General features: G+C 49.3%; 49 protein-coding genes and 1 pseudogene (2 of these 50 only partly in view). 33 read left to right on the top strand and 17 right to left on the bottom strand.

Annotated features, from left to right (window positions below; all coding sequences use genetic code 11):
* From PJDR2_RS21375 to PJDR2_RS21335, 9 genes and pseudogenes are all read left to right on the top strand, one after another.
* Positions 1–171, top strand: partial view of an endo-1,4-beta-xylanase gene (locus tag PJDR2_RS21375; RefSeq protein ID WP_015845810.1) — the 3' portion only. It extends 1,089 nt beyond the left edge of the window; only the last 171 of its 1,260 coding nucleotides appear in the window; its start codon lies beyond the left edge, outside the window; the stop codon is at positions 169–171.
* A gap of 50 nt (positions 172–221) precedes the next feature.
* Positions 222–1,445, top strand: coding sequence for an SGNH/GDSL hydrolase family protein (locus PJDR2_RS21370; protein ID WP_015845809.1), 1,224 nt, complete (start codon positions 222–224; stop codon positions 1,443–1,445).
* Positions 1,446–1,494: 49 nt separating this feature from the next.
* Positions 1,495–1,789: pseudogene (locus PJDR2_RS21365) on the top strand (sigma factor-like helix-turn-helix DNA-binding protein); the annotation flags it as partial.
* Between the two features lie 284 nt (positions 1,790–2,073).
* Positions 2,074–3,120 carry a stalk domain-containing protein gene (locus PJDR2_RS21360; RefSeq protein WP_190276163.1) on the top strand — a complete coding sequence of 349 codons (1,047 nt, stop codon included), beginning with the start codon at positions 2,074–2,076 and terminating at the stop codon, positions 3,118–3,120.
* A 389-nt stretch (positions 3,121–3,509) separates the two neighbouring features.
* On the top strand, positions 3,510–4,421 hold the full coding sequence (gene cysD / locus PJDR2_RS21355) for a sulfate adenylyltransferase subunit CysD (RefSeq protein ID WP_041614505.1): 912 nt from the start codon (positions 3,510–3,512) through the stop codon (positions 4,419–4,421).
* Position 4,422: 1 nt separating this feature from the next.
* Positions 4,423–6,084, top strand: coding sequence for a GTP-binding protein (locus PJDR2_RS21350; RefSeq protein ID WP_015845806.1), 1,662 nt, complete (start codon positions 4,423–4,425; stop codon positions 6,082–6,084).
* Positions 6,085–6,229: 145 nt separating this feature from the next.
* Complete coding sequence (locus PJDR2_RS21345; RefSeq protein WP_015845805.1) at positions 6,230–6,655, top strand: MarR family winged helix-turn-helix transcriptional regulator; 426 nt, start codon at positions 6,230–6,232, stop codon at positions 6,653–6,655.
* A 111-nt stretch (positions 6,656–6,766) separates the two neighbouring features.
* Complete coding sequence (locus tag PJDR2_RS21340) at positions 6,767–7,105, top strand: DoxX family protein (RefSeq protein ID WP_015845804.1); 339 nt, start codon at positions 6,767–6,769, stop codon at positions 7,103–7,105.
* A 450-nt stretch (positions 7,106–7,555) separates the two neighbouring features.
* Positions 7,556–9,034, top strand: a complete 1,479-nt coding sequence (locus PJDR2_RS21335; protein ID WP_015845803.1) for an Lsa family ABC-F type ribosomal protection protein — start codon at positions 7,556–7,558, stop codon at positions 9,032–9,034.
* A gap of 152 nt (positions 9,035–9,186) precedes the next feature.
* On the opposite strand, the gene PJDR2_RS21330 is transcribed toward PJDR2_RS21335, so the two are convergent.
* The 5 genes from PJDR2_RS21330 to PJDR2_RS21310 form a co-directional block, all read right to left on the bottom strand.
* Positions 9,187–10,335, bottom strand: coding sequence for an ABC transporter permease (locus PJDR2_RS21330; RefSeq protein ID WP_015845802.1), 1,149 nt, complete (start codon positions 10,333–10,335; stop codon positions 9,187–9,189).
* Position 10,336: 1 nt separating this feature from the next.
* The gene (locus tag PJDR2_RS21325; protein ID WP_015845801.1) at positions 10,337–11,461 is read right to left on the bottom strand and encodes an ABC transporter permease; all 1,125 of its coding nucleotides are present in this window, start codon (positions 11,459–11,461) and stop codon (positions 10,337–10,339) included.
* A 14-nt stretch (positions 11,462–11,475) separates the two neighbouring features.
* Positions 11,476–12,411: an ABC transporter ATP-binding protein gene (locus PJDR2_RS21320; protein WP_015845800.1), complete on the bottom strand. Its 936-nt coding sequence runs from the start codon at positions 12,409–12,411 to the stop codon at positions 11,476–11,478.
* A gap of 122 nt (positions 12,412–12,533) precedes the next feature.
* The gene (locus PJDR2_RS21315) at positions 12,534–13,649 is read right to left on the bottom strand and encodes a sensor histidine kinase (RefSeq protein WP_015845799.1); all 1,116 of its coding nucleotides are present in this window, start codon (positions 13,647–13,649) and stop codon (positions 12,534–12,536) included.
* 12 nt (positions 13,650–13,661) lie between these two features.
* Positions 13,662–14,393, bottom strand: coding sequence for a response regulator transcription factor (locus tag PJDR2_RS21310; RefSeq protein WP_015845798.1), 732 nt, complete (start codon positions 14,391–14,393; stop codon positions 13,662–13,664).
* 255 nt (positions 14,394–14,648) lie between these two features.
* On the opposite strand from PJDR2_RS21310, the gene rarD reads away from it, so the two are divergent.
* Complete coding sequence (rarD, locus tag PJDR2_RS21305; RefSeq protein ID WP_015845797.1) at positions 14,649–15,527, top strand: EamA family transporter RarD; 879 nt, start codon at positions 14,649–14,651, stop codon at positions 15,525–15,527.
* A gap of 122 nt (positions 15,528–15,649) precedes the next feature.
* On the opposite strand, the gene PJDR2_RS21300 is transcribed toward rarD, so the two are convergent.
* Positions 15,650–17,395: a sensor histidine kinase gene (locus PJDR2_RS21300; RefSeq protein WP_015845796.1), complete on the bottom strand. Its 1,746-nt coding sequence runs from the start codon at positions 17,393–17,395 to the stop codon at positions 15,650–15,652.
* Positions 17,392–18,948, bottom strand: a complete 1,557-nt coding sequence (locus PJDR2_RS21295) for a response regulator transcription factor (protein WP_015845795.1) — start codon at positions 18,946–18,948, stop codon at positions 17,392–17,394. The genes PJDR2_RS21300 and PJDR2_RS21295 overlap by 4 nt, the downstream gene beginning before the upstream one ends.
* 168 nt (positions 18,949–19,116) lie before the next feature.
* Here PJDR2_RS21295 and PJDR2_RS21290 point away from each other — a divergent pair, with 168 nt between their 5' ends.
* From PJDR2_RS21290 to PJDR2_RS21280, 3 genes are all read left to right on the top strand, one after another.
* Positions 19,117–20,484: an extracellular solute-binding protein gene (locus PJDR2_RS21290; protein ID WP_015845794.1), complete on the top strand. Its 1,368-nt coding sequence runs from the start codon at positions 19,117–19,119 to the stop codon at positions 20,482–20,484.
* A gap of 90 nt (positions 20,485–20,574) precedes the next feature.
* Complete coding sequence (locus tag PJDR2_RS21285) at positions 20,575–21,486, top strand: carbohydrate ABC transporter permease (RefSeq protein ID WP_041613542.1); 912 nt, start codon at positions 20,575–20,577, stop codon at positions 21,484–21,486.
* Positions 21,487–22,305 (top strand): carbohydrate ABC transporter permease, encoded by an 819-nt coding sequence (locus PJDR2_RS21280; protein ID WP_015845792.1) that lies wholly within the window; start codon positions 21,487–21,489, stop codon positions 22,303–22,305. It abuts the gene before it with no gap.
* Between the two features lie 64 nt (positions 22,306–22,369).
* Here the strand turns inward: PJDR2_RS21280 and PJDR2_RS21275 are convergent, their stop codons facing one another.
* Genes PJDR2_RS21275 through PJDR2_RS21255 form a run of 5 tightly spaced genes read right to left on the bottom strand, consistent with a single transcriptional unit; the run spans position 22,370 to position 27,214 of the window.
* Positions 22,370–23,278, bottom strand: coding sequence for an aldo/keto reductase (locus PJDR2_RS21275; protein ID WP_015845791.1), 909 nt, complete (start codon positions 23,276–23,278; stop codon positions 22,370–22,372).
* Positions 23,279–23,309: 31 nt separating this feature from the next.
* On the bottom strand, positions 23,310–24,215 hold the full coding sequence (locus PJDR2_RS21270; RefSeq protein ID WP_015845790.1) for an RraA family protein: 906 nt from the start codon (positions 24,213–24,215) through the stop codon (positions 23,310–23,312).
* Between the two features lie 36 nt (positions 24,216–24,251).
* Positions 24,252–25,637: a mandelate racemase/muconate lactonizing enzyme family protein gene (locus PJDR2_RS21265; protein ID WP_015845789.1), complete on the bottom strand. Its 1,386-nt coding sequence runs from the start codon at positions 25,635–25,637 to the stop codon at positions 24,252–24,254.
* A 39-nt stretch (positions 25,638–25,676) separates the two neighbouring features.
* Positions 25,677–26,420, bottom strand: coding sequence for an SDR family NAD(P)-dependent oxidoreductase (locus PJDR2_RS21260; RefSeq protein ID WP_015845788.1), 744 nt, complete (start codon positions 26,418–26,420; stop codon positions 25,677–25,679).
* Positions 26,417–27,214 carry an SDR family NAD(P)-dependent oxidoreductase gene (locus PJDR2_RS21255; RefSeq protein ID WP_015845787.1) on the bottom strand — a complete coding sequence of 266 codons (798 nt, stop codon included), beginning with the start codon at positions 27,212–27,214 and terminating at the stop codon, positions 26,417–26,419. Before PJDR2_RS21255 ends, PJDR2_RS21260 begins: the two co-directional genes overlap by 4 nt.
* 250 nt (positions 27,215–27,464) lie before the next feature.
* Between PJDR2_RS21255 and PJDR2_RS21250 the strand changes: the two genes are divergently transcribed.
* From PJDR2_RS21250 to PJDR2_RS21215, 8 genes are all read left to right on the top strand, one after another.
* Positions 27,465–28,118: a GntR family transcriptional regulator gene (locus tag PJDR2_RS21250; RefSeq protein WP_015845786.1), complete on the top strand. Its 654-nt coding sequence runs from the start codon at positions 27,465–27,467 to the stop codon at positions 28,116–28,118.
* Positions 28,119–28,170: 52 nt separating this feature from the next.
* Positions 28,171–29,319: a helix-turn-helix domain-containing protein gene (locus PJDR2_RS21245; protein WP_015845785.1), complete on the top strand. Its 1,149-nt coding sequence runs from the start codon at positions 28,171–28,173 to the stop codon at positions 29,317–29,319.
* Between the two features lie 54 nt (positions 29,320–29,373).
* Complete coding sequence (locus PJDR2_RS21240; RefSeq protein WP_041613541.1) at positions 29,374–30,366, top strand: mannonate dehydratase; 993 nt, start codon at positions 29,374–29,376, stop codon at positions 30,364–30,366.
* A gap of 187 nt (positions 30,367–30,553) precedes the next feature.
* A complete protein-coding gene (locus PJDR2_RS21235; RefSeq protein WP_015845783.1) occupies positions 30,554–31,510 on the top strand; it encodes a carbohydrate ABC transporter permease in 957 nt (318 codons plus the stop codon).
* Entirely contained in the window at positions 31,507–32,343 is an 837-nt protein-coding gene (locus tag PJDR2_RS21230; RefSeq protein ID WP_015845782.1) for a carbohydrate ABC transporter permease, read from the top strand. Before PJDR2_RS21235 ends, PJDR2_RS21230 begins: the two co-directional genes overlap by 4 nt.
* A 49-nt stretch (positions 32,344–32,392) precedes the next feature.
* Entirely contained in the window at positions 32,393–33,715 is a 1,323-nt protein-coding gene (locus PJDR2_RS21225; protein WP_041613540.1) for an ABC transporter substrate-binding protein, read from the top strand.
* Between the two features lie 125 nt (positions 33,716–33,840).
* Positions 33,841–34,410, top strand: a complete 570-nt coding sequence (locus PJDR2_RS21220) for a hypothetical protein (protein ID WP_015845780.1) — start codon at positions 33,841–33,843, stop codon at positions 34,408–34,410.
* 350 nt (positions 34,411–34,760) lie between these two features.
* Entirely contained in the window at positions 34,761–35,360 is a 600-nt protein-coding gene (locus PJDR2_RS21215; protein ID WP_015845779.1) for a hypothetical protein, read from the top strand.
* Between the two features lie 71 nt (positions 35,361–35,431).
* Here PJDR2_RS21215 and PJDR2_RS21210 read toward each other — a convergent pair whose 3' ends face one another.
* Positions 35,432–36,145, bottom strand: coding sequence for a DUF421 domain-containing protein (locus PJDR2_RS21210; RefSeq protein ID WP_015845778.1), 714 nt, complete (start codon positions 36,143–36,145; stop codon positions 35,432–35,434).
* Positions 36,146–36,252: 107 nt separating this feature from the next.
* The gene (locus PJDR2_RS21205; RefSeq protein WP_015845777.1) at positions 36,253–37,191 is read right to left on the bottom strand and encodes a cation diffusion facilitator family transporter; all 939 of its coding nucleotides are present in this window, start codon (positions 37,189–37,191) and stop codon (positions 36,253–36,255) included.
* A 263-nt stretch (positions 37,192–37,454) separates the two neighbouring features.
* Here PJDR2_RS21205 and PJDR2_RS21200 point away from each other — a divergent pair, with 263 nt between their 5' ends.
* The 6 genes from PJDR2_RS21200 (at position 37,455) to PJDR2_RS21175 (ending at position 45,198) form a co-directional block, all read left to right on the top strand.
* On the top strand, positions 37,455–39,053 hold the full coding sequence (locus tag PJDR2_RS21200) for a xylulokinase (protein WP_015845776.1): 1,599 nt from the start codon (positions 37,455–37,457) through the stop codon (positions 39,051–39,053).
* 126 nt (positions 39,054–39,179) lie between these two features.
* Positions 39,180–40,277, top strand: coding sequence for a GntR family transcriptional regulator (locus PJDR2_RS21195; RefSeq protein ID WP_015845775.1), 1,098 nt, complete (start codon positions 39,180–39,182; stop codon positions 40,275–40,277).
* Between the two features lie 97 nt (positions 40,278–40,374).
* Positions 40,375–41,067, top strand: a complete 693-nt coding sequence (araD, locus tag PJDR2_RS21190) for an L-ribulose-5-phosphate 4-epimerase (RefSeq protein WP_015845774.1) — start codon at positions 40,375–40,377, stop codon at positions 41,065–41,067.
* Between the two features lie 203 nt (positions 41,068–41,270).
* Positions 41,271–42,884, top strand: coding sequence for a spore germination protein (locus PJDR2_RS21185; protein WP_015845773.1), 1,614 nt, complete (start codon positions 41,271–41,273; stop codon positions 42,882–42,884).
* A gap of 15 nt (positions 42,885–42,899) precedes the next feature.
* The gene (locus PJDR2_RS21180; RefSeq protein WP_015845772.1) at positions 42,900–44,024 is read left to right on the top strand and encodes a GerAB/ArcD/ProY family transporter; all 1,125 of its coding nucleotides are present in this window, start codon (positions 42,900–42,902) and stop codon (positions 44,022–44,024) included.
* Positions 44,011–45,198 (top strand): Ger(x)C family spore germination protein, encoded by a 1,188-nt coding sequence (locus tag PJDR2_RS21175; RefSeq protein WP_015845771.1) that lies wholly within the window; start codon positions 44,011–44,013, stop codon positions 45,196–45,198. Before PJDR2_RS21180 ends, PJDR2_RS21175 begins: the two co-directional genes overlap by 14 nt.
* Here the strand turns inward: PJDR2_RS21175 and PJDR2_RS21170 are convergent.
* Together PJDR2_RS21170 and PJDR2_RS21165 are read right to left on the bottom strand one after the other, a co-directional pair.
* Positions 45,185–45,718 (bottom strand): hypothetical protein, encoded by a 534-nt coding sequence (locus tag PJDR2_RS21170; RefSeq protein ID WP_015845770.1) that lies wholly within the window; start codon positions 45,716–45,718, stop codon positions 45,185–45,187. The two genes, PJDR2_RS21175 and PJDR2_RS21170, sit on opposite strands and share 14 nt — an antisense overlap.
* A 145-nt stretch (positions 45,719–45,863) precedes the next feature.
* A complete protein-coding gene (locus PJDR2_RS21165; RefSeq protein ID WP_015845769.1) occupies positions 45,864–46,940 on the bottom strand; it encodes a GntR family transcriptional regulator in 1,077 nt (358 codons plus the stop codon).
* Between the two features lie 434 nt (positions 46,941–47,374).
* On the opposite strand from PJDR2_RS21165, the gene PJDR2_RS21160 reads away from it, so the two are divergent.
* From PJDR2_RS21160 to PJDR2_RS21145, 4 genes are read left to right on the top strand one after another with little or no spacing between them, the layout of a single operon-like run.
* On the top strand, positions 47,375–48,292 hold the full coding sequence (locus tag PJDR2_RS21160; protein ID WP_015845768.1) for a glycoside hydrolase family 43 protein: 918 nt from the start codon (positions 47,375–47,377) through the stop codon (positions 48,290–48,292).
* 19 nt (positions 48,293–48,311) lie between these two features.
* Positions 48,312–50,915 carry a glycoside hydrolase family 38 C-terminal domain-containing protein gene (locus tag PJDR2_RS32020; RefSeq protein WP_015845767.1) on the top strand — a complete coding sequence of 868 codons (2,604 nt, stop codon included), beginning with the start codon at positions 48,312–48,314 and terminating at the stop codon, positions 50,913–50,915.
* The gene (locus PJDR2_RS21150; protein ID WP_015845766.1) at positions 50,881–53,919 is read left to right on the top strand and encodes an alpha-mannosidase; all 3,039 of its coding nucleotides are present in this window, start codon (positions 50,881–50,883) and stop codon (positions 53,917–53,919) included. Before PJDR2_RS32020 ends, PJDR2_RS21150 begins: the two co-directional genes overlap by 35 nt.
* 16 nt (positions 53,920–53,935) lie before the next feature.
* A complete protein-coding gene (locus PJDR2_RS21145; RefSeq protein ID WP_015845765.1) occupies positions 53,936–54,598 on the top strand; it encodes an SGNH/GDSL hydrolase family protein in 663 nt (220 codons plus the stop codon).
* A 49-nt stretch (positions 54,599–54,647) separates the two neighbouring features.
* On the opposite strand, the gene PJDR2_RS21140 is transcribed toward PJDR2_RS21145, so the two are convergent.
* Positions 54,648–55,613: an MTP-1 family protein gene (locus PJDR2_RS21140; RefSeq protein ID WP_015845764.1), complete on the bottom strand. Its 966-nt coding sequence runs from the start codon at positions 55,611–55,613 to the stop codon at positions 54,648–54,650.
* Positions 55,614–55,758: 145 nt separating this feature from the next.
* Between PJDR2_RS21140 and PJDR2_RS21135 the strand changes: the two genes are divergently transcribed.
* Positions 55,759–56,628 carry a helix-turn-helix domain-containing protein gene (locus PJDR2_RS21135; RefSeq protein WP_015845763.1) on the top strand — a complete coding sequence of 290 codons (870 nt, stop codon included), beginning with the start codon at positions 55,759–55,761 and terminating at the stop codon, positions 56,626–56,628.
* A 396-nt stretch (positions 56,629–57,024) separates the two neighbouring features.
* Positions 57,025–57,671, top strand: partial view of an ABC transporter permease gene (locus tag PJDR2_RS21130; protein ID WP_015845762.1) — the 5' portion only. It continues 268 nt past the right edge of the window; 647 of the gene's 915 nt are visible here — the first part of the coding sequence; its start codon is at positions 57,025–57,027; its stop codon lies beyond the right edge, outside the window.

Genomic DNA, 57,671 nt, shown 5'->3' with positions numbered 1-57,671 from the left:
TTGAAGTCCAACGCAGGACTGACCAGCGCTGTCGTGTTCTGGGGGATTGCGGATGATCATACCTGGCTAAGCACATTTCCGGTCACGCGGACGGAAGCGCCGTTCCTCTTTGACAAGCAGCTTCATGCGAAGCCAGCATTCTGGGCGATCGTGGATCCTACCAAACTCTAATAGAAGAAGAAATTTATAAATCACAGATAACCTAAGAGAGGAGAATAACGATGACATACGATCCATCTATAAAAGCAGCAGAGGAGATTGTGGATATATACTCGGAGACTTATCGCGTATTGATCGCCAAATCATTGCTTGATAAAGGCAACAACAAGCGATTGAAAGCTGCCATTGAAAAGGCCAAGCGGGGTGAGGCCGTTACCCTTGCTTTCATTGGCGGTTCAATCACTCATGGGGCAGGAGCGGATCCACTCCACACAGCTTGCTATGCTTATCGGACGTATACCGATTTTAAAGAAAGGTTTGGTATGAACGGCGGCCATCATATCCGCTTTATTAAAGCAGGAGTTGGCGGTACGCCTTCCGAACTGGGCATGATTCGTTACGAGAGAGATATTTTAAGAGACGGGACGGTTCAGCCGGATATCGTCATTGTGGAGTTTGCCGTTAATGACGCCGACGATGAGACGAAAGGAATTTGTTACGAAAGTCTCATATTGAAGGCTTTGGCCGCCGCAAATAATCCTGCCGTCATTTTGTTGTTCAGTGTGTTCGAGAACGATTGGAATTTACAGGAGCGGCTTTCTCCCGTTGGCCGGTATTATGGGCTTCCCATGGTAAGCGTTAAGGATGCGGTGACCGAGCAGTTTTATAAGTCAAAGGGTGAAGGCGACGTCATCACCAAGAAGCAATTTTTCAGCGACATCTATCATCCGACCAATGCGGGGCACCGTATCATGGCCGATTGTTTAAACTGGCTTTTCTCGGAAACCGACCGCGACGAAATGAATCAAACGGATATCATCCTTAGAACGCTGCCGATGTTCGGCAATGATTTTGCAGATGTTCGACTGCTGGATCGAAACAATAACCTTGAAATAGCCGGAATAATGGAAGGCAGCTTCTATGCAACTGATTCCGAATTGCAGTTCGCGGAAATGGATGACCAACCCTACGGCACTTCCCAGTTCCCGTACAATTGGATGCGTACACCAGAGACCGGCAACGAGAGTTTCATTATAACGATTCATAGCAAAAGCCTGCTCCTTATTTATAAAAACTCCGGGAATGATGATTTCGGAAACGCGGAGGTTTGGGTTGACGGAAAGCTTGCGAGGTTGGCGGAATCTCAAGCTGTCCGATGGACGCGCTGCCACGCGGTTATTTTGTTCCGGGAGCTTGAGGCGAGAGAGCATACTGTGGAAATCAAAATGGCGGAAGGACATGAGGACAAGCGGTTTACGATTCTTGGCTTCGGCTTTGTACAGTAGTAATTCATGGCAATGAACATTTACATGTACATGTTCACAATGTCAAACAAAGGGGAATGAAATAACACTGATCGATATCCTAGGCACGGAAGCCGATGAGGGTGCAGCTGAAGATTGAGAAAAGCAAGATTTACCGCAATCTCGATATTCGCGACGAGCGGGAGCAGGAAGTGATCCGCGGCCGGTTCGGCCTGGATCATGGGGGGGATGAGCGGACGAAGCGCGAGATCGCGAAGGAGCCCGGCATAAGCCGGAGTTATGTATCGAGGTTAAATCACTTTAAAGAAAAGACAATCCGAAGAGTTTCTGGCGACAAATTTAAACCCACGAGATGCACTAGTTAAAAGATGAGCCAATTTCTCTGGAGATAGGCTATTTAGACTGCCAGCGGTTTTCGACTGAGATTCCAAGATAGAGATCAGAAAGTTCTTTTAAGAGTATATCTTTACGGAGATAGTTACGTGAGCTAAGCAACAAGATATTCCCTTATTATGGGGATGCCCGATATCATTAAGGTTTCTCCAGATATCCATTTCAAATACACACGTTGGACACAGGAACCCTCTATACTTCAACTTGCAAGAACAATATTCAAGGGGTAATGCCCACTATGAAAGGGATGTTATATATGAAATTCATGCAACAAAAAAGATTTGGGCTAGCCCTTGCCGCAGTTTTATTGGCTTCCCCGATCGCCCTATCGCTGCCAGCAGGTCAAGTTGCAGCCGCCGTTACCAACTCGAAATTCAGCATCACAAATCAGTCTTTTAGCATTGAGGGAGTCAAGAGCAGCATCGGTACCATAAATAGCAACGGCTCCACTTTTATTGCATTGAGAAACTTAAATACGGCTTTGGGACTAGGAACAAATTTCGATAAAACGACTCAAGTGGTTACTGTTACAGGGCACAACCGGATCATGAAGCTGGATCTAAAAAACAACACTGCGACGTTAAACGGTCAGCTCATTAATGGCCTGCAAGTGATTTTACAGGATAATACGACATATCTTCCACTTCGCTTTTTGTTAGAACGCATGGGCTATGAAGTGACGTACACATCAGGTTCCAAACAAATCGGCATTAAAGCTATTGCCGAGAACAAGTTGACGATCCAAGCCCACTCGTTAAGTGATAACAGCGGCGGCAAGAAGCGATTCGTTTATTATCCTGTGATTTCCGGCATGGGAAATACGGAAGTACAGGCCAAAATCAATGCGCTGTTGAAGCAAGAGGCTGAGAAGACAATATCCTTATCGAGCCAGCATAACGAATATGATGTTATCAGCAATAGCAATCTTAAGGGAGCTTTCGAAGTTACGTGCAACGAGAATGGGAAGTTAAGTCTTTATACGTATTACAGCATCGATTCAGGCGGAGCGCATGACCTCCATAATCTCGTTCCTCATACGTTCGATCTGAATACGGGGAACGAACTTTCCTTGAAGGATGCGACTGAAGGGAAGGCTAACTATGTGACGATCATTAACGATCAGATCAAAAAACAAATCAAAGAACGTAAGCTTGACGTAATCACACCTTTTGAAACGATTAAGACTGATCGCGACTTTTACCTAAGCCATAACGGAGTGGTCATTTACTTCACCGAAGGTGAATTAGTGGGAGCTGCGCAGGGCTTCCCTAGATTCGTTGTTCCTTTCTCGGCATTTAAATAAAGATTTATTATGTAAAAGGTATTGAATGCTTCTGTACGTTGGAAGGATCTAAATAGTGCACAGTTATCCTGGAGTAGTTTGCCGCCAAGGCAACTGCTCCTTTTTTAATTCATGAGTTTGAGTTTAATAAGGCGAAGCAGTGAGCGTAATCTGATCGCCGCCGTTGGAATTCCAGCTGACAGTTTGACTGAAGTCATCAACCGCTTTTTCCTAAAATGGAATTATATCGCGTGTGGTTGCGTCCTCCTTTTTATGAGCCCAACGTCTCAAAAAAATTAAAGAAAATACTTTATTCCACTTTGCAACAAAGTGAAAATCTGATACGATATAGAATATAGCCTATAGATTTAGTGAGGATTAAAGGGAGGCACTTTTTCATGGACAAATTGATGCTTGATTCCATAGATGCAACAACACATCTGGATCAACTCGAAGCTGAAGCGATTTATATTATTAGAGAAGTAGCGGCGGAATGTGAAAATCCCGTGATGCTGTACTCGATCGGTAAGGATAGCTCCGTGATGCTGCATTTGGCGCTGAAAGCATTTTATCCGGAGAAGCCGCCGTTTCCATTCCTTCATATCGATACAACGTGGAAGTTCAAAGAAATGATTGAATTCCGCGACCGCAAGGCGAAAGAATTCGGAATCAAAATGCTTGTCCACTCCAATCAGGAAGGGATTGAGCAAGGGATCAATCCATTCGATCATGGTTCCGCATATACGGATATTATGAAAACCCAAGCCCTGAAGCAAGGCTTGGACAAATACGGATTTACGGCTGCTTTCGGCGGCGGAAGACGCGATGAGGAAAAATCGCGCGCGAAGGAGCGGATTTTCTCATTCCGCAATAAGAATCATGCCTGGGATCCGAAAAATCAGCGTCCGGAAATGTGGAAGCTTTTCAATACCAGAATCAATAAGGGCGAAAGCATTCGCGTATTCCCGATTTCCAACTGGACGGAAAAAGATATCTGGCAATACATTCGCAGAGAGAACATTGATATCGTTCCCCTCTACTTTGCGAAAGAAAGGCCAGTCGTCAACCGTGACGGGCAGATGATTATGGTGGATGATGAGCGGATGAAGCTCCAGCCGGGTGAGAAGGTTGAAACGGCAAAGATGCGGTTCCGTACATTAGGCTGCTATCCGCTTACTGGCGGTGCCCCGTCGGAGGCGGACACGCTGGATGCTATCATTGAAGAAACGCTTGGTGCGGTATCCTCCGAACGGACAACAAGGGTGATCGACCAGGAAGAAGCGGGAAGCATGGAAAGACGTAAACGGGAGGGCTATTTCTAAGATGAAGAGTCTGCTTAAATTTATAACTTGCGGAAGCGTGGATGACGGCAAATCCACCTTGATTGGACATATGCTTTATGAGGCTAAGCTCTTGTTCGCCGACCAGGAAAGAGCGCTCGAGTTAGACAGCAGGCTGGGCAGCCGCGGCGGCAAAATTGACTACTCCTTGCTTCTTGACGGGCTGCTTGCGGAACGCGAGCAGGGGATTACGATTGATGTCGCTTACCGTTATTTTACGACGGATCACCGTTCGTTCATTGTAGCGGACACGCCGGGGCATGAAGAATATACGCGCAACATGGCCGTAGGCGCATCCTTTGCCGACCTTGCCGTTATTCTGGTGGACGCAACCAAAGGGATTATTACCCAAACAAAGCGCCATACCCGGATTTGCGCCCTCATGGGGATTAAGCATCTGGTATTGGCAGTAAACAAAATGGATTTGGTGGATTTCGATACGGATAAATTTGATGCAATCAAAGAAGAATTCTCCCGCATCACCACTGAATTCCGGTTCGAGAGCATTCAGGTGATCCCTGTTTCCGCAACGGAAGGGGATAACATCACGACAAAATCGCTCAATACGCCTTGGTATAAAGGTCTTGCTTTGTTGCCGTATTTGGAGAGTGTCGATGTTCATGCAAGCGACGACGTGAAGCCGTTCATGATGCCTATTCAACGGGTATGCCGACCGGACCACACCTTCCGCGGATTCCAAGGCCAGATTGAAGCCGGCAGCATCGCGGTTGGCGACGAACTGATAACGTTGCCTAGCCATGAGAAGGCGAAGGTTAAACGAATTTTAGTCACAGACCAAGACAGGAATTCGGCTCATGCCGGGCAACCCGTCACGATTCAATTAGATCGGGAAGTCGACGTTTCGCGGGGCTGCGTATTTACGAAGGACAATCAGCTCCAAGAGGCCGACAGCTTTAGCGCGACGATTCTTTGGATGGATGATTCTGTCCTGACGCCGGGTAAAGATGTTCTGGTGAAGGTAGGTACGAAGATTCTTCCGGGTACGGTAACAGCAATTAATTACAAGATCGATATTAATACAGGAAATACCGTTACAGCCGATCATCTGGTAAAGAATGAATTGGCAAAATGCGAATTCTCATTATCGGATGGTATTATTTTTGACTCATTCGAAAAAAATAAAAGCATCGGTGGGTTTATTCTCATCGATCGCGTAACGAATATGACATCCGCTTGCGGCGTCATTGACGAAGCTCTTCAAAGCTCTGACAATGTGGTCCGGATCGATACGGAAATCACTAGAGATGTTCGTGCCCAGCAAAAAGGACAGCAGCCATTAACGCTTTGGCTTACTGGTTCCGTTATGGGCAATACGGCTCTTGCGAAAGAAGTCGAGAAACGGTTGGTAGCGAGAGGTTATCATACGATGCTAATCGATAACCGCTCGGGAGAATCCGTGCGGCAACTCGCAGCTTATGCTACATTGCTAAACGACGCGGGACTTCTTGCATTGGTGCCGGCCGGTGCTGCGAACGACAGCGACCAAGCTATTGCGCATGAAATCATTGGTCAAGCCTTTTTGCCAATCGAGGCTGATATCAACAGCTCTTCGATCGAGGAAGCGGCAAAAGATATCGTAAAGCTTGTTGTGAAGGCCCTCATTCAAGATAGTTATACCATTTAAAGACTCTGAGAGCACTGTGTTAACGCAGTGCTCTTTTTTTTATTTCTGGGACAGGTCCGATTATGCGCTTGAGTATTCTTCTTGATTTTAAATGCTATAGCATATATAATTCGGGAAGAGTTATTGGATTTCAAAGGAGACGACTATGGAACTTTATGATTTTACGGGATTCCAGATTCATCGTACAGATGTAAAGATGAACAATTATTTTACGAAGCAATTAAAGCCGTTCGAGATCACGCCGGATCAATGGGGCATTCTTAGCGTGCTGGACGGCGATAAGGGAACAACTCAAAAGGAGCTTGCGGAATCCATCGATCGGGATCAGACCACGGTTGTTAGAATGATTCATTCTTTGGAGAAGAAAGGAATCGTCAAACGATTCGTTCATGAAATGGACAAGCGTTCACACAACCTATATCTTACCGACAAAGGGATTGAGCTCAAATCGAAGGTGCTTCCCGTTGTAATTAAGGCGCATCATTATGCGACAAGAAATTTGAGCATGGCTGAAATTAACGACCTGAAAGCGATTCTCGGAAAACTGTACGCGAGCGTTAATGATGAATAAACGGAGAGGAGGTGAGAGATTGTTAACTCGGTATAATGATTAACGCGATATATATGCTATAGCATGTTTATTAATCGAAAATAAAAATTGAGTTATAGGAGCGTTAAGAAAATGTTAACTATGATTTTGCAAGTGATTGTCGGCGTATTTTTTATGTTTACGGGAATAAGAATCATCAGCGGTAAAATGGCGCATGAATTTAAGCGATTCGGACTGCCGCCGTTTTTTAATTTCGTTACGGGGTTAATAGAAATCGTAAGCTCGATTGGTATGATTGTGGGCATTTGGTTTTCTATTACAGCGGTAATAGCCGGTCTTTTATTAGCCGCAACCATGCTGGCGGCAGCCTTCATCCTCATCGTTGTAGCGAAGGATCCATTCTCGAAGGCCATTCCATCGATCGTGCTTAGCCTGCTGTCCTTTGTAATCACGATGAGCCTCTTGCTTTAGCCGATTTAAAGGCATGTTATAAAGTTGAATTGTGAAATTCGGTATGCTAGACTTATATCTAATAATCAAGAGGAGATGAAAAGATAATGTAATATTTCTTGCTATATTTACGAATGATAAAACATAACCTGTTTGTTTTATTCTTTGTTAAGCAAGAAAACTACTTATTCTTTTCTCAAATAATATTTATCTATCCTGTTTATTAGGTTGGATGCTGTATTCGTTTTATTTGAGCTACAAGAAAGGTAACTTTCTTGCAGCTCTTTATTTTTTTTCGGACAACAAGTGATAAAGGAGGGGGAAGATGAGTACAGACAAGGTTGTTACGCATGATTTACTCCGTATAAGTCGGTAAGTATCCATTGAACTTATGCGGAGTAAATAAGAATAGATGGGTATGTACCGACTTTTTATAAAAAGTAATGTGTTTATAAAAAGGAGGAACCCACCATGTCAATGATTCATGTACAAAACCTGACATTTTCATATCCTAGCAGCTTTGATCCTATTTTCGAGAATGTTAGCTTTCAAATAGATACGGATTGGAAGCTTGGATTTATTGGCCGCAACGGTCGAGGCAAGACGACCTTCTTCAATCTTCTATTAGGGAAATATGAATACAACGGTAATATTATCTCTTCGGCAGAATTTAATTATTTTCCATATCCGGTTCCGGATAAAAGCAGACTCACCTATGAAATATTGGAAGAGATATGTCCACACGCAGAAGATTGGGAATTTCTTCGGGAAATTTCTTATTTAGATGTCGATGCTGAAGTGATGTACAGACCATTCGAAACGTTATCCAATGGGGAACAAACGAAGGTTTTATTGGCTGCGCTTTTCTTGAACGAAGGGCAATTCTTATTAATTGACGAGCCGACCAATCATTTGGATACCCATGCTCGAAAGATGGTTTCTAAATATCTAAAAAGGAAAAAGGGATTCATTTTAATCTCGCATGATAGAAACTTTTTGGATGGCTGTGTTGACCATATTTTGTCCATAAACAGAGCCAATATAGAAGTTCAAAGCGGTGATTATACTTCTTGGAAGCTGAATTTTGATAGACGGCAGGAACATGAGGAAAAAACGAATGAACGTTTGCAAAAAGATATTGGAAGGCTGCAACAATCTTCAAAGCGTTCCGCCAATTGGTCCAATCAAGTGGAGGCCTCCAAAAACGGTACAACAAATTCCGGTTCTAAATTGGACAAGGGGTTTGTGGGACATAAAGCTGCAAAAATGATGAAACGTGCAAAGAACCTGGAGTCAAGGCAAAATAAAGCTATTGAAGAGAAGTCAACGCTGCTTAAAAACGTGGAAAAAACGGAGTCGTTGCATTTAGAGCCTTTAGAATACATTTCTAAAGAACTCATTCAGTTAACGGACGTGTCTGTTAGGTACGATGGTGAATTAGTGAACAAGCCAATAACTTTTAAGGTTGAAGCGGGAGACCGAGTAGTGCTTGATGGCAAGAATGGCAGTGGAAAGAGTAGTATTCTAAAATTAATTCTAGGGAAGCCACTCCGGCATACAGGTACTTTGAACGTTGGTTCAGGTCTTGTCATTTCTTATGTACAGCAAGATACCTCTCATTTAAAGGGAAAGCTGTCTGACTTTATTGAAGAAAATCAAATTAATGAACCGATATTTAAATCCATTCTACGTAAGATGGATTTTGACCGGATCCAGTTTGAAAAAGATATATCCCACTATTCCGGCGGGCAAAAGAAAAAGTTGCTTATAGCTAAAAGTTTATGCGAAAAAGCTCATGTATATATTTGGGATGAGCCGCTAAACTTTATTGATGTTTATTCACGAATGCAAGTTGAAGAGCTTATTAAAAGCTTTAATCCAACAATGATTTTTGTTGAGCATGACCAGACATTCCAAGAGGAAGTTGCAACGAAAACGGTAGCCTTATAGTTATTACTCCCTTTAACTTTACGGTTACCTTGAAACAACAAGACAGCTGCCGACAATTTATCGGCAGCTGTCTTTCGTTTAAAGACTACTTACTTGTAAGTAGTCGGTTAATTGATTGGAGGTTGCGTTAAATCCTTCTTGCGCTGGTGCACTTAGATAAACTGCCTTACATCGTTGTTACGGCTGAACCGGTAGATCGCGATCAGCGTAAACACGGCAGCAAAGGCGATGAGAATGGCCAAGTTGAGTCCGAGACTTCCAATCGTTTGACCGTCCTGCAGCTTCGTAATCGTAACAAGAAGCCAGTGCTGCGGAAGGAAGCTCGAGATTTTCTGAACCGTATCCGGCATAATCTCTTGCGGGAAGAAGCAGCCGGCAAGAAGACAGGTCGGCGTAATGATTAGCGTCTGCAATGCGCCGGCGCCTCTGCTGTTCTTCGAGAACGCGGTGAGCAGCAAGGCAAGGGCGATAGCGACGAGCGAGAAAAGAAGGAGCGTGCCTAGCATTTCTCCGAACGGAACGCCGGAGTCAATGCCGATGGCGTACTTCAGGACCAACAGCGTAACGACGATCTGCAGCACCTGGATGATGAAGGTGACCAGCACGTTCCCAAGCACGAATCCCCGAGCCGACAGCGGTGATGAGAGCAGACGGAGGAAGGTGCGATTCTCTCTCTCCTTAAGAATAAGGTTGCTCATATTGACCGCGGAGAAGAGAAGGAACATCAGAAGGAAGCCGATTGATTGATACGTCATGTCCTTAAACTTCGCAGTATCTTTAAGCGATTCGGATTCGAACTTGAAGCTGGATTTTTTGTAATCCGCATAGATGGCGTCGAACGCATCAGCGTCGTTCTTTGTTGTCTGGCCGATCGAGGCGACATTGCCGATGTAGCCTTCAAGCAGTGCCTTCACGTAAGAGGTCACCTCCGCCCCTTTGGCGGAGACAATGCGAAGATGGGCTGGTTGACCGTTCCGGACGCTGTCCGCGAATCCATTCTCGAAGATAAGGCCGCTGTCCAGCTTGCCGGAAGCGATGTCCTTGTTCATAGACGCTTGGTCCGCCATCGTGATCTTCACGTTGTTCAGCTCTTCAACGAAACGAATCGCGTCTTGAGTTAATGTCTTGTTACCGTCCTGGTTAAGGATACCGACGTTTAGACTGCCGCCGCTGGAGCTTCCGTAGATTAGCATGGAGAGGAGGATGGCGGCGATCGGTAATCCGAAATAGACGATCCAGCTCGATCTCTTGCGGAAGGTCGAGCGGAGCTGCTTGCGAACGATCCAAAGAATATTATTCATCTTAGAAAGCCTCCCGTTTGCGCATCGTAATAGCGACGAATGCGAGGAATGCTGCCGCTATCGCGGTATTAAGTCCCACAACGGGGAACACGGCCTGCAAGTCGTCGTTATAGATCAGGTTCATCAATGCTTCATTCGCCCAGCGAAGCGGCGAGATGTTCGCGATGCCGGCGAAGAAGCCGGATGCCTCGTCGACAGGGAAGTAGGCGCCGCCGAACATGGAAGCCAACTGGACGAAGATCATCATCACGGCGTTGACCGCATCGTCTTTGAATAGGAAAGCGATGCCAAGGCCGAAGCTGACCGCCAGCAGAACTTCGGTAAACAGCAGGAGGAATACGGAACCGAGGTGATTACCCCAGTTGGCGTTGAATGCGTATTTGCTGAACAGGACGACTGCGAGAATACACAGGAAGTTGATGATGGTGCTAGCGATCACCTTGCCTGCGAAGATCTCCAGCTTCCCTACCGGGGCTGCGGCTAGTCGAAGCGCCGTCTTCCGCTTCACTTCACCGCGAATGAGCCAGCTAGCCGACATGCAAGCATAGAAAGCGATCATCGTGGATTGCACGATTGCGTAATAATCGATGGAGCCCGGTTTACGGTCCGGATTGAGCGAGGACTCCTGAATGAAAGAACCGGCAGTCATCTCTCCCGCGATGATGGCCTGCGCTGCTTCGGGATCGTTTTTCAAGGCCGCCGCGGCCAAGCTGTACTTGTCGGCGAACGAAGTCAGCATGCCCTGGATGATATTGCTCGAGATCGTTTGACGGCTGCTTCCGTAGAAGTGAATGCCATTGTCGTCGATTTCAGCGTACGCCGTAAATTGATTATCCTGAACGGCTTTCTTGCCGTCGATGCCGTTCAAAGCGGGCGTCAACTCGACGCCTTCTTTGCCGATTGCTTGAGCGAAGCCGTTCCAATAGCTTTGCAGTTGTTCACTCTGAGCGGTGTTTTTAACAAGCAGCTTCATATCTCCGAGCTCGATTCCGTTATTGAAGGCGTTTGTGAGAGCCGTTCCGAGAATCAGTATAAGCACGATTGGAAAGGCAAGCATAAAGAGCAGCGTACGCTTATCCCGCAAGTCCTTTTTGATCTCGAATAACGCTATGTTCAGCACGTTCATGTTCTTCGTCCTCCTTAGTCGCGCAGGTTTCGGCCTGTTAAGGTCAGAAACACCGTTTCCAGATTGGGCGCTTGCTCTTCAACCGAACTGATCTCGACTTGATCTCGAATTAACAGTTGGATAACCCAGTTGAGATTGTTAATCTCGCCTCTTGATACGACCTTGACCATCTGTTCCTCCAGCCGAACGGAATTGACGCCGGAGATTTGCTTTAGTGCGCCCAGGTCAAGACGCTCGGCGTTCTTCACGCCGATCCATGTCTCTTTTGTATCGGTGATGATTGACTTGAGCTGCTCTTTTGTTCCCTCCGCGATGACCTTGCCGTGGTCGACGATCGCGATTCGGGTGCAGATCTCCTCGACCTCTTCCATATAGTGGCTCGTATAGATGACCGAGCAGCCCATTTGATTCAGCTTCCTGACTGAGTTTAGAATATAGTTTCGCGACTGAGGATCGATACCTACGGTTGGTTCGTCCATGATGATCAGCTTCGGGTGGTGGGCGATGGCGCAGGCGATGTTGAGGCGCCGCTTCATGCCCCCGGAAAAGCTTTTCGGGAGAGCTTTGTGTTTGTCGCCGAGACCGACGAACTCCAGTGCCTCCTCCGTGCGTTCCTTAAGCAACGCTCCGCGGAGACCGTACAGTCCGGCGAAGAAGCTCACATTCTCGTAGGCGGTCATCTCTTCGTAGATCGCAAGATCCTGCGGTACGATGCCGATATTCATCTTGGTGAATTTACTCTCCTTTACGATGTCTCTGCCGAGAAGCTGGATCTCACCCTTCGTGATCCGCAGCAGAGAGGAGATCATGTTGATCGTCGTGCTCTTGCCTGCGCCGTTCGCTCCGAGAAAGCCGAAGATTTCTCCTTCGCGAACGGTAAGATTAATGTTGTCGACGGCGATGAAGTCGCCGAATTTTTTGGTCAAGTTGCGGATTTCCAATACGTTCATCCGTATCACTCCGTTTTCGTTAATGTTTATGGCTTTATTTTAATAAAAAAGGATGACCTCATGTCAGTGCATAAGTTCATCCTTTGTATATGAGAAATCTCATGTTTCAAGTGTGAGTTCTTTCATCCGCTCTTCTGGAAGGGCAGGAGAGTGGTCACACGGAAGCCCTTCGTGCCGTCAACAATGACGGTTCCCCCCGCGGACGCGGCTCTCTCCTCCATGCCAACGATGCCCAGACCTTTGACGATTTTGTCAGCACCCTTGCCGTTGTCGGCAACGACGGACTGGATCATGCGGTTCAATACGCGGATCTCGAACTCGATGGTGGACGCCCCTCCGTACTTAAGCGAATTGGTGACGGCCTCCGTCGCATTCTCATGGATAATCTTCCATTGCAGAGGAGTAATTACATACAAATCTCCTTCATGCGTGACGCTCGCGTTCAACGAGTGATTGACGGACAACTCGTCTGCGAACAGCCGAAGCCGGTGGATGCCAAGTTCTTCTGACCGGGGCTTCATATCTTTAAGCGTAAGGCGGATCTGTTCCAGCCCTTCCCTAGAGATGGCGATCGCGTTGCCGAGAAGCTCGGACGCTTTATCCGGATTCACACTGAGCAGGCGCCTGGAAGCTTCCATTTGGATGAGCGCCCCGGCCATCGCGTGTCCGACTTCGTCGTGTATCTGCTGCGACAGCCGATTACGCTCCTCCAGCTTGATTGTGTATTCGGATTGGCGAATATACTCCTCGTTCATGCTTAGGGATTGCTTCAAAAGCTGCTGATCGAGGCGGAGCGTCTCCTTCTCCTCACCGATCTTCTTGAGCTTCTCCGTATGTACCCGCATGCTATAGTAGAGAAGAAAGCTTAAGGAGGCTGAGAGAAGATAGATCAGGATCTCATCGCCCGGGATGAGAAGCAGCGGCACAAGTCCAAGAAGCAGAGCAAAGCGGTTCCTTCCTCTGGACACCAGCACAATCTCGTATAGATTGACGGGCAGCAGAAGAATAAAACTCGTATTCAGGCGAAAGGCGAACACAACGACCAGTACGGTCGAAGCGACCGATCCCATCAGCTGAAGCCGTCTTTGCTTTCTCAGAATCGGAATGGCTATGTTTGCGCATAGATAGGATAAGTAGGCTAGCATCTCCCAGGGAGACGCTCCGCGCACGACCGAATAAGTGACGAAGATGACGTACAAAAGCAATACAACCTTGTTGCCGATGATCCAAAATTCCATGTCGCCGGCTCCTTAATCTTCCGATGGCTTGATTTCGCCCGTCAAATAATAGATCGCGATCTGCGTCCTGTGTTCAAGTCCCGTTTTGTTCAGGATGGACGTGATGTAATTGGCTGTCGTGCCTTCGGAGATGAATAACTTCTTCGAGATTTCCTTGTTGGAGAGCCCTCTAGCGATCTGCGCCATGATTTCGAGCTCCCGCTCTGTGAACAGGCTGCGGTCAATCAGATCCGAACCGGAGGACGGAACGGCAGCGGGTTGAACCGGATCGATAACGGCATGACCGTTATGCGTTTCGTTTCCGGTCGGAGGATTCACTTGCACGCCCGTCAACAAATTGGATTTGATCTTGTTCAGGACGACGTCTTGGAGTACGTGATGGTCGTTGTAAACGCTCTTTATGGCGTTCCGGATTTTCTCGGGGTCGTTATTCTTGAGGAGGTACCCTCTTGCGCCCGACCGCACAGCCTCGAGAATGTATTCGTCATCGTCGAAAGTTGTAAGGATCAGCGGCTTGGCTTTCGTTTGCTCTGTCAGGAGACGGGTTGCCTCGACGCCGTTCATGTTCGGCATTCGCACGTCGAGAAGGGCGACGTCCACTTCGTGTGAGCGGCAATAATCGACCGCCTCCGCTCCGTCGCATACGGTGGCGACTACCTCGAACTCGTCGAACGTGGTTAGAATAATCTTCATTCCTTCACGAATAAACGAATTATCGTCCGCGATTAACACTTTTATTTTCAATAGATAAAGCCTCCTCGTGAACTTGCTAGCATATCGTATACTTTGATACTAGAATATACCACTCGAGCCTTATCCGACAATCGAGTGATTGAGCCTTCGACGGCTCGGTATCTATGCTGGATGCACGTTCTATTCTAAAAGCGGGGCACGAAATTACCATTAATGATATAATAGTCTTTTATTACAGCTTTGTTTAAGCACGGTTTGAGGTGTATAATCCGTTCAGACATTGGAGCGAGAAGTGGGGAATAGGTTATGAACAACGGGTTGGTCAACGCCATTATTGCGTATATCATGTGGGGGGTTCTCCCGCTTTATTGGAAGCTGTTTAACAACGTGCCTGCAGGAGAGATTCTGTCGCATCGGGTCGTCTGGTCATTCGTCTTTATGGGTATTCTTGTCGCCGTCCAGCGCCGCTGGGGCGATATGAAGCGAATTGCGACTAGCCGGGCGCTCCTGCTACCACTCGCCGCAAGCGGACTCTTGATCGCGGCGAATTGGCTTATCTTCATCTGGGCTGTCAACAACGGCCATGTCGTAGAGACAAGTCTTGGCTATTATTTGAACCCGTTGCTGAACGTGCTGCTGGCGGTCGTCTTCCTTCGCGAGAAGCCAAACCGTGGCCAATGGCTCGCGATTGCTATCGCTGGCTCCGCCGTGCTGATTATCGCCATCGACTACGGGCGTTTCCCGTGGGTCGCGATCTCGCTGGCCGCGTCGTTTGGCTTGTACGGCTTCGCGAAGAAGAAGATCATGCAGGACGCTTCTGTAGGATTGCTGTCGGAGACGGCTGTTGTCCTGCCCGTCGCGCTCGGTTATTGGATCTACTTGGCTGCAGCGGGAAAAACGACGGCATGGACGCTGCCCGCGTCCACGTTCGTCGAACTGCTTCTGTCAGGCGTGGTTACGGCATTGCCGCTGCTCTTCTTTGCGCGGGCTGCCGCCCGGATGGCGCTGTCCGCACTTGGATTCGTACAATACATTGGGCCGACGATTATGTTGTTTTTGAGCATATTCGTATTCAAGGAATCGGTCTCTCCGGTGCTGCTCGTAGGCTTCGCGCTCATCTGGACATCGCTCGTCGTATACGCTGTGGCATCGGTTCGCGGCACGAGACTCGCGAAGGCGAGTTAACGGCAAAGGCGCTCAGGCACCGCCATAACGTCCATTTCCGTCCGACTGGGCGGAGAAGTAAAGGGAAAAGGCTGATTATCGGGGAATCCGATAATCAGCCTTTTTATTTACCGATAGAGTGCTTACTTGCTTAACTTAGGAAGCTGAATCGAGACGCGGGTACCTTGACCAACCTCGCTATCTATCTGTACGGATGCCTGGCTTCCGAACAAATGCTCCAGTCGCCTTTTCGTATTATTGAGACCGATGTGCCTCAGCCCGGGGCTGCTCTTTTTCTCATGCGATTCCCAAATCCTCTGCAGCCGTTCCGGCTCGATACCGATCCCATCATCCTCGATTGTGAGCAGGAGCTGGTTCTCGGATTCATAAGCGGCAATACGAATGGTGCCGGGCTCGTCCTTTGGGCATATGCCGTGGAAAATGGCATTTTCCACAAACGGCTGAATCAGAATGCGAGGCACAAGATATTGAAGCGACTGATCTTCCATCGCCCACTCCACCTTGAACATATCTGCGTACCGGTACGATTGAATATCTATGTAATCTCTTAAAAGCGAGACTTCGTTATGGAGCGGGACAAGCGAATCGTCTCCGCCCGTTTTTACCGCATCTTGCAGCACGCGAATAAAAGCGGAGACCATGCGGACGATGTCCTCATTCCCTTGTTTTTGGGCCATGTAAATAACGGCATTCAGCGTGTTGTAAACAAAATGCGGATTTAACTGCGACAATAGCAGCTCCATTTGGAGCTCGCGCTTATCCTTCTCGTGTTGGATGGATTCCTCGATGTGAGCCCTCAGCTGGCTTGTCATCCGGTTGAATCCGTTCCCTAGCTTCTCCATCTCGTCTCCGGTATTAATCTGCACGGATACCTGCAAATTACCGCTCGATATCGCATTCATGGCATTATACAGCCGCATGATCGGACGAGTAATGCGGAGGATAGCCGGAATCATAAGGGCAAGGATAAGCGAGGTGCTGACGAGCGTGAAGAAGCCGAGCAGGTACAAGACGATTTTGGCGCGGTCGAACAATGAAGCTTGCGAGATGAACGAGGCTAGCCGCCAGCCGGACGTTTCGAAACGGTCGACAAGCAGGTAGCCGTTATTCACGCGAAATGCCCCGTCTTTGTTCGTGCCGTCATCAAGATCTTGAACGAGACGGGCTACTGCTTGCTCGCCGTCATTCGGCTTAACATAGAGCACGTCGCCGGATTCGCTAAGCCAGGTTAAGTTGCCGAAAGGACTAAAGTCGAGCGTGGATTGAAAATGGCTGTAGTCGAGATTTACGATGAATCTACCGATCGTCTGCCCAGGCTTTTCGATATCCCGCACCGTCACGACATAGCTAATGATCGCCGTTTCGGAAGACGGCTTCTGGTCTGCAAGCATCCGATGAGGCTCGGTGAAGCCGTACTCGGTTCCGGACTGGACGAAATTCGAGTACCATGGCTCCTTCAAGCGCTCACTGAAATAGCTGTCGTTGCCAGCGGCGTTCCAGAACACTCGCCCGTCCGGAAGTATAAGCGCATAACTCGTTACCTCCTTGCGGAGTCCTTTGTAACCATCGACAAACTTGAACGTGCTCTGCAAGGCCTTGAATTGATCAAACGTGTCGAGCTGATCATACGTTTTGTAAAACTCTTGCAGCTGCTCGGCAATGATAAGCGTTAACGTAAATTTCGATATGTCATCGGACATGTAGTCGAGCTGTCGAACCGTCTGGCTCAGTTTCACTTTGTCTTCCTGCATCATTTGGCCGATCAGGATATGATTATAGTAGTAGTATGTAAAGGCGATGGACAGCAGAAAACTGACGACAGCGACGATAACGATTCTCCAGAAAATGACGGTGCGAAGCCTGGTCATCGGGCCTGCTCCTTTGCACGGAACTGATGGGGGAGAACGCCGGTCAGCCGCTTGAATACCTGACTGAAATGCTGGGGAGAACGATAGCCGACGCGAGCGGAGACTTCCGCCATTTTGGCGTCTTCGCGCATAAGGATTAATTTAGCCTGCTTAATACGGTATTCGGTCAAGTAGTCAAGAAAGGTGCGGTTAAGCTCCCGCTTAAATAGCTCGTGCAAATATCTTACGCTAATGCCGGTTGCATTAGCGGCATCCTCGACCCCAATCTCGTCCTGGAAGTGAGCATGGAGGTAGCGTAACGCTTGCAGCAGCTTGGGCGACAGCTGTTTGAGGGCAGCCGATCTATGCTCGCTCAGCTCGCCGAAAGCACGGAGGAACCGGTCGCGTATATCGGCTAAATTGTATAAGGGACCGGCCGTTCTTGGATCGAGCGGGTCCTCCTCAGGAAGTCCCGCTGCCGCAAGTCGTTCGCGGTACAGGGTGGTCAGCGAACGGATGGCTTCGTACAAACCGTTCAAGTTCCATTCCGGCTGCAAGAGACTGTCGAACCATTCCTTGACAACGCTTGCAAAACTGCCGTAATCCTCTCGCATGAAACAGGATGCCGACGCGTCAAGCCACCGTCGGCTGCATTCCGCGTTTATAGACGCCAAACGGAACGGAAGGGGAAGACCATCGGCGCATGCGAGAGAACCACGGCCAGAGAATACGGTGTGCCGCGCTGCTTCTTCCAGCTTGCGAATCAAGACAGGCAGACGGGCTATGTCGGTACATTCGAACGCGAGATAGAGCGAGACAGTACGGCCAAGTTGTTCTTCGAGCCCGCGCTGCATTACCGATGCGAGCTTATACATGGCATCTCGCTGAACGGTGGCGCTTTTATCGCGCTGTTCGAATAATACAACCAGTCGGCCTGCTCCATGCGCGAATTCCCCAATCAATTCCCAGTTTGCTGGTTTCTCCCCGTGTCTAAAGCCTTCCGTCCATCCCGTAGTCCCGCTATTATCTGGCGCCCCTGTGACGGATGGGATTGTCGTGAACGGCATATCTGCTTGCAAGAGCAGCGCGCATAGCGGCGGCCGCGCGATATGACCGCCGTGCTTGACCGGCTGACCGCTGGCGAAAAACGCTTCTTTTATCTGTTCGGAGCGGGAGAGCTTGCGCTGCCGCTCACTCATTTCCCAAGCGAGTTTTGCTTTTGCAAGTTCCAGTATAAGCTTGTCGCAATCAACCTCGTGCTTAACAAGGTAACTCGACACGCAGCCGAGCGATATTGCTTGACGGGCATAATTAAAATCCTCGTAAGCGCTCATCACAATGAAGTTAACGCCCCAGCCGCGTTCGGCTACCGCTCGGATAAGCTCAAGCCCATCCATAACCGGCATGCGGATATCCACGATCATGATTTGCGGACGATGCTCTTCACAGAGCCGAAGTGCGCTTCTGCCGTTTGTTGCCGCCGCTGCGATTTCATATCCGTTCTCTTCCCATGGTATTAGCGTTCGGATATGCTCCAGGGCAATGCGTTCATCATCCACCAATATGATCTTCATCGAAGGCAGCCTCCCATGTCCATATTTGAATTCATTATACTCTACGAAATAAAGGCGGTGAAGCAAAGTGCAGAATCCCGACCAAAAGTGCAGTTTTGTTATGTTTACGCTTTCATAGAGACTTGTATATGATGAGAGCGTAACCAAAAACCTAAGGGAGGACTTGGGATGCTTCGTTCGAAATGGGGAAGAGGAATCGCACAGGCAATGACCGCTTTGACTCTTGTTAGTTTGCTTGCCGCATGTTCAGGCGGTAGCGGCGGCAATAACGGAGGCAACGGCGGCGGAAACGTGAAGTCAAGCACTCCGGCGGCAGAAACCGAGAATAACGGCGCTACGGCAGACGCAGGCACTAAGGAGCTTACAGGGGAGTTCGTGCTCTGGACCTGGGAGCCGGAACATCCTACGTCGATCGCTGCTTTTAACGAAAAATATCCGGGGATCAAAATTAAGCGGGTGCAGGTCGAAGCGGCGGATGTCCCGAAGAAGCTGCAGACAACGATTGCCTCTGGCGGCGAGCTGCCTGACGTTATTCGGATCGAGCGTGGGCAGAAGGCAAAGATTTTCAGTATGGATATTCTGCAAGATTTAGAAGCCGACCCTTATAATGCAGACCGCAACGTGTTATTCGAGTATGACGCTCCGGCATTCTCCATGAATGATCATCTGGTTGCTATTCCGGACGATATGAGCGTTGCCGGGGTTGCTTACATCAAGCCGCTCGCCAAGGAGTATCTCGGTACGGACAATCCCGAAGAGATCGAAGCCATGCTGCCGGACTGGGACGCATTTATCGCCAAAGGCGTAGAAGTATTGGATAAGAGCGGCGGTAAGGTCATGATGTTCCCGAGTCTTGGCGGTGTTTACGATATCCTCAAGGGACAACGGGATGAGCCGTACTTCGAGGATAACAAGTTAAACGTTCAGCTGCTTCAAAGCGTAGTAACGCGGCTAGTCCAGTTCCGCGATGCGGGCATTGTAGACAAGCTTGACCAATGGACGCCGGCCTGGAACGCCTCGTTTGGCGGCGATAAATATATGTTTACGCCAAGCCCGGTCTGGATGCCGCAATATGTTATCGGACCAAATGACAAGAAGCCTGACCGGTGGGCTCTGATGGTAGCTCCAGAAGGAGGCTATATCCGGGGCGGCTCGTCGCACGGTATTCCAAAAGGCGCCAAGAACGCCGAGCTGGCTTGGAAATGGATCGAATTTACTTCGATGTCGCAGGCAGGCGCGGAAGCGCAGAAGAAAGACGGCGTATTTACCCATTTCAAAGAGGCGTACCAGAATAAAGAATTCTCGAATTGGACGTGGGAGAATTTTGGCAGCCAGGATATTGGCGAAAAGTTCTTCGTAGACATCTCCGGGGTGACGACGGACGTTGCCGAGAACGTGAACGATCAGGTGCTTGATGAAGCGATGAGCATCGTGCTGCAGACTCTCGCGAAGGATAAAAGCTTCGGCGTGGAGCAGGCGATGGACCGGATCCAAAAAGAGCTGAAGGCGAAAGTACCGGACATCACGTTCGGATAACGGCTTGCCGGATGCGAAAGAGACGCTGGGAGCGGCCGGGCGGCCGCTCTTTGCGCTTTCCGTGACCTTATAACGATCGGAGTGAGAATGATGGATGTGGTGAAGCGAAAATGGGCGCCGTATCTTTTTCTGTCACCTTATATGCTGTTTTACGCGGCCTTTGGCCTGATTCCAATCCTGTTTTCGTTTTATGTGAGTCTGACGAGTTGGAACGGAATTGGCAAAAAAACGTTCGTTGGGCTGGACAACTATGCCTTTCTGTTTAATCCCGACTCCTATTTCTTCACCTCAGTCGGGAATACGCTGCTATTCGTTGCCGTGTCGCTGCCGCTTCAGATGGCTTTCGGACTTGCGATTGCTTCGCTGCTCTACAGCAAATTCGTGAAGTGGAAAGCCTTTTTTCAGCTTGTTAACTTCCTGCCGTACATCGTTACGCCGGTTGCAGTCGGCCTCATGTTCAACCTGTTGTTCGATTGGCAGGCTGGTTTCGTCAACAAGCTGCTGCTCGAATTCGGTCTCATCGACGAAGGGATCTATTGGCTTGGCGAACCGATGTATGCCCGTATCGTCATCATATTGATGCTTTTTTGGAAGGGCTTTGGCTACACGATGATCTTTTATCTGGCAGGTCTTGCAAACATTTCGAAGGATTTGCATGAAGCGGCTGCCGTCGACGGGGCGACCGGCATGAAATCTTTCTGGACCATAACGCTGCCATTGCTTCGCCCGGTTACAACCTTCGTAGCCATTACGGGAATCATCGGCGGCTTCCAATTGCTGGAGGAGCCAATGCTGCTGCTTGGCGGCGCAGGAATGGGCTCGGCGTCTGCCGTCATCGGCGGACCGGAACGCTGCTGCCTGACGACCGTCTGGAATATGTATGACACGGCTTTCGGCAGTACAACTCGTTATGGACTAGGTGCGGCGATTGCTTATGGACTTTGTTTCATTATTGCCGTATTTTCGTTTGTTGGCACCAAGTTCTACAGGGAGGAATCCTAAATGAGCACACGATCGCGTACGGTTACCGCGACGGTCAGTATCGCGCTGTTGTCGATCGTCGCTTTGCTGCCGTTCTATATTATGGTTGTAATGGGCACATACAGGAACGAGGACCTTTTTACGAAAATCGTACTCTATCCGGGCAACTACCTCGTGGAAAATTTCAAGACGGTCGCAGCGAGCCGGTTTGATCTGGCCTACTGGAACAGTTTTGTCGTCTCGGCTGCGAGCACGCTGCTGTCGGTGTTCGTCAGCGCGCTTGCCGGGTTTGCGTTCGCAAAATACGATTTCCGGTTTAAATCGAAAATTTTCGGAGCCGTACTGCTGACAATGATGATTCCGGGTCAGCTTGGCCTTGTCGCTTATGTTATCGAGATGCGCTATCTGAGCCTTTCCGATACCTTGATGCCGCTCATCCTGCCTTGGGTGGCAAACGCATTTGGCGTGTACTGGATGACGCAGTTCATCCGCGGCGCGGTACCGGTCGAGGTAATCGAGAGCGCACGCATCGACGGCTGTTCGGATCTCGGGATCTTCTTCCGGATCGTGTTGTCCTTTATATATCCGGCATTGACCACGCTGTCTCTGCTTGTCTTCCTCTGGTCGTGGAATAACTACCTGCTGCCGTTAATCGTCATTAACAAGCCGGAAATGTACACGATCCCGCTTGGCATCACGACGCTGGGCTCCGCGTATAGAACCGATCTTGCGGCGCAAATCCTGGGATTGTCGATCGGAACGCTGCCGGTGCTTGTTCTATTCGCAATTGGCTCGAAAAGCTTCATTCGGGGCTTAACAGCCGGATCCGTTAAAGGGTAAATGGTGTATGAAAAAGAAACGAGCCAATGGAAGTTGAATTCCAAAGGCTCGTTTCTTTTTTTATTTATTTCGTAATTGCCGTTCTTCCAATAGCGTCCAGACGTTTTTTAGCTTCCTCGTAGACGTCGCTTGGGAGCGGGCCAAGCTCGGCGTAACGGAGATTTTCTGCCAAATGGGAGGGATTCTTGGTGCCAACGATCGTTGTCGTCATGGAAGGGTGGGACAAGGTGAATCGCAGCAGAAACCCGGTCCGTTGCTCGCCATGCTCCAATAATTCGTCCAGCTTGGCCTGCTCCCATGCGCTCCATCGTTCCTCCGAGCCTCGCCCGATACCCGGTTCGCCTTGGCCAACGCCGCCGCGTACGATGATGCCGGCTCCGGTATCCGCTGCTTTCGTCACCCAGTCCTCGTGCTCGCGTTCCAGCGCGGAGTAGGGCAGTTGGAACGTATCGAACGTTCCCCAATCTACGAAGGCCGGAAGATTCGGAAGGTAAGAGGATACGCCGATGTAACGGGCTTTTCCGCTGGCTTGGATTTCCTTCAGCGCGTCGACCAGCGCGCCTTCCTCGGCTTGCTGCACCGTTGGTCCATGCAGCTGCAAGACGTCGACATAGTCGGTTTTCATGCGCTTTAAGCTTGTATCGATGTTATGAAGCAAATTATCGCGCGTCCAAATATGGGACGTCTCGTCATGCTCGCCGCGGTTTGTGACGCAGCAGCCGCATTTCGTCGCCAGAATAAACTCGTCCCGGCGATGGCTGATGAAGCGGCCAATTAATTCTTCGCTGCGGCCGTAATCGTAAGAAGTGTCAATCAGGTTAATGCCAGCGTCGAGCACGGTATTCAGGATGAGACCCGCATCGGCGTCCTCGACCGGTCTTCCATTCCATACGCGTGGACCGCGTATTTCCATGGCGCCGTAGCTTAATCTCGTAACCTGCAACCCGGTACGGCCTAATATCGCTTTATCCATCGATTAAGCTCCTTTTTATTCCTATTTTACCTCATAACCGGACATCGCTGGAAGGACCGTTATTTTCATTGCGGCGCGCTTCTTCGAGCTCTTGCTCCCAGGTCAAATGCCGGTAAGGCACGGCAGCTTTGTCGGTGTCGAACCATTGGATGAAGTCCTGCCACATGGCCGTCGTCCAAGATGCGTCGATTTGTGCTGTTGTATAAGTTCTGCTGTTCAATCGGGCAAAACCAAACACGTCGCGAACTTGCGATTTTTCCGCATGGGTTGCCGTCAATTCCGCTAGGTGGGCCGGGATGAAGATGACGCCTGCCGGCGTGCCAAGCACGACGTCGCCGGGGAGGCAGACGGCCCGGCCAATGCGGGCAGGAACGTTCATGCCAACCATCGTGACGTCGGCGATTGCGGTCGGGTCGCTGCCCCGATAGAAAACATTAATGTTTTCGATTTGCTGAACCTGCTGATTGTCCCGTATTCCGCCCCAAATAACGGCGCCTCCGGTCTTCGTACGGGTTGATATAGCCGTGGATAGGTTACCGCCTACGTAGGTGCCTTGATAGATTTTATCGAACATATCGATAACGGCGACATCCTCTTCCTCCAGCGAATCGATCACCCATTGGTTGAAAAAGCCTCTGCGATCCTCTTGCTCATGGCCGTAATTCAGCAGCGTATCATGCAAATCCGGACGCTTGGGCACCATGACGGCCGTAACCGCGCGGCCCACCATCACTTTGTTCGGATGAATGATCTTGAAATCGCCCTCGAATTGATAATGATATCCTCTCGACCACAGCGGTCCCCAAGCTTCCTCAAGCGTAATCCTGCTTAATCGGCCAAGCACGCTGGACGGTACTTTGGGACGGCCGTCCGGGAAGCGCTCGCCTTGCCATAGCGGCGACAGCTGAATCGTATCTTCTGCATTATTAAATTTCATATCGGACACCTCGCTTTATTTTTTTTGATTTCACTGCTAGCTCCAAAGCCGGTCGTTGGACCAGTAGCCGTTCCATTCGTCGGTAGGGAGCCACAATCCTGGAATTTCCGGGTGCAGATGCTGTGCGATAACCTCGTCGTTAAGCGCTTCGATGCCAAGTCCCGGCGCATCAGGCACATGAATGAAGCCATTCTGAACCAGCGGCTTTGGCAGCTTGCTGACGATGAGATCGTCCCACCATTCCACATCGACGGAATGGTATTCGAGCGCCAGGAAGTTTTCCGTGGCGGCTGCTGCATGTACGGCTGCGAGGCAGGCAATGGGGCTCTCCGCCATATGGATGGCCATCGCGACGCCGTATTCCTGGGCCATGTCGCCGATTTTCTTCGTTTCCAGAATACCGCCCGTCGTAAGCACGTCTGGATGAATGACGGATACGCCGCCGGATTCCAGGAGCGGTTTGAAGTTCTCCTTGAGATAGATGTCTTCTCCGGTGCAGATCGGAGTCGTCACCGCGCTTGCAAGCTGTGCGTATTGATTCGCGTATTGCCACGGAATCATGTCTTCCATCCAAGCCAGATTGTATTTTTCGATGCGGCGGCCCAGCTTGATGCAATCCTGCAAGCCGATGTGCCCGAAATGGTCTACGGCAAGAGGTACTTCGTAGCCGACGACCATACGAACGTCGGCTACGTATTGTTCCAGCATGTCGAGACCTTTCTCGGTCACGTGAATGCCCGTAAACGGATGAGCGATATTATAAATATCGTAGTGGCGGCTGCGTATTTCCCGCAGCTGATGCTCCGTGAGGTTCGCATGCTTTCGGGAATACCAGGATTTGGACAGCGCTTTCATTTCCTCCAAGAAGCCAAGCGGGGCGCTTAACGTTCCGGGCTCGTTTATAATTTGATTGATGCCCAGATCCATCTTTAGGAAGGTGTAGCCTTGTTCCATTCTTTTTTGCAGCGCCAGACCCATGGCTTTTCCCGTATCTTTGCCGTCGACGTCGGTATCGCAATACATGCGGATCTTGTCGCGGAATTTACCGCCAAGCATTTGATAGATGGGCATGCCGTAAGCCTTGCCGGCGATATCCCATAGCGCGATCTCAATGCCGCTCACGCCGCCGCCTTGCCTGGACTGTCCGCCGAATTGTTTGATTCTGCGGAACAGCTTGTCGATATTGCACGGATTTTCGCCCAGCAGCCTGCTTTTTAGCTGAAGGGCAAACTGTTTGTCGGCGCCATCGCGTACCTCGCCGAAACCAACGATGCCTTGGTTCGTGAACACCTTGATCAAGCTGCAGTGCATTGGAGCGCCCGCGATATCGGCAAAACGAATGTCGGTAATGCGAAGCTCCGAAGGGGTGGAGTAGGTATTGACGTGGGCTAACGTGCTTTCATAGGTTTCCTGTTGAGTCATGGGCATTGCTCCTTTGCGGAATTTGGGATAAACAATGGATTACATCAACATGCCGGCACCATCCACGCGGATGGTGGAGCCGGTCATAAACGAAGCTTCGTCAGAGGCCACGTAGCAGGCTAGTGAAGCAATGTCCTCAGGTAGTCCGACGCGTCCAAGCGGGAATTTTTTGCGGTTTGGTTCCTTATGCGATGCCTTGAACTTGCCTACGTCGACCGCACCGGGCGCGATTGTATTGACCGTTATGCCATAACGTGCTAGCTCAATAGCGCTTTCCCTCCCGAGCATTTTGATGCCGCCTTTCGACATGCAGTACACAACGTCGAAATCGGTAGGTCTTTTGCCATGCACGGAGGAAATGTTAATAATGCGGCCAAAATGCCGTTCCTTCATGTAAGGGATAACCGTCTGCATGCATTGCCAGTACCCTTTAAGGTTAATGTTCATGACGCGGTCGTATAGTTCTTCCGTATATTCAAACCAAGGGATGTTTAACTGAAGAGCGGCATTGTTGACCAGAATGTCTATGCCGCCAAGCTCAGCTGCAGCCGTGTCGACCATGCGGATAACCTGCCCCCGGTCGGCGACGTCGGCTTGCACGGTTATGCACTCGCCGCCAAGCTCTTCGATTTGATGCTGCGTATCTTTGGCTCCGGCATCGCTGGAATTATAGTGAATGGCAACCTTCGCGCCGCGCTTTGCCAGCGCTAAGGCAATACCTTTGCCGATGCCCGTTCCCGCGCCGGTGACAAGTGCCGATTTTCCTATCAAGCTGTGGCTCATGGCGTTCGCGTCGCCTCCTCGGCCGGTTTGTTCATGCGATGATCCATATAATGCAGGAGAAAACCGCCGTCCAGCCGGATATCGGCTCCGTTCAAATAACCGGCTTCCTCTCCGGCAAGGAAGAAGGCAAGCTCGGCCAAATCGCTAGCCGTCCCGAGCTTTGTGCTTGGCACCTTATAACGGTAATCGTCATAAAGTCCGGAAACCGGGCTTTGGAACGCCATATCCGAGCCTTCGACCGGGCCCATCTCAATTACATTGACGCGGATGCCGGATCGGCCGAGAAATAACGCTGCTTCATGAGCCAGCATCTTCACGGCTCCTTGCGAGATGCTGTAAGTGAAGGACGATCCAGTAGGCTTCTCGTTATGAATAGAGCTGACGAAAATCATGCTTCCGAAGCCTCTTGCCGCCATCCGTTTACCTATCGCTTGGGTACAGAAGAAAGCGGATTTGGCGTTTTTTCGCATGATTTCGACAAACTCCGTTTCTTCGCAGCTTTCGACGGAGGCGGGACTTATCGCACCGCGATTGTAGATCATGACGTCGACGGGGCCAAGCAGCTCCTCAGCCTGATCCAGCATCGTCGATAAGTCGCCGCTGCTGCTAAGATCGGCATGGGTAACATGCAAGTTTGAGCCTGCGGCTGAGCAGGACGCGAGCACGTTGTCCCATTCCTTATCCTCTTGAAAACTGTTCAAAATGAGATTCGCGCCATCCTGGCTAAACCGTGCGATAAGTTCCTCGGCGGACCAGCTGTCGGCATCCGCGATAAAGACCACTTTCCTCTTCAAACGATATACACCCCCTCATGAATCCTGGACTCTCTTCGGCAGGCGATTTGCTTTACATGACCATCTTACCGACCGATTGAAGCAAAAAGCCATGCCTTAAAATTATGATTTTGTTTGTTTTTTTACGGTTGATAAGACTTGAAAAAGGTGGGAAATTTTCATCTTGACTTTCCCGTCCGAAGCGAATAGCATCGAATTATCGATTATCGATAATCCACAAAATTTCCAAATTTCAAGGTGGTGAGAGCCCGTGTCCATCGAAACAGCCAGTTCAGAGCAAAGTCCAATCTCTCTTAGCGAGCATGTCTATATCGCCTTAAAGAGAAAAATTATGAAGGGTGAACTGCTGCCCGGACACCGCATGATCGTTTTGGATATCGCCAAGCAATTCAGCGTCAGTCAAGCACCGGTTAGGGAGGCGCTCGAGAGACTGAAGCAGGAAGGTCTTATTGTCGGCAAAATGAATAAAGGCTCGGCTGTTTCCGAGATTACAGCCAAGGAGATACGAGACATTTACGAGCTCCGGCAAATGGTCGAAGGTCAGGCGCTTCGCAGAGCGATGAAAGTGCTGGAGGATAAGGATATTGCTTACCTGGAAAGCGTCATTGAAGGCATGCGGGAAGCGATCGACAAGGACGATCCGTACCGGCTGGTTGAACTGGATATGCTCTTTCACGGGTACTTTTATTTGAGGAGCGGCAATGATCTTCTATACGACATTTGGAATAGCATCAAAACGAAAGTTATGCGCTTTATTACGGTAACGAACAAGGATCACCCGGGCCATACTCTTTCTGACTCCCATACCGAAATATTGGATCTGATCAAATCAGGCGACGTCGATAAGACGGAAACGAATCTGATAAGGGGATTGGATTTCTATAAAAACTATACCGGAGAGTAGCCCATCAGCCACAATCTTTTATTCATCCTTTCACAAGAGAGGAGTGCCGATTATGAAGCAAGGGGTAATGGATCGTATCCAGACGCTAAACGACCTGCTCCCCGGCAGAAGCTTTGAAGCCGGAGAAATGAAGAGGAGGCTGGAAGAGAGCGGGCTGCACGCTTATTATTCCTACCCGGCTCTAGCCCTGTTTTGCGTTAGCAGCGCAGAGGCGGATTTATGGTCCCGAAGATACGCTGTGGATGAACTGTATGCGTTTATCAAGCGTTATGGAGCAGACAACACTGCTATTCTGCCGGATGACAGGGGAAACGTCGGAGTCATTTTCTCCTGGGACGACCGCGAATCCGTCATGAAGCTGTACGGCAGCATTTGCAAGCAAGAGCATAGCTTTAACCCTCAATTGATCTCGCTAGGCATCAGCAATCCTACTTCGCAATTATCAAGTCTGCATCACGGATACGAGCAAGCCCTCTTCGCAATGAATCACCGATTCTACCAAAAACATTCACAGCCCATTTACTTCAGCAGTATTCCCGAGTATACAATGGACGCCGAGTACCCCCTAGAAAGGGAAGACGAGCTCCTGCACATCCTGACCCGCGATTCTAACACCGAATATGCAACAACCCGGCAAGCGGTGGAAGACTTTTACGGGAAGCTCATTCGAAACGGACCTCTGCCTGTCAAAAAAGTCGTCGACGCGACGCTTCAGCTCCTGGTCAGTCTGCAGCTGCGGGTCAAATACGAGCTAGGCCAGTCCCATCTATGCAGCACGCCCGATATTACGGCGCTTACGCAGATGAATACACTGGAAGAGATGACAGATGCCGTGTGCAAGGCGATAAAAGGATGGGGAGGTACGCCTAGCGCCTCCGACAGCCTGAATCGCAACCTAGTAAAGAAAGCGGTTACATTAATGGAGGAGGAATACGATAAGGCATCCTTGCACTACGTCGCCGATAAAGTATTCATTACCCCCGCCTATTTGAGCTCCTTATTCAAATCAAAAATGGGTGTCACATTTATCGAGCATCTAACCCGCATCCGAATATCCCATGCCAAAAAACTGCTCAAGCAGACGCATTTAAGAAACTACGAGGTCGCCGAACGAGTAGGCTACCAGGACTCTCGTTATTTCAGTCAAATTTTCAAAAAGAAGGTGGGTTTGTCTCCAAGCGAATTCCGGGACGCAAATTAAGCAGCTATCAATATATTGGGGGTTATTAACGAAAATGAAGGAGCGTGCATGGTTATGAAACTAGCCGAATTTTTCACTTCCCATCCGAACCAGCTATGGCATTTGGCGAAGCAGATGGGGGTCGATTATGCCGTTGGTCCGCTGCCCAAGGAAGATAACGGCTTGAAGCCGTGGGATTATATGAATCTGCTGCACATGAAGCAGCGTTACGAGAATCACGGAATTCAGCTGCTTGTGATTGAATCGGCACCGCCAACGAATAAAATTAAGCTTGGCTTGCAGGGCCGCGACGAAGAAATTGAATGGATGGGCCAGCTTATATCGAATATGGGCGCTCTTGGCATCCCCGTCTTATGCTACAATTTCATGGCGCAATTCAATTGGTTCCGCACCTCGACGACAACGCGTACCCGCGGCGGGGCGCTTGTGTCCAGCTACGATCATTCTTTGATGCAAAGCGCGCCTCTTACGGAAGCGGGGATCGTAACGGAGGATCATTTATGGGACAACCTGCGTTATTACTTGGAGAGAATTGTGCCAATTGCCGAGAAAGCGAAGGTCAAGCTGGCTTTGCATCCCGACGATCCGCCTATTAGCCCGATTCGCGGCGTATCGCGCATTCTTCGTAATGCGGAGGCTTTGCAGCGTGCAATTGATCTTGTGCCAAGCGAATACAGCGGAATTACGTTATGCCAAGGCACGCTCGCGACCGCGGGCCAGCATATCCCGGATGTCATCCGCCATTTCGCGGCTCAGAACAAGTTGTTTTTCGTGCATTTCCGCGACGTCGTCGGTACGCCGGACAAATTCCAGGAAACGTTTCACGATGACGGCCAGACCGATATGTACGAGGCGATGAAAGTGTATTATGAGGTCGGATTTGACGGACCGGCGAGGCCCGATCATGTGCCAACAATGGAAGGGGAAGACAATACGAATCCCGGTTACGAAACGCTTGGACGTCTGTATGGCGTAGGGTATATCAAAGGCTTGATGGAGGCTGCCATGGCGGAAAGAAAGTCGTATGCCGGGAGCTTGAACGGATAATCGAGTTAATAGAGGAAGGAAGCTATGCATGCTGCGGCTGCATAGCTTTTTTTTGCTATAAGAGTCATTTTCAGGTCTTTTAAGAGTGTAAAAAAACAAACCAATTCATAATTCTATCGCATGTACACATGTAAGCGATTTCAATAGAATGAGCCTTATAGATGCTGTGAGGGGGGATGAACATGAAATGAAGGCTGAAGCTATGAATAAGCCGGCAGCGGCAACCAAGCTGCGCTTGACGAAGAAGCTCAAAGGAACCAATGATAACAACCTGGCAGGCTATATTTTCATTTCACCTTGGTTAATAGGCTTTTTATTGCTTACCGCATGGCCGATCATTCAATCGTTTTATTTGTCCTTTACGGAGTATTCGCTGCTCGAGGCTCCGACCTGGACCGGAACAGATAACTACGCCAACATTTTCACTAGCGATAACGATTTCAAGACATCGCTTAAAGTCACCTTTATCTTCGTATTGTTTTCCGTCCCGCTTAAGCTTTTCTTTTCCTTGATGGTCGCAATGATGCTGAACAAAAATGTGAAGGGCATGAATCTGTACCGGACGGCGATCTATTTCCCTTCTCTCATTGGCGGGAGCATTGCCGTAGCGGCGCTATGGCGCAACATGTTTAATCTGAACGGCTATTTCAATCATGTGCTTTCCTGGTTCGGCATTCAAGGCGTCGGATGGATAACGAATCCGCATACCTCGCTCGGAACTCTAATTTTGCTGAATACATGGCAATTCGGCTCTACGATGGTTATATTCCTGGCCGGACTGAAACAGATTCCTGGCGAGCTTTATGAATCGGCATCGGTTGACGGCGCCTCGAAGCTCCGAAAGTTTTTCCATATCACGCTTCCGATGCTGTCGCCTGTCATGTTTTTCAACTTGGTGCTTGGCATTATCGGCTCCTTTCAAATGTTCACCTCCGCGTTTATCGTTACGCAGGGCGGCCCGATCAATTCGACGTACATGTACGCGCTATTCCTCTACGAGAAGGCGTTTAAGCATTATCAAATGGGATACGCTTCCGCGCTCGCCTGGATTCTGCTCGTTATCGTAGCGCTAATGACCGCCATTAACTTTCTGGTATCGCGCTATTGGGTATTTTACGAGACGGACGGAGGGAAGCAAAAGTGAACAAAACGCTAAGAAATTATAAAGTTACCAGCCATCTGCTGCTGATTGCGTTCTCTCTCCTGATGCTTTATCCCGTTATCTGGTGGGTTGGCGCTTCGCTCAAAACGACGGCCGAGATGAGCTCGCCTTCCATCTGGCCCTCAACGCCGCTGTGGGAAAATTACACTAAGGGCTGGCAATTCTCTCCGGAATTCACGTTTGGACGTTTTTTCGGAAATACGCTCCTTATGGAGTTCTGGAACGTGCTGGGGGGCGTTCTTACAAGCGCGATCGTGGCATACGGCTTTGCGCGTCTAAACTTTAAGTTTCGCGGCGCTTTATTCTCTATCCTATTGCTTACGATGATGCTGCCGGGGCAAGTGACGATTGTTCCGCAGTATATTCTCTACAATAAGATGCAGCTCATGGACAGCTACATACCTTTAGTTCTTCCTCACTTCTTCGGCGGCGGCGCATTTTTTATCTTTTTGCTAGTGCAATTCATAAGAGGCCTTCCGCGGGAACTGGACGAAGCGGCCAAGATCGACGGTGCTTCCGTCTACGGCATTTTCTATCGGATTGTTTTACCGCTGATTAAGCCTGCTTTGGTGACCGTGGCAATATTTACGTTCATATGGAGCTGGGACGATTTCTTCGCGCAAATGCTGTACTTGAATTCGGTTGGCAAGTTTACGGTTGGTCTGGCGCTGCGCATGTACGTGGATCAGTTCGAGATCCAATGGGGCAGGCTGCTTGCGATGTCGCTGCTTTCGGTTATGCCGTCCGTTGTTTTGTTCTTCTTCGCTCAGAAGCAGTTTGTCGAGGGAATTGCAACAACGGGCTTAAAGGGATAACGACATGGCGGGTTCAACCTCAAAAATACAAGGTAAAGGGGAAAAGAAGATGAAGCGAAGTGTCTACAAAGGTTTGACGTTGTTGTCGCTTGCCGCGATGCTGGCATTGACCGCTTGCGGAAGCGGCGGTGGGAATAACGGAGAGTCAACGGCTCCGAACAACAGCGGAAACGGCGACTCCAAAGCACCGGTGAAGCTCAAAATCATGTGGCAAGGAGCGGACATCAGGCATCAGGCGATGCTGAAAACGCAAGAGGTTTATACGAAGGAAAATCCATCGATTACCTTCTCGCCAGAATACATGGCATGGGACGATTATTGGAAAAAGCTTCCGACGCTTGCCGCTTCCCATTCGTTGCCGGATGTCCTGCATATGGACGGGGCATACATTCAAGAATATGCGACTAGGGGCACTCTGGAGGATTTATCGGATATCGATCTTAGCGGCGTTATCGACGATAAGACGCTCGAAAACTTGAAAATCGGAGGCAAGCTTTACGGCATTCCGATCAGCCGTAACGCGCAAGGCATGGCGTTCAATAAGGAGGCGCTCGAAGCGGCCGGCATTGAGCTGCCGAAGAAGGACTGGACTTGGGACGAATATTTCGACTTTGCGAGAAATGCGCGAACCAAGCTTCCGGATGGCGTCTATCCGATCAGCGACACGGATACGTGGGACTTTTACCAGTATTATCAAATGTCTTACGGCAAAGGCCGAATTATTCAAGAGGATGGGAAGAAGTTTAATCTGGACAAAGACCTGTTCATGAACTTCTACGGCATCCATGCGGAATTCCGCGAAAAGAAAATCGTTCCTCCAGCGGACATGGTCAGCGCGTTTAAGGAAAACGACCCGCAAGCGGACCCGATGGCAAGCGGCAAAGTCATGACAAGGGGCGCAACGGTTGGTTCGGTAGGGGCGCTTGAACAGTTAATGCCCGGAAAAATAGACGTCGTCAACCTTCCGGTCGGGCCTGAAGGAGGCGGCTGGGCGCAGCCGACCATCTTCCTTAGCGTAAGCACCGATTCCAAGCACAAGGATGAGGCGAAGGCTTTCATTAAATGGTTCGTGACCGATAAGGCAGCCGGCCAAACGTATGGCACGAATTTCGGCATTCCGATCTACGACGAGATCTACACAGCGCTTGAGCCTACCTTGGCACCGAAGGAGAAGCTGGGCAAGAAATTATACGATACGGCGATTGACAAAGCAATGCCGTTCTCCCCGGCTGCGGCAGGGTGGACGGAGTGGGTAGACAACTACAAGAAAACGATGGATTCCGTTATGTTCGGCCAGAAATCGATTGAGGACGCCTATAACGAAATCTCCAAGTCAGGAAACGCGATTGCAGAGAAGCAAGCTGCGAAATAATTTATTTGAAAAATAATGCAAGGCGGCAAACCATTCCGGGTTTGCCGCCTTTTAGTTAACTTAGTAGGATTGATGGGCAGGTTATTGTATGATAGATAAGAAGTATTGAAATTTTGGAGGTTTACATGTCCTGGAGCAAAATGAAGCAACAACTGGAGAGCTTTCTTAGTCCGGCGTTATTGGGGAGGGTCGAATACCGGTCAACCAGCTACCGTTATTTACCGGATAAAGCAGGGCTTTGTTATATAGCCGTAGATAAGAAGAACGTATTTAATATGAGTGATGCAACTACATCGATCAGATGGTATCAGACCGAGCAGGAAATCAAGAATGATCCACAGCTTCAAATTCCGATCAGCAAGGATGAGATTGAAGCGGTGAGAACGGATACCAAAGGGTTGGTTCCGGAGGATCGTTTAAAGGTCATTGCGAGAGGCAGGAAAATAGGCGAGCTTGCAAAGGAGCTTTTGTCAGCGCAGACATCCCTAAGCAAATCAAACTTTGTTGTTATAGCCAATAAATTTTTGTCTCTTTCCATTGAGGAGAGCATGGAGAGCAATGATATCTTATTGAATATCCTGGCGTTGGTTGATAGACGGGTCGGGAAAAAACGGATTCAAAACATGAGCGAGAAGATCAAGTTAAAGCATCCAATCGTTCAATATTTCCATGAATTGCGGCTTAATGCAATGTGAGTAAGGCGTCCCTGAATCAGGGGCGCCTTTTTGTGTCGTTTTGTGTAAAAAAAGGTTCAATCCGTTCCTGTTGAAGCCGGAGGAGAGAGCTCGCGCTTACGGATCCAGAGATTGCGGTGGAAGAAGTCGCCGGCAGCGAAGGCGCCAGGGAAGGTAACCGTGCAGTCGATGTATAACTACGCAGAACAGCCGTAGAGATCAATAACTTCTATAGAAGAGAGACAATTCATTCCATGTGAATTGTCTCTTTTTTATGGAAACAGAAATAATAAGTGAATAATAAATTTTTAAGATCTTTTTAATACCCGCCTTCTATACTGATTCAAACGTGAAGAGAGAAGGGAATGCACATGAAACATAGTCGTAGCGTATTTGTTCCCGCCGTTGTTGTGGCGCTGGCAAGTCTTGCCTTAATCTTCTACGCATTTTTTGGCACAATCCATCAGGGCCCTCCCGGAATAAAGCCTGGAGAAAGAGGCAACGAAGGACTATTTAAGACCATGGGAACGATTGCTGTCTGGTGCGCCGCCGTTAGTTATGCGTGGCTGCGATTGAAGCGCAAGCGCAGATCGTCGTCTTCTCTAGTGAAGAAGCTGGTCAAACTTTTTGACAAAGCGCATCGGCTTGCTGGTTACGCAGCAATGGTCTTGATCGCTGCGCATGGCATTTATTTTTTGACGCAATCGAGAATAAAGGACGACACTTATACGGGTATCGCAGGATTTGCGCTGCTGCTCTCGTTAGGGATCTACGGTTTTTTAATCCGCCGGGTAAAGAACAAGCATTTGCGAAAAATTCATTTCTTGCTGGCAACCGCGTTTGCCGTTGTGGCTGTTATTCATGCAGGCGGTTCTGCGATTATCGCGATACTCAGCATAATCATGTTCTGGGGACTGGTCTGGCTGGTTGAACGGAATGCGAACCCGTCGACCGAGAAAGGAGCAGCATAACCTTTCAGTGAACTCACGGCGGGCAGAAGTACGCTGTGAGTTCATGTCATGTTCTAGCCCATAGTCAGGTTCTACAATTCTATAGGATTTTCTAACCGATCTTGATAAAAATCGAAATACAGTTTCCCATCGGTACCTTTAACGGCATAGAACACTTCGGTAAGTGAATGGCCTTTCTTTTGCACTGCTTTTTCGATGGTTTCCGTCTTCATATTTGCTTCATTTAAATGTTCGTAAATTAACTTGCCTTCTTTTATGAGTTCTATAGGAAAGTTAGATGGCTTAGGCGGTTTATTTTGAGAATTCAGTTCATGTAGATTGAGAGGCCGATATTCTTTCTTCCTCAGAACGGAAAGCTTACCGCTATTTTCGAGTAAGGCATACTCTACTTCAGAAATATCGAAGATTTCCTTCTCGCGAAGCATTTCGTAAAAGGAATCCAGCGTTAATTTGTTTTTCCTCATGTTCTCCTCAAGAAGAGAACCTCCTTCCACGATGACGGAGGCCTTTCCGAATAACAATCTCTCCATACTTCTTCCTTTTAAGGATAAAAGACTAAGCAACCACGAGGTGACGGTAAACACACCAAGCGAGATTAAAAGATGGGATAGATTTATCTTCTCGTTAAAAGCAATATTCGCCGAGATGGCGCCCAAGATAATGGCCGTCACGAAGTCATGGCTATTCATGTTGGATAACGTTTGTTTGCCAATGATTCTTGTAATGATCAGAAGGAGGATAAAGGCAGAGATACTCCTGAATAAAATGACATAATGCTGGGACATTGGAAACCTCCATGAATTGTATTTCAGTTAATTTTTCTTTAAGCCCCTTTATTTATTCGAATACAAAAAAAGACCAGCTTAAATGCTGATCTCGATTGTTGAATTCATTAAGTTGAAGTCAAAAACTGTCGTCCGTATTCGCCATGATGATGAATAGCGGCATGCTCAATCTGGATGGTCGAGTGGATGATGCCGTATTTCTCTTTCAATAATTCATTTAAGGCAAGCGTAATGCAGTACGGCTGGGTATTGGAATGGGCGAGAACATGGGCTGTCAAAGAATAATGGTCCGTGGATATTGCCCACAGATGCATATCATGCACGTCTAATACGCCAGCAACACTGCTCAAATCCTGACGTATCGACTCCAGATCGAATTGCTCTGGAACTGCCTCCATTAGAATAACGTAAGATTCGCGGATGATTTTTACGCCGCCGATCGCGATAATGCCGCCAATCACCATGCTTATAATCGGATCGAAGAGAAGAATGCCAGTGGCTTTCATCAGAATGGCGGATACAATTACCCCTGCCGAGCTGAGGGTATCGCCTATGAAATGCCATAACGCGCTTTTGACATTGAGGTTTTCCTCCTCTTTCGTGCTTCGGTGCAGCAACAACGTAAGTACGACATTCACGACCAAACCGATTATGGCAATGCCAAGCATGAGGCCCATATCTACCGGCTGGGGATGGAGTAGCCGCTGAACGCCTTCATACCAGATAAACACCGCTATAGCTACTAGCGCAAGGCCATTCAAGAATGAGGCCATGATCTCGAACCGCACGAAACCGAAGGTGTATTGGCTGGTAGGCTGCCGTGATGCCATATAGATGGCGAACATGCTTAAGCTGAGCGCGAGCACATCGGATATCATATGCGCGGAATCGGAGAGAAGAGCAAGCGATCCGGACAATAAGCCGCCGACAATTTCAATTGCGGTAAATAATGAGGTTAACGTCAAGGTGAGCCACAGCGTTTTTTTTGATGTGGACTGCTCTTTCACATGCGGGAGATGATGATAGTCCCCTTTACCTTTATCCATGGCATTCACTCCTTTTTCTAGATTAGAATGATTATAAACAACTAATGCAACTTAAGTATATGCCTACCATAGCCAAACGTTCAAATGAACATTATATGGATAACGGAAGGAATTCTCATTCTCACAAACTTCTTCCCTATTTTCACAAACGCCATCTCAACTTTCACATGTACATACAAGTTACATTGATGTTATACTGTCTACAGACAAGTTAGTTATACTGGAATTCATACAAATTCATTAATCATAACGGAGGAACAAACATGAGTCTTGATGTGAGAGAGGCTATTAAGAACGGCAAAACAGTACTTGGAATCGAGCTGGGTTCTACCCGGATTAAAGCAGTTCTCATCGGTGAAGATAATACGCCAATTGCATCGGGCAGTCATGACTGGGAGAACAGCTACCTCAATAATATTTGGACATACAGCTTGGAGGATATTTGGAAAGGCATTCAAGACAGCTATCAGAAGATGGCGGGCGATGTGAAAGAGCGGTATGGCGTTGCTTTGCAAACCATCGGCGCCATTGGGTTTAGCGGAATGATGCATGGCTATATGGTATTTGATCAAGCTGGCAATCAGCTTGTTCCTTTCCGTACATGGAGAAATAATATAACTGAGCAGGCATCGGCTGAGCTGAGCGAATTGTTTAATTTCCATATTCCTCAGCGCTGGAGTATCGCTCATCTGTATCAAGCAATTTTGAATCAGGAAGCGCATATCTCGGATATTCATTTCCTGACGACTCTGGCGGGGTACATTCACTGGAAATTGACCGGTCAGAAGAATCTTGGCGTAGGTGAAGCATCCGGCGTATTCCCGATTGATATCCATGCGGGAAGCTTTAGCGAGGTTATGATCAATCAGTTTAATGAGCGGATTGCGGCAAAAGAGCTTCCTTGGAAGCTCGAGGACATATTGCCTCAAGTATTGGTTGCGGGCGAGCATGCAGGGGTGCTGACTGAAGAAGGCGCGAAGCTTCTGGACGTTACAGGAGAGCTGCGGGCGGGAATTCCGCTCTGCCCAGCCGAAGGTGACGCCGGAACCGGCATGGTTGCAACTAACAGTATCGCGAAGCGCACGGGCAACGTGTCCGCGGGAACCTCGGTATTTGCGATGGTTGTTCTGGAGAAGGAGTTGTCCAAGGCTTATGATGAAATCGACCTCGTTACGACGCCTACCGGCAATCTGGTTGCAATGGCTCACTCCAATAACTGCTCGTCCGATCTGAATGCATGGGTTGGCTTGTTTGACGAATTTGCCAAGGTAATGGGCCTGAATGTTGACGCAAACAAGCTGTACGGTACTTTATACAACCTAGCCCTGCAAGGCGATCCGGATGGAGGCGGCCTGCTCGCTTATGGTTACCTCTCGGGCGAGCATATGACGCATTTCGAAGAAGGCCGTCCATTGTTTGTGCGATCCTCGGAGAGCAGCTTCACCCTGCCGAATTTCATGCGCGTTCATCTGTTTACGGCACTTGGAGCGCTTAAGATTGGCATGGATATTCTTCTTAAGCAAGAGGAAGTGAAGCTGGACCAGATCCTTGGTCATGGCGGCTTATTCAAGACCGAAGGCGTAGGGCAGAAAATCATGGCGGGCGCTCTGAACGTTCCTGTCTCCGTCATGGAGACCGCCGGTGAAGGCGGAGCATGGGGGATTGCCCTGCTTGCTTCCTATATGATGAACAAAGCTGAGAACGAAACGCTGGAAAACTTCTTGAACGAGAAAGTATTCGCAGGCAAAGCCGGCTCGCAGGTTTCCCCTGATCCCAAGGATGCAGAAGGCTTTGAAGTCTTTATGAAACGGTATAAGTCGGGACTTTCCATTGAAAGGGCCGCGGTTGAATACTTGAAATAAGTTGTTATCTGGAGCATGCAGATAGAAGGAACGATTGGAGCCGGGAGTAGTATTTCCTGGCTCTGATTTGTTAATCTATACTCATATCGCAGAATCGTACAGACAAGCTAGTAAAGGGGCAAGTTCATGAAAGAAAAATCAATGCCGAAATACATTCAGCTCAAGAAAGAAATATTGGTATGGCTGGATACGGGAAAGCTGCAGCCCAATGAGCAGATGCCGTCGGAGAACGAAATATCCGAACAGTTCGGGCTAAGCCGGCAAACGGTCCGTCAAACGCTTGGGGAGCTTGAGAAGGAAGGCAGGCTGTACCGCCTGCAAGGAAAGGGTACCTTCGTAGCGGAGGCGCGGGATAGCGAGAGCCGTGTGGAAACCCAAACGATAGGCCTTATAACGACGTATATTTCGGATTATATCTTCCCGCATATTGTCCGGGGAACGGAAGCGGCGATTCGCGCCAAAGGCTACCGGCTGCTGCTCTCCAGCACGGATAACGATAAGGGCAGGGAACGGGAAAGCCTGTCGATGTTAACGAGCCAGCCGCTTAGCGGTCTGATTATCGAACCGACCAAAAGCGCGGAAGGGAACCCGAATCTCGCTTATTTTCTCGCGCTTAACAACCGGCGAATTCCTTATGTCATGATAAACGCCAGGTACCCGGAAATCAGCTGTCCTTCCCTGATTATTGACGATGAGGAAGGCGGCAGTACGGCCGCTCAGCATTTGCTCGAGCTGGGACATCGCCGGATCGTCGGATTTTTCAAGACGGATGACCAGCAGGGTGTACTGCGCCTGAAAGGCTTCATGCGCGCGCATCAGCAGGAAGGTTGTCTGCTTCAGCCTGAGTTTGTTGTGGCTTACCGGACGGAGGAGAAAGCGAAGAAGCCGATTGCGGAAGCAGCGAGGCTGCTGGAGCTTCCCGAAGAGGAACGGCCAACGGCATTTGTCTGCTACAACGACGAGTTAGCCTTGCAGCTGCTAGAGGTTATCCGTCAAGCCGGCCTATCCGTACCGCAGGATATATCTATCGTCGGGTTTGACGATTCGCCGCTTGCGACGGCCTCCGAAGTGAAACTGACAACGCTGGTTCACCCAAAGGCGGAAATGGGAGAGGACGCCGCAAGGATGCTGTTCGAGCTAATTGAAAGCAGCGGGGCTTTGATTCCGGAATCTAAAACATACAAGCCAAGCTTGATTATTAGGGAATCGACCCGCAAGATGTAATGACAAGTCGTGGGTCATGGCAAAATAAATGTAGAAAACATGTACGTACAAGTGTATAATGACAATGAAAATGAAGTTCGACGAAAGGATGAGCATCATGCTGGAGCGGTTAAAGCAAGAGGTATTGGAAGCCAACTTAGATTTGCCTAAGTATGGTCTTGTTACATTCACCTGGGGGAATGTGAGCGGTATCGATCGGGAGAGCGGCCTTGTGGTCATTAAGCCTAGCGGCGTGCCTTACGATAAGCTGAAGCTAGAGGATCTCGTTGTAGTTGATCTTGAGGGGAAGAAGGTAGAGGGCGAGCTTAAACCATCCTCGGATACTCCAACCCATCTCGTCTTATATAAAGCATTTCCGCAGATTGGCGGAATCGTGCATACGCATTCTCCGTGGGCTACAAGCTGGGCGCAAGCCGGCAAGGGGATTCCTGCGCTGGGAACCACCCATGCGGATTACTTCTACGGCGAGATTCCGGTTACCCGCGCAATGACACGCGAGGAGATCGAAAGCGCTTATGAGCTCGAGACAGGCAACGTGATTGTCGAGACGTTCAAGGATAAAGATCCAATGATGATTCCAAGCGTTCTTGTGAACAGCCATGCGCCATTTAACTGGGGCAAAGACCCGCACGAAGCCGTTCATAATGCGGTAGTGGTGGAAGAAGTGGCGAAGATGGCCCTTCATACTTATAATCTTAATCCCGACATTCAGCCGATGGATCAGGCTTTGCTTGACAAGCATTTTCTCCGGAAGCACGGGGCTAATGCCTATTACGGCCAAACCAAATAAAGAAGCATATTATTCCAAGACGACTTTCTTCTGGTTACAGAAGGGAGTTGTCTTTTTTTTTGTGCTGATCGTGTATAAGGTCTAGCGCAGCTCGGTCCTTGTATATTTAAAGCCAAATTAGGAATATTATTCTTACATTGCCATTGCCCTCAGTCTGCATCCTTCTAATGAATGAGTTAGAGTAATCAAAGGAATGATTATGGATGTTATCTTCTATTAAATCCCATATTCCGGGATGGAGCGTGTTTTTCCAGGCACTAATTACTCTTGTCGTTCCCCTATTGATATACCGGATCTATAAAGCGCTGGCCTCTTTAGCGAATGACAAGCTGGTCTCCTCGGGCGGGGCTAGCAGCGTTGATGCTTCTTCGGACGAGCCGATTATTCATCCCATTACCGCAGATTACGATGCCAATCTGGATAAAATCAGGAACACGATTGGGGTAAACAGCGATGTCGTCATCCGCGAACTGACCATGGGAGATGCCAAGGTCCGTGCTGCTCTCATTTTTGTAAAGGGCATGCAGGAGGATCAAGTGCTAAAAATGCAGATTATGCAGATGCTGCGGGATACGGAGCTGTCTCTCCCGATCATTGAACGTTTGCCTACGAATGCGGCTCACAGGATCTCTTCGATGGAGGAGCTTACGAAAGCTATTTTATTTGGCTATTTGGCTCTAATGATTGACGGCCGCGATGAAGGTTTGCTGATCAATCCGCCAAGCGGACCTGCCCGCGATATATCGGAGCCGGTATCCGAATCACTGCTGCGCGGATCACGCATTGGCTTTACGGAAGATATAAACGTAAATACCGCTATGCTGAGAAAGCAGGGAGTCACGGAAAACCTGCAAGTCCGGAGCTTTATGGTTGGCCATACCATTCAGAAGGAGCTGGCTATCCTTTATTTGGATCAAATCGTTAACCCGGATTTACTCCGGGAGGTTATCGGCCGCATTGAGAAAATAAAGCTCGATTATGCGGCTGAGTCCGGTTATATCGAACAATTGATCGAGGATAATTATTTAAGCCCTTTTCAGCAAACTCAAAACACGGAGCGTCCCGACCGGGTAATTGCGGCGCTTCTCGAAGGAAGAATCGCGATTTTGCTGGATGGAACGCCGTTTGCGCTTATTGTGCCGGTCACCTTCAGCATGCTCCTGCAATCTCCGGAGGACTATTTCGAACGCTGGCTGCCCAGTTCTTTATTGCGTATGCTCCGCTTTTTGGCTGCCTTTATCGCCCTAATGGCGCCATCCTTGTATATTTCTTTTATTTCGTTTCATCCGGGTTTAATCCCTACGGAGCTTGCTTTGACGATTATTGAGACGCGGCAGGGCGTTCCGTTTCCGGCGTTGATCGAGGTTATGATTCTGGAAATTGCCATCGAAATATTGAGAGAAGCGGGAATTCGGCTGCCCAAGCCGATTGGACCCGCAATGGGCATCGTTGGTGGTCTTGTTATTGGAGAGGCAGCCGTCCAAGCGGGAATCGTAAGCCCTTTTCTCGTTATCGTCGTTGCGGTCACGGCAATTTCATCCTTTTCGATTCCGATGTACAGCGCCGGGATTACGCTTCGGCTTCTCCGGTTCGCGGCTATGCTGTTTGCCTCGATTTTGGGCATGTTCGGAACCATCTTGTTCTTCTTGCTGATCTGCTGCCACCTATCCAAATTAAAAAGCTTTGGCGTTCCTTATCTTACTCCGCTAACGCCATTCCGCTGGAGTGACTGGAAGGATTTCTTTGTGCGCGTGCCGATCTTCATGATGAAGAGAAGACCAAAGCTCATGAAAACGATGCAAAACAAACGCAGATAGAATCGAGGGAAAACGATGTCTGCTTCACAATCATTTCTTGCCCAGGACGATAAAATCACATCCTCGCAGGCGGCTTTGGTTTTAAATAATACAATGTTGGGAGCGGGTATCCTGACTCTGCCAAGAAGCGTAAGCGAGACGGTGAAAACACCGGATAGCTGGATCTCCGTGCTTTTGGGAGGTCTGATCGTAATGCTTGTTGTCGTGCTGATGGTCAAATTAAGCCTGCGCTTCCCGGGCAAGACCGTCTATCAATACACGCAAATCGTGATTGGCCGTTATCCGGGCATTTTATGGTGCCTGTTATTAGTCCTGTATTACATTGCAATTGCAGGCTTCGAAATCCGCGCGATGTCGGAGGTAACGATGTTCTACCTACTGGAGGGGACGCCGATATGGGCGATTACGATTCCGTTTATTTGGGTGGGCGCTTATTTGGTTCGCGGAGGCATTAATGCGATAGCGCGGGTTGGTCAGATTGTCTTTCCCATCAGCTTGTTTATCTTGATTGTCTCGTATTTGCTGAGTTTAAGACTGTTTCATCTCGACAATCTGAGACCGGTTCTGGGTAATGGGATCTTTCCGGTCATTCAAGGGTTGAAATCGACCGTTCTGGTCTATTCGGGATGCGAGGTCGTAATGACGCTTGTGGCCAAATTGGATAATCCGAAGCAGGCTCTAAAGGCTATGTTGATCGGCATCTCCATTCCCGCCGGGCTTTACTTTATTACCATTATCATGGTCATCGGAGGATTGTCTATCGATTCGGCGGTGACCAGTACATGGCCAACGATAGATCTGATCCGGAGCTTCGAGATTACGGGATTTCTGTTCGAACGATTCGAGTTCCCGCTGATGGTCATTTGGCTGATGCAGATGTTCTGCAACTACAGCAGCTTCTTTTATAATTCTTCCCTAGGGGTATCGCAATTGTTTAATCTTCCTTACAAGTCGGTTATATTCGCGCTTATACCCTTTATCTTTCTGGCGGCCATGGTTCCGAAGAACATTAATGAGGTGTTCATGCTTGGAGACGATATCGGATACTTTAGCATCTTATTGTTTATTTTGTTTCCCGTCAGTCTTACGCTAATTGCTCTTATAAGATCTAAAGGCGGTCCTCAACATGAGAAGTCTTAAGTTACCGGGACTGGTGCTTGCCGCTGCCGTCCTGTTCACGCAATCCGGCTGCTGGAGCAGCAATGAGATTGAGGACCTCGCGGTTTATGCGGGCATGGCGTTAGATTCTGGCAAGGAGAACCCGGAAGAAAAGGCATTTGAACAAGAGGGCGGGAGCTATTCCAAGCAGAACAAAATAACGGCAACCGTTCAAATTGTCCCGCTGAAAGCAGGGTCTAAAGATGAAGTGAGGGGCAAGACTTCGCCCTATACGAATATTACGGGAACGGGCGATTCCGTTCTCGAGATTTTCCGCCAGTTCTCCTTGCGGTTGAATAAGCCGATTATTGGCCATCACTTGAAAATTATCGTAATATCCTCGCAGCTGCTGCAAGAAAGGAACATCAAGCAGGTGACCAACTTTATGCTTCGGGATAACGATATTCGGCCCAGCGTAAAAATATTTATAAGCTCGGGCAAGGCGCTGGATGCTTTAACCTTAAAGACGCCCGATGAGGTTCCTTCCTTCTTCATTAACGATGTTGTGGAAAATCAGTTCCGGACAAGCAAAATAATGGACGCTGTTCTGCTGACGGATCTGGATGCCATGATGCATTCCAAACAAAGCTTCATCCTCCAAAATATTATTCAGGCCAAAAAACATATCGAATTTTCGGGAGCCGGTATTATAAAAGGGGACACCGGACGCTGGATCGGGAATTTGACGCAGGAAGACGTGGAATGCATCGACTGGCTGACCAATCAAGGGGATAGCGGAACGATCAAAACCTACGACGAGCAAGGTAATCCCATCACTTACGAGATGAAAGCCATGAAAACCCGCATCCGGGTAGAGACGGATCAAGACAATCAGTTTACCTTCCAAGTCCGTGTTGAAACCAAAGGCAGAATCAGCGAGGATTGGGATGTGGAGGGGAATCCTGCCTTAAGGTCCTACCAGAAAGAGATAGAGAAGTTGTTCGAGAGCAAGCTGACGAGCATGATCGAACATCTGCTGAGCGCCATGCAGACCCGTTATAAGGTAGACGTAGCCAAGTTCTGCCAATCTGTGAGGATTCAGAAGCCGGGATTATGGAAAGAGGTCAAGTCCAATTGGGATGATACGTTTAGCGCTTCGAAAATCAACTTGGATATCGACCTGCAAGTAACGGATTTCGGCTCTACGACAAAATAAACGACAGCGCCGCCTCTCGCGCGGCGTTGTGGGCCAGCCGATGCAGGTAGTTGTTTTTCTTATGCTTGCTAATGTATTTGATCTGAAGATTGATGTCCGGGAACTTGCGATTAAAGCTGGCTAGGGCGGCTGACAGCTCGTTTCTTGCGGATGCGTTTCGGGTTTGCGGGCGGGTTTGCGGTGCAAGCAAATGGGAGATGCGGATACAGTCGGTGTATACGACGACGATTTTAGGCGGATGCTCCAGCTCTGCATAAGCGGCAGTCAGGGTATCCAGGCTGAAAATAATCGCCAATACTTCGCCATGGTTCGAACCGTAATCCTTGGTAATCGGCAGCTTCTTGGCGGATAAACGGATCGTCCGGTTAAAGACGGTACAACAAGCAGCGCCGTAAGCGTTATGCGAGGCGAAGCCTGCGTAATCGCAATAAAGGAACATCGTGCCTTTATTTAAGAGGTATTGTCTTAATTTTGGGCTTGCATAAGCCTTTTTAACGAGCGGATTATTGCTTAAGTCCATACGTGCAACTCCTATATAATGTAGTGCGGGGGAAGGGTATTCGATCAGCATTTACCGATCGTCTTCATTTTAAACCTGGTTACGCTTGTTTGACGGGCAATAAAAAAGACTGCTCCCGCATCGGCGAGCAGTCTTTTTGCTTGAATTAAACCGGTCTAACGGTATCCCGGATGATTAGACTGGTAGGCAGCATGACTTTTTTGTTTCCATAAGAATTTCCTTCGCTGATTTCTAGCAGCAGCTTAGCGCTTTCGTAACCAAGGACATCAAAATATTGCTTCACCGTACTCAGAGCAACCTTGGCGAATTTGGAGCTTTCGAAATCGTCAAAGCCCATAAGCGAAATCTGATCCGGAATCCGGATTCCCCGGCTGGTCAACTGCTCGAGTACTTCGAGGGCGCGTTTGTCATTCGTGCAAAAGAGGGCCGTAATCTCTCCCTCTTGAATTTGCCTGGCAAGCATATCATAGTCCAATTCCTTTTCCAGATAGAGAAGCTTCTTGTTCACGGGCAGGGAAGCATTAGTCATTGCATTGTTATAGCCGTTGTACCGGTCTACTTCCGGACTGAGATGGAAATCGTAAGCGGCAAATCCGATCTGCTTATGACCATTCCGGATTAAATATTCAACGGCTTCATAGGCGCCGTCGTGATTGTTGCAAGTTACGACATTAACCGGATAACCAGCCGGCGAGCGGTCCAGCATAACGAATGGAATCGATTTCTTCCGAATGTCATTCAGATAGCTTTTCGCCCCAACCGGATCCGAGGAGTAAATAAGAAGTCCTCTAATATCGGATTGGATTAACCGTAAAATAAGCTCGCGTTCCTGTTCGAAGTCATTTTCCACGAACTCGATAATCAATTTGCAGTCATGCTTGCCGAGGAAGGACTGAATACCCTTCATAATCTGCATATAGGAGCTGTCGTACATTTCAACGCCCGAGATAACAAAAGCAACTAGATTGGAGGCTTTTTCGGCTACGGCGGTCTGGCCGGCGGCCACAAAGCTTCCTTTTCCCCGAACGCGGTAAATAACTCCTTCGTTCACTAGCTCGGAAAGCGCCTTTCGGACCGTTATGGAGCTTACATTTAACATTTTGGAAAATTCCGATTCGCTTGGGATGCGGTCATCCTTGGAAATTTCCTGATTCTCGATCTGTGCCAGCACGTAATCCTTAACAAGTTGATACTTAGGTAGTCCGGGCTCTTTTTCACTCATTATTGAGTCACCTCATAACAACATTTCTTTAATTATAACTTAACTTAGGTTGAATTGGTATACTAACTTTTCACCGAAAGAAAAAAATGGCGAACACACTAGCCAGAATTTGATTTGACGAGTAGGAAGATGCTCCTATTTACACAAAAAAGGTTTGAAAAATTTAGGGGTTCGTATTACTATAGGTTCAAAGATAGTGTGTGAACTTGTCGTTCTTAGCATAATAAGTTATAGAAGATAACGACAAGATTCGTAAGGAGGTTAGGATAAAGAAGCTATTATTTTGCTTGTGTAAGCGCTTAACCAGTAGAATTTTAAATGAAAGTACTATAATTTGACGACAGGAAGTGTGGGAATACAGGACACTTCTACTGTGTATCTCGCTTCTTCGTATACTTACCTACTACATTGATGACTACTAGGAGGAACAATTCATGAATAATAAACTTACATCCGGCAATCCCGTATTTCCTGGCTGGTATGCCGATCCGGAAGCAAGAATTTTTGAGGGACGGTATTGGATTTATCCGACTTATTCGGCGAAATACGAGGAACAGCTGTATCTGGATGCCTTCCATTCCGACGATCTGGTGAACTGGACCAAGGTGGAACGGGTTCTAGACAAGGAAGACTTCAAGTGGGCGGATAAAGCGGTGTGGGCGCCTTCGCCAATCGAGAGCGACGGAAAATATTATATCTATTTCTCTGCTAACGATATTCAAAGCAATGAGGAGCTTGGAGGCATTGGCGTCGGAGTTGCGGACCGTCCGGAGGGGCCATTCCGCGATGCAATAGGAAAACCTCTCATTGACCGTTTCCACCATGGCGCGCAGCCAATTGATCCGCATGTTTTTCGGGATGAAGACGGCCAGGTGTACCTCTACTACGGAGGCTGGGGACATTGCAATGTGGTCCGTCTCGGCGAGGATATGATTAGCCTGCTTCCCTTCGAGGACGGGACCGTCTACCGCGAAGTGACGCCAAAGGATTATGTGGAAGGACCGTGTATGATCAAGCGGAACGGCCAGTATGTCTTCATGTGGGCGGAAGGCGGATGGGGCGGTCCTCATTATCGGGTAGCTTATGCGCTTGCGGAATCGCCGCTGGGTCCATTCGAGAGAATTGATACTATCTTGCAGCAGGATCCGGAAGTGGCAACCGGGGCAGGGCATCACGGATATCTTCAAATCCCGGATACGGACGAGTATTATATCGTCTATCACAGACGCCCGTTGACCGAAACGGCCGCGAACCACCGGGTGGTGTGTATCGATAAGCTTACCTTTAATGAAGATAATACGATTCGTCCCGTGAAAATCAGCTTCGAAGGTGTTGCGGCCCGTAAACTGTAATCTGTGGACAGGTGATCAAATGGATCAAGCCAAAAAGGCTTATTTCGTAGACGGCTATCATGGCGGAATCAAAGGCCATATGCCATTAGGGTCATGGGCGGATGTGATCCGCCGGCTGGAGCAGGATCCGAATTGGAAGCTTTCCCTGGATACCGAGCCGATTTCCTGGGAAGCTCTGCGCCGGACGGATCCCCGTTCTTATGACGCAATAAAAGAGTATCTGCAAAGCCATGCCGGGCGCGTTGAAATGGTGGCGGGCAGCTATGCCCAGCCTTACGGCTGGGTCATTGGCGGAGAAAGCAATATCCGCCAGTTAATACGCGGCAGAGAAGTGATACAGGAGCATTTTCCGGGGATTGCCGTTGATACCTATGCCTCTCAAGAGCCTTGCTGGAGCAGCAGCTACCCTCAAATTCTCCGTTCGCTTGGCTATAAGCGCACCGTGCTTAAGAATCCGGGAACGGGCTGGGGCGGTTATGCGTCGGGCGTCAATCGCGAAACGGTGCTCTGGGTTGGCCCGGACGGAACGTCCATCCCTTGCGTGCCAAGATACGAATGCGAGGAGCTTCTGAATTGCTGGGAGTCGGAAGCGGGTTACATGAAGCCGGAGTTCGTGGAGAAGTGTCGGGCATACGGAATCGCGCACCCGGCAGGCAGCTTCCTTCAAGATCTGGGCTGGACCGCCCGGCCGTGGCTGAACGAGAATTACATTCAATATACAACATGGCGCGAATACATAGAGGAGATTGCAGTCCAACCGACGGAAGCGTGGTATTTCACCCAGGAGGATATCCGCTGTACACTGCCATGGGGAGAAGGGACGCTTCAGCGAATGTCGCGGGAGGTTCGGGCTGCGGAGCAAGCCGTTGTATTGGCGGAGAAGCTGGCTTCCATCTCCAGCGTGACGGGCAGTCTAGTTTACCCAAAGGAGAAGCTGCGTGAGGCTTGGGATCAGCTCCTGCTGTCCCAGCATCATGATGCCTGGATCTGCGCCACAACAAGAACCGGAAGGGAGAAGTGGGCATGGCAGGCCGGAACGCAAAGCTGGCTGGCGGAGGAGATTGCTGGCGATATCCGCTTCCAGGCGATGAACAGCATGGTTCCGGAACCGCAAGACGGAATCAAGCCTCAAGCGTATGGAGTCCGTGTATTTAATGCTTCGGGCATTGCCCGCAAAGAATTAACCGAAATCGAGGTTCCGGGAACCGGAGGAACCCATCTGATTCGAGTCTTGGATGCCGATGGTTCGGTTATTCCCAGCCAGCTGGTTCCGACGAGGGTATCCGAGGAGGATGGCGGTATTTTTGCCGGCAAGCTGATATTTGAAGCGGAGACGCCTGCCATGGGTTACCGGGATTATAGGCTTGAGCATGTGAAGCGAGAAGACGCGGATACTGCCGGCACACCGAAAGAAAACCCTGTATCTGTTCAAATCTGCGACGATTACTCGATCCTGACGACCGATTTGTACCGAATTAGAATCGATATCAAGCGCGGCGGAGTTGTTACGGAGCTATACGACCTCACGAAGAACCGGTCCCTGGTATCTCCTGACCAACCGTTTAATGAGTTAACCGGTTATCTGATCGCAGAAGCCTGTTGGGCCAGCAGCATGGAGTCGCCGGTAATTTTGAAAGTCATAGAAAATGGTCCGCTTCGTGTCGCCATCGAGATGAACGGCCAATTTGCGGGTACCGGCTTTGTTATGACTTTATCGGCTGCAAAAGGCCAGCGCAGGATTGATTTTCATATACGTTTCCGCTATGAGAAAGATACTTGGATAGGCGACCCGTGGGAAATGGCGCCGGAGAACCGAAGCACGGAACGGCGAAAGTCCCATCATAATACCCGTTATAAGCTGCAGGCGCGTTTTCCGATTGCTATTGGCAAGGGGAAGCTGTATAAGAATTCCGCCTTTGACGTAACCGAAAGCCGTCATTCGGATACGCGGTATGAACGTTGGGATGAGATTAAGCACAATATCATCCTGAACTGGGTAGATGTTTACGATGAGCAGAGCAATTGCGGACTGGCTATATTCTCCGATCATACGACGGATTATTCGCATGGCGACCTTGACCCGCTCGCGTTAACGCTGGGCTGGGGCGCGGAAGGCGGTTTCTGGTGGGGGAAACGTCCGCTTCAGGATGTGCGGGAGATGCGGTATGCGATCCTGCCCCATGAGGACCGGTGGGACCGTGCCGGAATTGCGCATGAGTCCGAACGTTGGACGCAGCCGCTGCAACCGATGCATATACGCTGGTCAAAGCCGAAATCGCTGTCCTTGCTGCATGTGTCGGAGCCTTCTATTGAAATCAGCTCCTTGCAGCGCGACGGAGGAGACTTGCTTGTCAGACTGTACAATTCGGGAACGGTAGACTCTGCCTTCTCGCTTGTTATCAATGCGGAATCGAGCGGTATTTCGGCTGTTGAGCTTGACGGCAAGCACAAGGAAATGGTGCAGCACAGCCGATTGCCTAATGGCGGTTGCGAAGTCGGAATGACATTGCCGCGTCATGGTCTAGCTACGCTTCGGATCTCCGATATTCGTTACAACAAAGACGAAACCATAGGATGTGAAACTGGAATTGAATACGAGAAAAGAAATTCAGTATCAGATTGAGAAGCTGCTGAGGGTTAAGCGGGACTTTATTTATAAGAAATTATCAATCGTTGAATTTGCGTACTTTGTTACCGGAGAACGTCTTTCGTATTCCGATATCGATTCACACTCCTTTGAGCCAATAAGTGCCGGGGATCGCTGGGGAAGCAGCTGGAAGTATGCCTGGCTTCGCAGCAGCTTTGTTGCGCCTGTTGGGACGGAAGGCAAGCGGCTGGTCGTGCTCGCGGACTTTGGTTCGGAGGCGACGCTTTACGTGAACGGGATTGTAAGCGGAGCGCTCGATTTGCAGCATTATGATGTGACCTTAACCCGTCTTGCGCGTGAAGGCGAGCGTTTCGAGCTTGCCGCCGAAGCTTATGCCGGCCACTCCGGTCATCAGCCGGTATTCGGCGAATCGTATTTGTGCCAGTTCGAAGAGGAAGTCTATCAATTCTTCATCGACCTGGAATGCTTGTGGCAGGTCCTTCAATTTACGGATGCGAACTCCCTGCGGGCTGCCGAAATTAACCGTTGTTTAACGGATGTTATTGCCGCCTTTGATTTTGGGCTTCAGGGCAAGGAACTTATAGAGAATGTTAACGGCTGCCGCAAAATGATGGAGCCGCTCCTTGCCTGCGTGAACGGATCTACTTCTCCGCTGCTGTATTTGATGGGCCAGTCCCATCTTGATATTGCCTGGCTGTGGCCTATTGAGGAGACGAGGCGGAAAATTGCGCGCACGATGTCCAATCAGCTTGCGCTTATGGACGAATATCCGGAATATACGTACATCCAAAGCCAGCCGTATTTATTCCGGATCGTTAAGGAGCTTTATCCGGAGCTCTACTCCCGCATCAAGCAGAGAGTGGCGGAAGGGCGAATTATTCCGGAAGGCGGCATGTGGGTCGAATCGGATACGAATCTGGCAGGCGGCGAGAGCCTGATCCGCCAGTTTCTTCATGGCAAGCGTTACTTCATGGAGGAATTCGGCAAGGACAACGAGATGCTGTGGCTGCCCGATGTATTTGGTTATTCCGGCAATATGCCGCAGATTATGAAAGGCTGCGGGATTCATTATTTTGCTTCCGTCAAAATGTTCCAGACCTATGAGAATGCCGTTGATCCGTTCCCGTACAACACGTTTATATGGGAAGGAATCGACGGATCGGAGATTCTGACGCATCTTCTGGATTATGGCGATTTCCCAATCCGGGTGAATCCGTCATTCCTGATTGGGCAGTGGAACGACCGCGTGCAAAAGGACGGCATTGCAACCCGGCTTGTCCAGTACGGGCATGGAGACGGCGGAGGCGGAGCGAACCGGGATGATCTGGAGTTTCTGCGCAGGCTCGAGAATCTGGAAGGCGTTCCGCGGACGAGACAAAGCTCGCCGATCGATTATTTCGAGGATCAGCGAGCAAGAGGGATTCCGGATGCTAGATATGTAGGCGAGCTGTATTATCCGGCGCATCGCGGAACCTATACGACGCAGGCGAAGCTGAAGAGGTTGAACCGGAAGACGGAGATCGGATTCCGCGAATACGAGCTTTGGGCCGCTGCCGCACAGCTGTTCCAGATGAAGGCGTATCCCTATGAGAAGATGGATGGCTTGTGGAAGCAGCTCCTGCTGCATCACTTCCATGACATTTTGCCGGGAACCTCTATTCACCGGGTCCACGAAGAAGCGCAAGCGGAGTTGGCTAAGCTTCATGAGACGATTTACGAAATGGCCGATGATGCTAAAGCTATGCTTGTAAAGTCTGAGCAGGAAGGGGTTACCGTATTTAATCCTCTGTCCTGGAATCGTAACGAGTTGGTTGCGTTACCTGTTGGGGTTGCTGCGGTTGCGGACCATTCCGGTCAGCCGGTACCCGTGCAATGGCATGGCGGGGTTGGCTATGCCCGGCTTGAGACTCCATCCTTGGGATGGGCGGCTTATGCCGCCATCGCAGAAAGCCAATCAGGGACTGCGGATTCTCACTCGGCTGTGTCTGCAACAACTTCGCGCCTGGAAAATGAATTCATGGCGATAACCATAAACGGCACGGGAGAAATCACCAGTATCGTTGATAAGCAGACGGGCGTTGAATGGGCAGCCGATTCCTGCAATGTGCTTGCGATGTACCGCGACCAGCCGTCCGCCTTTGACGCGTGGGAGATCGACCGCCGATACCGGGCTTCCAGGGTTGAACTGGAGGGGCAAGCGGAGATAACGGTTACCGCTAGCGGCCCGCTTTTCGCCAACGTTCGCGTCCGGCGGAAGCTTAACCAATCGACGGTTGTGCAGGATATTCGAATGGAAGCGGGCAGCCGTAGGGTTGAATTCCGAACAACGGTTGAATGGCGGGAGAAGAACAAAATGCTGCGCGTTGATTTTCCGGTCCGGCTGCATGCCAATGAGTCGATGCAGGAAATCCAGTTCGGTTACGTACGCAGACCTAATCACGCCTCCAGACCGCACGATGCGGACCGGTTCGAAGTAAGTCAGCATAAATGGACGGCGCTCGCCGAGACGGGGCGTGGGTTTGCGCTGCTGAACGACTGCAAATACGGAATAGCCGTCAAGGGGAATACGTTAAGCATGACGCTTCTTCGCTCGCCGTCTTATCCGGACGAAACCTCCGATCAAGGAACGCATGAATTTACATATGCTTTCTTGTTCTGGGAAGGAACCTTTAGGGACAGCCGAGTGATCCAGGAAGCTTACGAGCTTAATTACCCGGTCAGCGCCTTAAGCGGTGCGGGCCGCTTGGACCAGCAATCCCTCTTGCAGGTTGACCAGCCCGGTATTCTGGCGGAGACGGTCAAGCTGGCCGAAGACGGGTCTGGGGATTGGATCGTACGTCTGTACGAGAGTACGGGTTCCTCCGTGTCTTGCGGTATCCGCGCCGGTCTGTCTTATTCCGCCGCGTTTGAGACTAATATGCTGGAAGCTGACTTAACGGAGCTGCCGGTTGCCAATGAGCGTGTTAACCTGCATTTCCGGCCATTTGAAGTCAAGACCATCCGTCTTGCGCAAAATTAAGGGAGGTAGTGTATTCATGAAGCTTGAGCAAGGGCAAAGACTGGTAATTATCGGTGACTCGATTACCGATTGCGAGCGTAAATTCCCCCATGGGGAAGGTTTATTCCAAGGCGTCGGCAAAGGGTATGTCGCGCTTGTGGATGCCTTGCTGCAGACCGCTTATCCGGAGTTGTCGATCCGCGTAACCAATATGGGCATCGGCGGCAATACCGTAAGGGATTTGAAGGCCAGATGGCAAACGGACGTACTTGATCTGAAGCCGGACTGGCTGACGGTTATGATCGGCATCAATGACGTATGGCGGTATTTCGATCAGCCCAATATTCCCGAATCGCATGTGCTGCTGGAGGAATACGAGCAGACGTTGGAGGAATTGGTGAAGTCTGCGCAGCCGGAGGTACGGGGGCTCGTTATCATGACGCCTTTCTATCTGGAGCCTAATCCGGAGGACCGGATGCGCAAACGGATGGATGAATACGGCAAGGCTGCAAGAAGAGTGGCAGAGAGAACGGGCGCCGGCTTCATTGATATCCAAGCGGCGTTTGCCCCGCAGTTCGAATACGTGCATCCTACGGCCATCGCTTCCGACCGGGTGCATCCGGGCTTGCCTGGCCATATGATTATTGCGCGGGCCTTGCTTCAAGAACTTAGCTTTGAATGGGAACGGATGAAGGGCTGACAAATATGGCGCCTCGGGGAGAACTCCCCAAGGCGCCTTTAGTTGTTGCTTATCTGATTCGGAAGTTTACTATCGCGCCTTCGCGTTCAAACGGGTAATCGATGACAATACGTCCGGACTCCGTATCGCCGATTCCGCTGAATAGATTGACCTTGCCGTCTGGTCGCATTTCTATGCCTGCCGTGAAGGCGCAATCGGTCAGATTAGGCTTCTTGGAAGGACCTTCCGGGTAGCAAGGGCGGGTGCCGATAATTTTCAGATCGGTAAACTGATTGGTATGCGGATCGAGCGCAAAAGCCATATTCATATACGTCCAAATCTCCTGATCGAGGCTATTGACGGCTTTATAGCAAATATGCCCGATAACTCCGATCCTGCCGCTCTCCAGCAGATAGGCTTGGTTGCAGCCTCCCCATTCATCCTTTTGGAATAGTCCGGGGATATGGGGCGCATTCTCTATAACCGCGGATGACAACTCATCGAGGCTATTGATTATCGTAAAGCCGATCAGGGATTCGCTTCCGTATTTTTGACGTACGTCTTCGCTGCGCGGTCTGGAAAATACGCCAATTCTGCAATCCGGGAGCTGTACGAGGCGGATATCCTTCATATAGTCGGGCCCCGTGGTGAAGTAGAGAAGATCGTGAACATCCGTCCCTTTGTAAAAATAACCGTAAAAGGTATTCAGCCGCCCCTGGTTGTAACGGACATGAGTTCCGCCCAGGACAAGCTGCTCATTAACGATACTGATATAAGGGTCCTCCAGCTGATAGATCATGGTATCCGGTACAAGCGTCCATTCATCCGAACCGGTCTGTTCGAACAGTCTGACCCAGGAACGCGCCCATTCCTGCCGTTTTTCAACGCGCCCGTAGATAAAGCGCTTGCCCTTCCATTCAAACGGAATGGAGGGGTTATACACGTCGAAGCCGTCAATACCCAAGAAGGTAAGCTTAGCACTCTCGTAAATCCGTTTGTTGTCTTCGAATCGGCGGCGCTGTTCAAGTAAATTCATGTCTCTAATTCTCCTCTCAATGGTTGCTGACAGCCTAATCGTAAAGGATGAGAGACTATAAATCTTGCCTATACTTCGTATGGATTATGGTACTTTGACCTTGCTTTTTATTGGATGCAAAAGAACAGGAAAGGGGCTGACCGCCATGCTAAAGCTTCTTGCGGCCGACGGGATCGACCCGGATATCCAGGCGCATTACCGGATGATCGCATCCGTGCACGATACGATCGGCCTGCATACGCATGATTTCTTTGAGCTGTTTCTTATCCTGCAGGGAAGCGTTGTGCATAAGGTTAACGGCACCCGGCAGCTGCTGCGGGAGAATACGCTTGTCTTTATCCGTGACCGGGATGTTCATAGCTATGAGCAAACAAGCGAAGGGGATTGCCAGTTCATTAATCTCTCGTTCTATAAAGAGGTTATTGACGAACTGTTTGCCTTTCTGGGGGCGGGGTTTCCGAGCGGGAAGCTGTTTGAGCCGGAATTGCCCCCAACGCTATTGCTGTCCAAGACCGAAAAGGAATACGTGCGTTACCGGCTTGATCAAATTAACTTAACGCCGCTGAGCCAGAAGCTTGTGGTCAAAGCGGAAGTGAGAGCGCTGCTGACGGATCTTTTTTTCCGTTATATTCGGATTACGGCGGAGAAGGATGAACCGTACGGCCAGCCGGACTGGTTCCTTGCGCTTTGCCAGGAGATGAGGAAAAAGGAGCATTTTACGAGGGGGACCTCCGCGTTGCTCCAATTGTCGGGCAAATCCCATGCTTATTTATGCAGAGTGTTCAAGCAGCAGCTGAGGATTTCGCCTACACGTTTTATTAACGATTTGAGGTTGTCTTACGCGGAAAATTTGCTGCTCAATACGGATATGGACATTTTGGACATTAGTTTGGAGACCGGTCTTGAGAATGTCAGCTATTTCTATGAATTGTTTAAGAGGAAGCATCGTATGACGCCCCACCGGTTCCGTCAATTCGGCAGTCCGGCTGCCGTGAGCAGAACCAACGAAGGTTGAGAGTCCGATTCGTTCTGTAAATTGGGCTTTAAGCCTATTTGAGGAGGTTTGCATACTAACTTATACTAAGTTCCCCTAAAAAATTAGAAAAATGTAGGAGAAAAACTGTATTGACGTCCAAAAAAGTATGTGTTAATTTTAACATAGTATAACAAGATTGAAGGGGGGAGGTAAGCCGTTCCCTATGATTTCGTTTCCTTTGTGGCAATGCTCCTTTCTAGGAAAGATATGCGATTAGTCGCTATCCCGTGAAGATGGGACAGGAAGCGTTCTTGAATAGGTTCAAAAATGAATGCGCTTCCAATCAGTATGTTTACCTGCCTTTTCCAGTTGTTAGAGAGCGGCAGGCATTAGTTGGTATACTAAATTGAAAATGGCTGTTGAAGGGGTGTTTTTTTGGAAACAACCAATAAAAGCTTGTGGTCGCGGATTAATAGACATCGTTATTTGTACTTGATGGTTTTGCCGGGATTTCTAACGGTTCTTATCTTTAACTACTTTCCGATGTACGGCATTCTGATTGCTTTCAAAAAGTACAGCGTGGTCAAAGGAATTATGGACAGTCCATGGGTGGGATTTAAATACTTCAATACGTTCTTCCATGATCCGCTTGCGTTCAGGGTTTTGAAAAATACATTGCTGCTGGGCCTATACACGTTGTTCTGGTCTTTTCCGGCACCTATCATTCTCGCGTTGCTGTTTAACGAGCTGCGGAACAAAAGGTTCAAAAAGATCGCGCAAACCGTTTCGTATTTCCCCCACTTCATCTCGGTTGTTATTGTCGCGGGCATGATTAAGGAGTTTGCGGCTAGAGACGGACTCTTTAACGATATTATTTCCTTCTTCGGCGGATCGCCTGTGATGTTTCTCTTGGAGCCGGGTTATTTCAGAACCATCTTTATCTCGTCGGGGATCTGGCAGGGGGTGGGTTTTGGAACCATCATCTATCTGGCTGCATTAAGCGGCATAGATCCTACCCTGTATGACGTAGCGGAAGTGGACGGAGCCAACCGGTGGAAAAAAATCGTACATATTACTTGGCC

This window comes from Paenibacillus sp. JDR-2, from assembly GCF_000023585.1.
Lineage (GTDB): Bacteria > Bacillota > Bacilli > Paenibacillales > Paenibacillaceae > Pristimantibacillus.
Note: the sequence above shows the minus strand (reverse complement) of the source record. Positions and strands in the feature narration are given on the sequence as shown.

What these genes read in the sequence shown, in the direction of transcription:
- PJDR2_RS21370 (WP_015845809.1), top strand. Translation starts at nt 222, where the DNA reads ATGACATACGATCCATCTATAAAAGCAGCAGAGGAGATTGTGGATATA.
- PJDR2_RS21285 (WP_041613542.1), top strand. Translation starts at nt 20,575, where the DNA reads ATGGATGTGGTGAAGCGAAAATGGGCGCCGTATCTTTTTCTGTCACCT.
- PJDR2_RS21225 (WP_041613540.1), top strand. Translation starts at nt 32,393, where the DNA reads ATGAAGCGAAGTGTCTACAAAGGTTTGACGTTGTTGTCGCTTGCCGCG.
- PJDR2_RS21180 (WP_015845772.1), top strand. Translation starts at nt 42,900, where the DNA reads ATGTCTGCTTCACAATCATTTCTTGCCCAGGACGATAAAATCACATCC.
- PJDR2_RS21290 (WP_015845794.1), top strand. Translation starts at nt 19,117, where the DNA reads ATGCTTCGTTCGAAATGGGGAAGAGGAATCGCACAGGCAATGACCGCT.
- PJDR2_RS21300 (WP_015845796.1), bottom strand. Translation starts at nt 17,395, where the DNA reads ATGACCAGGCTTCGCACCGTCATTTTCTGGAGAATCGTTATCGTCGCT.
- PJDR2_RS21170 (WP_015845770.1), bottom strand. Translation starts at nt 45,718, where the DNA reads ATGGACTTAAGCAATAATCCGCTCGTTAAAAAGGCTTATGCAAGCCCA.
- araD (WP_015845774.1), top strand. Translation starts at nt 40,375, where the DNA reads ATGCTGGAGCGGTTAAAGCAAGAGGTATTGGAAGCCAACTTAGATTTG.
- PJDR2_RS21185 (WP_015845773.1), top strand. Translation starts at nt 41,271, where the DNA reads ATGTTATCTTCTATTAAATCCCATATTCCGGGATGGAGCGTGTTTTTC.
- PJDR2_RS21275 (WP_015845791.1), bottom strand. Translation starts at nt 23,278, where the DNA reads ATGGATAAAGCGATATTAGGCCGTACCGGGTTGCAGGTTACGAGATTA.
- PJDR2_RS21205 (WP_015845777.1), bottom strand. Translation starts at nt 37,191, where the DNA reads ATGGATAAAGGTAAAGGGGACTATCATCATCTCCCGCATGTGAAAGAG.
- PJDR2_RS21330 (WP_015845802.1), bottom strand. Translation starts at nt 10,335, where the DNA reads ATGAATAATATTCTTTGGATCGTTCGCAAGCAGCTCCGCTCGACCTTC.
- PJDR2_RS21320 (WP_015845800.1), bottom strand. Translation starts at nt 12,411, where the DNA reads ATGAACGTATTGGAAATCCGCAACTTGACCAAAAAATTCGGCGACTTC.
- PJDR2_RS21265 (WP_015845789.1), bottom strand. Translation starts at nt 25,637, where the DNA reads ATGACTCAACAGGAAACCTATGAAAGCACGTTAGCCCACGTCAATACC.
- PJDR2_RS32020 (WP_015845767.1), top strand. Translation starts at nt 48,312, where the DNA reads ATGGATCAAGCCAAAAAGGCTTATTTCGTAGACGGCTATCATGGCGGA.
- PJDR2_RS21335 (WP_015845803.1), top strand. Translation starts at nt 7,556, where the DNA reads ATGTCAATGATTCATGTACAAAACCTGACATTTTCATATCCTAGCAGC.
- PJDR2_RS21245 (WP_015845785.1), top strand. Translation starts at nt 28,171, where the DNA reads ATGAAGCAAGGGGTAATGGATCGTATCCAGACGCTAAACGACCTGCTC.
- PJDR2_RS21195 (WP_015845775.1), top strand. Translation starts at nt 39,180, where the DNA reads ATGAAAGAAAAATCAATGCCGAAATACATTCAGCTCAAGAAAGAAATA.
- PJDR2_RS21140 (WP_015845764.1), bottom strand. Translation starts at nt 55,613, where the DNA reads ATGAATTTACTTGAACAGCGCCGCCGATTCGAAGACAACAAACGGATT.
- PJDR2_RS21315 (WP_015845799.1), bottom strand. Translation starts at nt 13,649, where the DNA reads ATGGAATTTTGGATCATCGGCAACAAGGTTGTATTGCTTTTGTACGTC.
- PJDR2_RS21325 (WP_015845801.1), bottom strand. Translation starts at nt 11,461, where the DNA reads ATGAACGTGCTGAACATAGCGTTATTCGAGATCAAAAAGGACTTGCGG.
- PJDR2_RS21340 (WP_015845804.1), top strand. Translation starts at nt 6,767, where the DNA reads ATGTTAACTATGATTTTGCAAGTGATTGTCGGCGTATTTTTTATGTTT.
- PJDR2_RS21200 (WP_015845776.1), top strand. Translation starts at nt 37,455, where the DNA reads ATGAGTCTTGATGTGAGAGAGGCTATTAAGAACGGCAAAACAGTACTT.
- PJDR2_RS21145 (WP_015845765.1), top strand. Translation starts at nt 53,936, where the DNA reads ATGAAGCTTGAGCAAGGGCAAAGACTGGTAATTATCGGTGACTCGATT.
- PJDR2_RS21360 (WP_190276163.1), top strand. Translation starts at nt 2,074, where the DNA reads ATGAAATTCATGCAACAAAAAAGATTTGGGCTAGCCCTTGCCGCAGTT.
- PJDR2_RS21295 (WP_015845795.1), bottom strand. Translation starts at nt 18,948, where the DNA reads ATGAAGATCATATTGGTGGATGATGAACGCATTGCCCTGGAGCATATC.
- rarD (WP_015845797.1), top strand. Translation starts at nt 14,649, where the DNA reads ATGAACAACGGGTTGGTCAACGCCATTATTGCGTATATCATGTGGGGG.
- PJDR2_RS21135 (WP_015845763.1), top strand. Translation starts at nt 55,759, where the DNA reads ATGCTAAAGCTTCTTGCGGCCGACGGGATCGACCCGGATATCCAGGCG.
- PJDR2_RS21350 (WP_015845806.1), top strand. Translation starts at nt 4,423, where the DNA reads ATGAAGAGTCTGCTTAAATTTATAACTTGCGGAAGCGTGGATGACGGC.
- PJDR2_RS21345 (WP_015845805.1), top strand. Translation starts at nt 6,230, where the DNA reads ATGGAACTTTATGATTTTACGGGATTCCAGATTCATCGTACAGATGTA.
- PJDR2_RS21175 (WP_015845771.1), top strand. Translation starts at nt 44,011, where the DNA reads ATGAGAAGTCTTAAGTTACCGGGACTGGTGCTTGCCGCTGCCGTCCTG.
- PJDR2_RS21240 (WP_041613541.1), top strand. Translation starts at nt 29,374, where the DNA reads ATGAAACTAGCCGAATTTTTCACTTCCCATCCGAACCAGCTATGGCAT.
- cysD (WP_041614505.1), top strand. Translation starts at nt 3,510, where the DNA reads ATGCTTGATTCCATAGATGCAACAACACATCTGGATCAACTCGAAGCT.
- PJDR2_RS21160 (WP_015845768.1), top strand. Translation starts at nt 47,375, where the DNA reads ATGAATAATAAACTTACATCCGGCAATCCCGTATTTCCTGGCTGGTAT.
- PJDR2_RS21215 (WP_015845779.1), top strand. Translation starts at nt 34,761, where the DNA reads ATGAAACATAGTCGTAGCGTATTTGTTCCCGCCGTTGTTGTGGCGCTG.
- PJDR2_RS21165 (WP_015845769.1), bottom strand. Translation starts at nt 46,940, where the DNA reads ATGAGTGAAAAAGAGCCCGGACTACCTAAGTATCAACTTGTTAAGGAT.
- PJDR2_RS21220 (WP_015845780.1), top strand. Translation starts at nt 33,841, where the DNA reads ATGTCCTGGAGCAAAATGAAGCAACAACTGGAGAGCTTTCTTAGTCCG.
- PJDR2_RS21210 (WP_015845778.1), bottom strand. Translation starts at nt 36,145, where the DNA reads ATGTCCCAGCATTATGTCATTTTATTCAGGAGTATCTCTGCCTTTATC.
- PJDR2_RS21235 (WP_015845783.1), top strand. Translation starts at nt 30,554, where the DNA reads ATGAAGGCTGAAGCTATGAATAAGCCGGCAGCGGCAACCAAGCTGCGC.
- PJDR2_RS21270 (WP_015845790.1), bottom strand. Translation starts at nt 24,215, where the DNA reads ATGAAATTTAATAATGCAGAAGATACGATTCAGCTGTCGCCGCTATGG.
- PJDR2_RS21280 (WP_015845792.1), top strand. Translation starts at nt 21,487, where the DNA reads ATGAGCACACGATCGCGTACGGTTACCGCGACGGTCAGTATCGCGCTG.
- PJDR2_RS21260 (WP_015845788.1), bottom strand. Translation starts at nt 26,420, where the DNA reads ATGAGCCACAGCTTGATAGGAAAATCGGCACTTGTCACCGGCGCGGGA.